The 56,784-nt window shown below is 57.2% G+C and carries 53 protein-coding genes and 2 tRNA genes (1 of these 55 only partly in view); 18 read left to right on the forward strand and 37 right to left on the reverse strand.

All coding sequences use genetic code 11. From position 1 onward, the window contains the following. A partial coding sequence (locus ACR0AD_RS00005; protein WP_480486448.1) for an integrase core domain-containing protein occupies positions 1 to 356 on the forward strand: 356 nt, incomplete at its 5' end. Here ACR0AD_RS00005 and ACR0AD_RS00010 read toward each other — a convergent pair. The 9 genes from ACR0AD_RS00010 to ACR0AD_RS00050 form a co-directional block, all read right to left on the reverse strand. Continuing rightward, positions 301 to 624 (reverse strand): hypothetical protein, encoded by a 324-nt coding sequence (locus tag ACR0AD_RS00010; RefSeq protein WP_480486493.1) that lies wholly within the window; start codon positions 622 to 624, stop codon positions 301 to 303. The two genes, ACR0AD_RS00005 and ACR0AD_RS00010, sit on opposite strands and share 56 nt — an antisense overlap. A 251-nt stretch (positions 625 to 875) precedes the next feature. Beyond that, entirely contained in the window at positions 876 to 2,225 is a 1,350-nt protein-coding gene (locus ACR0AD_RS00015) for a 5-methylcytosine restriction system specificity protein McrC (protein ID WP_480486447.1), read from the reverse strand. Positions 2,226 to 2,449: 224 nt separating this feature from the next. Further along, the gene (locus ACR0AD_RS00020; protein WP_480486445.1) at positions 2,450 to 3,205 is read right to left on the reverse strand and encodes an McrB family protein; all 756 of its coding nucleotides are present in this window, start codon (positions 3,203 to 3,205) and stop codon (positions 2,450 to 2,452) included. Positions 3,206 to 3,230: 25 nt separating this feature from the next. Then, on the reverse strand, positions 3,231 to 3,878 hold the full coding sequence (locus tag ACR0AD_RS00025) for a hypothetical protein (protein WP_480486443.1): 648 nt from the start codon (positions 3,876 to 3,878) through the stop codon (positions 3,231 to 3,233). Then, a complete protein-coding gene (locus tag ACR0AD_RS00030; protein WP_480486441.1) occupies positions 3,862 to 5,031 on the reverse strand; it encodes a DNA-methyltransferase in 1,170 nt (389 codons plus the stop codon). Before ACR0AD_RS00030 ends, ACR0AD_RS00025 begins: the two co-directional genes overlap by 17 nt. A gap of 519 nt (positions 5,032 to 5,550) precedes the next feature. Further along, positions 5,551 to 7,767 (reverse strand): DUF6538 domain-containing protein, encoded by a 2,217-nt coding sequence (locus tag ACR0AD_RS00035; protein ID WP_480486439.1) that lies wholly within the window; start codon positions 7,765 to 7,767, stop codon positions 5,551 to 5,553. A 6-nt stretch (positions 7,768 to 7,773) separates the two neighbouring features. After that, positions 7,774 to 7,848, reverse strand: a tRNA-Gln gene (locus ACR0AD_RS00040). A 90-nt stretch (positions 7,849 to 7,938) separates the two neighbouring features. Then, on the reverse strand, positions 7,939 to 8,928 hold the full coding sequence (locus tag ACR0AD_RS00045; RefSeq protein WP_480486437.1) for an NADPH:quinone reductase: 990 nt from the start codon (positions 8,926 to 8,928) through the stop codon (positions 7,939 to 7,941). A gap of 110 nt (positions 8,929 to 9,038) precedes the next feature. Continuing rightward, positions 9,039 to 9,500: an SH3 domain-containing protein gene (locus ACR0AD_RS00050; RefSeq protein ID WP_480486491.1), complete on the reverse strand. Its 462-nt coding sequence runs from the start codon at positions 9,498 to 9,500 to the stop codon at positions 9,039 to 9,041. Between the two features lie 198 nt (positions 9,501 to 9,698). On the opposite strand from ACR0AD_RS00050, the gene ACR0AD_RS00055 reads away from it, so the two are divergent. From ACR0AD_RS00055 to ACR0AD_RS00075, 5 genes are all read left to right on the forward strand, one after another. Beyond that, positions 9,699 to 10,685, forward strand: a complete 987-nt coding sequence (locus tag ACR0AD_RS00055; RefSeq protein ID WP_480482079.1) for a 2-hydroxyacid dehydrogenase — start codon at positions 9,699 to 9,701, stop codon at positions 10,683 to 10,685. A gap of 20 nt (positions 10,686 to 10,705) precedes the next feature. After that, entirely contained in the window at positions 10,706 to 11,095 is a 390-nt protein-coding gene (locus tag ACR0AD_RS00060) for a GFA family protein (protein WP_480482077.1), read from the forward strand. A 111-nt stretch (positions 11,096 to 11,206) separates the two neighbouring features. Further along, entirely contained in the window at positions 11,207 to 12,997 is a 1,791-nt protein-coding gene (gene ggt / locus ACR0AD_RS00065) for a gamma-glutamyltransferase (RefSeq protein ID WP_480482075.1), read from the forward strand. Positions 12,998 to 13,090: 93 nt separating this feature from the next. Then, entirely contained in the window at positions 13,091 to 14,500 is a 1,410-nt protein-coding gene (locus ACR0AD_RS00070) for an FAD-binding oxidoreductase (protein WP_480486435.1), read from the forward strand. A gap of 506 nt (positions 14,501 to 15,006) precedes the next feature. After that, positions 15,007 to 17,514 carry a GcvT family protein gene (locus ACR0AD_RS00075; RefSeq protein ID WP_480486434.1) on the forward strand — a complete coding sequence of 836 codons (2,508 nt, stop codon included), beginning with the start codon at positions 15,007 to 15,009 and terminating at the stop codon, positions 17,512 to 17,514. Between the two features lie 41 nt (positions 17,515 to 17,555). Here the strand turns inward: ACR0AD_RS00075 and ACR0AD_RS00080 are convergent, their stop codons facing one another. The 3 genes from ACR0AD_RS00080 to ACR0AD_RS00090 all read right to left on the reverse strand — a co-directional run bounded on the left by ACR0AD_RS00080 (position 17,556) and on the right by ACR0AD_RS00090 (position 19,684). Then, positions 17,556 to 17,891, reverse strand: a complete 336-nt coding sequence (locus ACR0AD_RS00080) for a carboxymuconolactone decarboxylase family protein (RefSeq protein WP_209504659.1) — start codon at positions 17,889 to 17,891, stop codon at positions 17,556 to 17,558. Between the two features lie 69 nt (positions 17,892 to 17,960). Then, a complete protein-coding gene (locus ACR0AD_RS00085; protein WP_480486432.1) occupies positions 17,961 to 18,614 on the reverse strand; it encodes a DUF938 domain-containing protein in 654 nt (217 codons plus the stop codon). Next, positions 18,611 to 19,684: an NAD(P)/FAD-dependent oxidoreductase gene (locus ACR0AD_RS00090; RefSeq protein WP_480486431.1), complete on the reverse strand. Its 1,074-nt coding sequence runs from the start codon at positions 19,682 to 19,684 to the stop codon at positions 18,611 to 18,613. The genes ACR0AD_RS00085 and ACR0AD_RS00090 overlap by 4 nt, the downstream gene beginning before the upstream one ends. Positions 19,685 to 19,846: 162 nt before the next feature. On the opposite strand from ACR0AD_RS00090, the gene ACR0AD_RS00095 reads away from it, so the two are divergent. Both ACR0AD_RS00095 and ACR0AD_RS00100 read left to right on the forward strand, forming a co-directional pair. After that, a complete protein-coding gene (locus ACR0AD_RS00095) occupies positions 19,847 to 20,275 on the forward strand; it encodes a hypothetical protein (protein ID WP_267364708.1) in 429 nt (142 codons plus the stop codon). Then, positions 20,272 to 21,504: an HlyD family secretion protein gene (locus tag ACR0AD_RS00100; RefSeq protein WP_267364709.1), complete on the forward strand. Its 1,233-nt coding sequence runs from the start codon at positions 20,272 to 20,274 to the stop codon at positions 21,502 to 21,504. Before ACR0AD_RS00095 ends, ACR0AD_RS00100 begins: the two co-directional genes overlap by 4 nt. Positions 21,505 to 21,566: 62 nt before the next feature. Here ACR0AD_RS00100 and ACR0AD_RS00105 read toward each other — a convergent pair whose 3' ends face one another. The 7 genes from ACR0AD_RS00105 to ACR0AD_RS00135 all read right to left on the reverse strand — a co-directional run bounded on the left by ACR0AD_RS00105 (position 21,567) and on the right by ACR0AD_RS00135 (position 29,428). Continuing rightward, the gene (locus tag ACR0AD_RS00105) at positions 21,567 to 22,712 is read right to left on the reverse strand and encodes an iron-containing alcohol dehydrogenase (protein WP_480486429.1); all 1,146 of its coding nucleotides are present in this window, start codon (positions 22,710 to 22,712) and stop codon (positions 21,567 to 21,569) included. 67 nt (positions 22,713 to 22,779) lie between these two features. Continuing rightward, a complete protein-coding gene (locus tag ACR0AD_RS00110; protein WP_480486427.1) occupies positions 22,780 to 24,162 on the reverse strand; it encodes an aldehyde dehydrogenase family protein in 1,383 nt (460 codons plus the stop codon). A gap of 94 nt (positions 24,163 to 24,256) precedes the next feature. Continuing rightward, entirely contained in the window at positions 24,257 to 25,618 is a 1,362-nt protein-coding gene (locus ACR0AD_RS00115) for a glutamine synthetase family protein (protein WP_480486426.1), read from the reverse strand. Positions 25,619 to 25,675: 57 nt separating this feature from the next. After that, complete coding sequence (locus tag ACR0AD_RS00120; protein ID WP_209504652.1) at positions 25,676 to 26,713, reverse strand: TRAP transporter substrate-binding protein; 1,038 nt, start codon at positions 26,711 to 26,713, stop codon at positions 25,676 to 25,678. 57 nt (positions 26,714 to 26,770) lie between these two features. Further along, complete coding sequence (locus tag ACR0AD_RS00125; protein WP_267367377.1) at positions 26,771 to 28,096, reverse strand: TRAP transporter large permease; 1,326 nt, start codon at positions 28,094 to 28,096, stop codon at positions 26,771 to 26,773. Then, positions 28,096 to 28,617: a TRAP transporter small permease subunit gene (locus ACR0AD_RS00130; RefSeq protein ID WP_480486424.1), complete on the reverse strand. Its 522-nt coding sequence runs from the start codon at positions 28,615 to 28,617 to the stop codon at positions 28,096 to 28,098. The genes ACR0AD_RS00125 and ACR0AD_RS00130 overlap by 1 nt, the downstream gene beginning before the upstream one ends. 16 nt (positions 28,618 to 28,633) lie before the next feature. Further along, positions 28,634 to 29,428, reverse strand: coding sequence for an N-formylglutamate amidohydrolase (locus ACR0AD_RS00135; RefSeq protein WP_480492630.1), 795 nt, complete (start codon positions 29,426 to 29,428; stop codon positions 28,634 to 28,636). 94 nt (positions 29,429 to 29,522) lie between these two features. On the opposite strand from ACR0AD_RS00135, the gene ACR0AD_RS00140 reads away from it, so the two are divergent. The 5 genes from ACR0AD_RS00140 (at position 29,523) to ACR0AD_RS00160 (ending at position 35,505) form a co-directional block, all read left to right on the forward strand. Continuing rightward, positions 29,523 to 30,395, forward strand: a complete 873-nt coding sequence (locus ACR0AD_RS00140; RefSeq protein WP_480482048.1) for a MurR/RpiR family transcriptional regulator — start codon at positions 29,523 to 29,525, stop codon at positions 30,393 to 30,395. Positions 30,396 to 30,498: 103 nt separating this feature from the next. Beyond that, positions 30,499 to 30,572: transfer RNA gene (locus ACR0AD_RS00145), tRNA-Gly, on the forward strand. 127 nt (positions 30,573 to 30,699) lie between these two features. Beyond that, on the forward strand, positions 30,700 to 32,520 hold the full coding sequence (locus ACR0AD_RS00150) for an ABC transporter transmembrane domain-containing protein (protein ID WP_480486422.1): 1,821 nt from the start codon (positions 30,700 to 30,702) through the stop codon (positions 32,518 to 32,520). Positions 32,521 to 32,679: 159 nt separating this feature from the next. Further along, positions 32,680 to 34,569 (forward strand): acyl-CoA synthetase, encoded by a 1,890-nt coding sequence (locus ACR0AD_RS00155; RefSeq protein WP_480486420.1) that lies wholly within the window; start codon positions 32,680 to 32,682, stop codon positions 34,567 to 34,569. 12 nt (positions 34,570 to 34,581) lie between these two features. Continuing rightward, entirely contained in the window at positions 34,582 to 35,505 is a 924-nt protein-coding gene (locus tag ACR0AD_RS00160; protein WP_480486418.1) for an alpha/beta hydrolase, read from the forward strand. 10 nt (positions 35,506 to 35,515) lie between these two features. Here the strand turns inward: ACR0AD_RS00160 and ACR0AD_RS00165 are convergent, their stop codons facing one another. From ACR0AD_RS00165 to ACR0AD_RS00230, 14 genes are all read right to left on the reverse strand, one after another. Continuing rightward, positions 35,516 to 36,352, reverse strand: a complete 837-nt coding sequence (locus ACR0AD_RS00165) for an alkaline phosphatase family protein (protein WP_480486417.1) — start codon at positions 36,350 to 36,352, stop codon at positions 35,516 to 35,518. A 156-nt stretch (positions 36,353 to 36,508) separates the two neighbouring features. Then, positions 36,509 to 38,146 (reverse strand): ABC transporter ATP-binding protein, encoded by a 1,638-nt coding sequence (locus tag ACR0AD_RS00170; RefSeq protein WP_480486416.1) that lies wholly within the window; start codon positions 38,144 to 38,146, stop codon positions 36,509 to 36,511. Then, a complete protein-coding gene (locus ACR0AD_RS00175) occupies positions 38,143 to 38,958 on the reverse strand; it encodes an ABC transporter permease (RefSeq protein ID WP_209504928.1) in 816 nt (271 codons plus the stop codon). Before ACR0AD_RS00175 ends, ACR0AD_RS00170 begins: the two co-directional genes overlap by 4 nt. Next, positions 38,958 to 39,914 carry an ABC transporter permease gene (locus ACR0AD_RS00180; protein WP_209504642.1) on the reverse strand — a complete coding sequence of 319 codons (957 nt, stop codon included), beginning with the start codon at positions 39,912 to 39,914 and terminating at the stop codon, positions 38,958 to 38,960. Before ACR0AD_RS00180 ends, ACR0AD_RS00175 begins: the two co-directional genes overlap by 1 nt. Positions 39,915 to 39,929: 15 nt before the next feature. After that, positions 39,930 to 41,516, reverse strand: a complete 1,587-nt coding sequence (locus ACR0AD_RS00185; RefSeq protein WP_480482037.1) for an ABC transporter substrate-binding protein — start codon at positions 41,514 to 41,516, stop codon at positions 39,930 to 39,932. Positions 41,517 to 41,750: 234 nt separating this feature from the next. Beyond that, positions 41,751 to 42,854, reverse strand: coding sequence for a glycerate kinase type-2 family protein (locus ACR0AD_RS00190; RefSeq protein WP_480482035.1), 1,104 nt, complete (start codon positions 42,852 to 42,854; stop codon positions 41,751 to 41,753). After that, positions 42,854 to 43,291 carry a D-aminoacyl-tRNA deacylase gene (dtd, locus tag ACR0AD_RS00195; RefSeq protein ID WP_480475727.1) on the reverse strand — a complete coding sequence of 146 codons (438 nt, stop codon included), beginning with the start codon at positions 43,289 to 43,291 and terminating at the stop codon, positions 42,854 to 42,856. Before dtd ends, ACR0AD_RS00190 begins: the two co-directional genes overlap by 1 nt. A 42-nt stretch (positions 43,292 to 43,333) precedes the next feature. After that, positions 43,334 to 44,002, reverse strand: coding sequence for a nitroreductase (locus ACR0AD_RS00200; protein ID WP_480482033.1), 669 nt, complete (start codon positions 44,000 to 44,002; stop codon positions 43,334 to 43,336). Positions 44,003 to 44,067: 65 nt separating this feature from the next. Continuing rightward, positions 44,068 to 45,171: a TFIIB-type zinc finger domain-containing protein gene (locus ACR0AD_RS00205; protein WP_480486414.1), complete on the reverse strand. Its 1,104-nt coding sequence runs from the start codon at positions 45,169 to 45,171 to the stop codon at positions 44,068 to 44,070. Positions 45,172 to 45,218: 47 nt separating this feature from the next. Further along, a complete protein-coding gene (locus ACR0AD_RS00210; RefSeq protein WP_480486412.1) occupies positions 45,219 to 46,364 on the reverse strand; it encodes an SPFH domain-containing protein in 1,146 nt (381 codons plus the stop codon). Between the two features lie 22 nt (positions 46,365 to 46,386). Further along, on the reverse strand, positions 46,387 to 47,307 hold the full coding sequence (locus ACR0AD_RS00215; protein WP_480486489.1) for a DUF2927 domain-containing protein: 921 nt from the start codon (positions 47,305 to 47,307) through the stop codon (positions 46,387 to 46,389). Between the two features lie 49 nt (positions 47,308 to 47,356). Further along, positions 47,357 to 48,547, reverse strand: coding sequence for a toxic anion resistance protein (locus tag ACR0AD_RS00220; protein WP_209504635.1), 1,191 nt, complete (start codon positions 48,545 to 48,547; stop codon positions 47,357 to 47,359). 30 nt (positions 48,548 to 48,577) lie between these two features. Next, positions 48,578 to 49,492: a 5-bromo-4-chloroindolyl phosphate hydrolysis family protein gene (locus ACR0AD_RS00225; RefSeq protein WP_480486410.1), complete on the reverse strand. Its 915-nt coding sequence runs from the start codon at positions 49,490 to 49,492 to the stop codon at positions 48,578 to 48,580. A gap of 175 nt (positions 49,493 to 49,667) precedes the next feature. Continuing rightward, a complete protein-coding gene (locus ACR0AD_RS00230; RefSeq protein WP_480486408.1) occupies positions 49,668 to 50,483 on the reverse strand; it encodes a pseudouridine synthase in 816 nt (271 codons plus the stop codon). Positions 50,484 to 50,544: 61 nt separating this feature from the next. Between ACR0AD_RS00230 and ACR0AD_RS00235 the strand changes: the two genes are divergently transcribed. Continuing rightward, positions 50,545 to 51,003, forward strand: coding sequence for a nucleoside deaminase (locus ACR0AD_RS00235; RefSeq protein ID WP_480486487.1), 459 nt, complete (start codon positions 50,545 to 50,547; stop codon positions 51,001 to 51,003). Between the two features lie 25 nt (positions 51,004 to 51,028). Here the strand turns inward: ACR0AD_RS00235 and ACR0AD_RS00240 are convergent, their stop codons facing one another. Further along, entirely contained in the window at positions 51,029 to 52,000 is a 972-nt protein-coding gene (locus ACR0AD_RS00240; RefSeq protein ID WP_480486406.1) for an adenylate/guanylate cyclase domain-containing protein, read from the reverse strand. A 7-nt stretch (positions 52,001 to 52,007) separates the two neighbouring features. Next, positions 52,008 to 52,700, reverse strand: a complete 693-nt coding sequence (locus ACR0AD_RS00245; protein ID WP_480486404.1) for a metal-dependent hydrolase — start codon at positions 52,698 to 52,700, stop codon at positions 52,008 to 52,010. A gap of 59 nt (positions 52,701 to 52,759) precedes the next feature. On the opposite strand from ACR0AD_RS00245, the gene ACR0AD_RS00250 reads away from it, so the two are divergent. Continuing rightward, on the forward strand, positions 52,760 to 53,431 hold the full coding sequence (locus tag ACR0AD_RS00250; RefSeq protein WP_480486402.1) for a ceramidase domain-containing protein: 672 nt from the start codon (positions 52,760 to 52,762) through the stop codon (positions 53,429 to 53,431). A 75-nt stretch (positions 53,432 to 53,506) separates the two neighbouring features. Here the strand turns inward: ACR0AD_RS00250 and ACR0AD_RS00255 are convergent, their stop codons facing one another. Then, positions 53,507 to 54,070 (reverse strand): DUF4202 domain-containing protein, encoded by a 564-nt coding sequence (locus ACR0AD_RS00255; RefSeq protein ID WP_480486400.1) that lies wholly within the window; start codon positions 54,068 to 54,070, stop codon positions 53,507 to 53,509. A 157-nt stretch (positions 54,071 to 54,227) separates the two neighbouring features. Continuing rightward, a complete protein-coding gene (locus ACR0AD_RS00260; RefSeq protein WP_209504628.1) occupies positions 54,228 to 54,386 on the reverse strand; it encodes a hypothetical protein in 159 nt (52 codons plus the stop codon). A 228-nt stretch (positions 54,387 to 54,614) separates the two neighbouring features. Between ACR0AD_RS00260 and gatC the strand changes: the two genes are divergently transcribed. The 3 genes in view from gatC to ACR0AD_RS00275 are tightly spaced (at most 39 nt apart) and all read left to right on the forward strand, a layout consistent with a single transcriptional unit that may run on beyond the window. Continuing rightward, positions 54,615 to 54,902 (forward strand): Asp-tRNA(Asn)/Glu-tRNA(Gln) amidotransferase subunit GatC, encoded by a 288-nt coding sequence (gene gatC, locus ACR0AD_RS00265; RefSeq protein ID WP_267365979.1) that lies wholly within the window; start codon positions 54,615 to 54,617, stop codon positions 54,900 to 54,902. 3 nt (positions 54,903 to 54,905) lie between these two features. Further along, positions 54,906 to 56,393: an Asp-tRNA(Asn)/Glu-tRNA(Gln) amidotransferase subunit GatA gene (gatA, locus tag ACR0AD_RS00270; protein WP_480486398.1), complete on the forward strand. Its 1,488-nt coding sequence runs from the start codon at positions 54,906 to 54,908 to the stop codon at positions 56,391 to 56,393. A gap of 39 nt (positions 56,394 to 56,432) precedes the next feature. Beyond that, positions 56,433 to 56,784: the start of a hypothetical protein gene (locus ACR0AD_RS00275; RefSeq protein WP_480486396.1), read on the forward strand. It continues 353 nt past the right edge of the window; 352 of the gene's 705 nt are visible here — the first part of the coding sequence; it begins with the start codon at positions 56,433 to 56,435; the stop codon falls past the right edge of the window.

Here is a 56,784-nt window from a genome sequence, read left to right on the forward strand (position 1 = left end):
ACAACGGCAGCAGTTACATCTCTGGCGAGTTGGCGAAATGGCTGGATGAGCAGGGTATGGATCATGTTCGGGGAGCGCCCAACCATCCGCAGACCCAGGGCAAGATTGAGCGATGGCATCAGACGATGAAGAACCGTGTCCTGCTGGAAAACTACTATCTGCCAGGAGCGCTCGAACAGGCCATCGGCGACTTCATCAATCACTACAACCACAACCGATACCACGAGAGCATCAGCAATCTGACACCCGCCGATGTCTATTTCGGTCGAGCCGAAACAATCCTCAGACGCAGAAAGGAAATCAAACACCAGACAATCCAGAAACGCCGCTTGCTGCATCATCAGAACGCGGCGTAGATTGAAACTGCGGCGAGCCTGATCCTCCTAAGCCAATCAAACGCTCGTGTTCCAAATCATTCGATGACGGACAATCATCTACGGCGCTGCCTTCCTGGCGCACCTCGGGCAGTTGGAGCAACCAAAACGAGATGCGACTCTGGCTTGGCTTCATAAGCGGGTAACTCGGGAAGCTGACCGACGTTTTCTGGGGCTGCCAAATGCCTTGGAGGATAGCGGTCATGAAGGCAAGGCTTGAACCGGGCGCATCGCCATTTTTCTCCTTCATGCAGCGAACTCAAAGGGCAATGGGTTGTCAACCTGCTCCTTGGCCATTGAATGCATGTCGAAGTTCGTCTGCGATCACCCTGTTTGCAAGGCACCTCGCGCACCCCGAGGTTGCCTTGCGACCAAGGGTCTTTCTTTTTTTGCCATCCATATGCACCTCGGCGGGCACTGCCAGTCAAGCCGATGTTATACGGAAGCCAATGACGTAAAAGTAGAGTTGCTCCATGGCAACCGAGTGTTGCTATCGCCAGTTCAAAGCAACCCACGGACAGCAGAGACGAATTCCTGTTCCTCATCTTCGATGGGGGACACGTCAAGACCGACCAATCCGCTATAGACTTGGAAGCCGCCGATCGACCCGCAAAGCTCAACTTGCGGTCGGTCTCTCGGCCGTTCGGCATGCATTACCATAACGCGTGACGTGGCATACCTTGCACCGTAGACGATCACCTGATTGACGTCGGCCCTGTCAGGCATCTTTGGCGCAGGCTTGTACTTTGCGTCGATTACGAGCCTGGGCTGGCCATTCACTTCAATGACGATATCTGGAGTGACCGCCGGGTTCTTCTTGCCTGCTTCAATTGGTTCGTAGAGCAATCTCTTGGCTCCACCATCGCCCTCCTTGTTCCCGTCCTTCACTTCGATCGTCGGGTCGTCAGACAACCCCTCCCTCAGCACTCGGAGCATGTATTTTTCAAAGACTTGTGACATGTCGATCAGGATCGACGGCAGGATCGCAATTCCGCCAGACTTTCGGATCGACAACCCCAAGTCAGATACAATGAGATTTGCGACCATTAGTGCATCGGCATAGTGCTCATGGTGAACGGGAAGGTTCTTCAAATAGCCTGCAAATGCGTTGGCCGAAATGTCAGACATCAAAGGCCTTTGGACATCTTCGAGGCGAGCCAGTGCCTTTTTCATCCGGATCGTGCGATGCCGCTGTTTCGGATCTGTCAGGGTGAGGTAGCGTGCCAGGAGCTTCTCGAATGCCTGGCGAAGTAATCGGTTGGGCCCGAAGTCTGGCGTCCGTTGAAATGATGTAGACACTGCCGTCGGTCGACCAATGCGCCTTGTATACAGCTCTGTTTCGAACGGCATGATCCGACCACTGGGGCTTGAGCTTACCCTGCTTTCTCGCTGGTAAGTTTTGAGCAACCCAGCCTCCCAGATCTTATCAAATGAGCTGAGAAGTACATCCGACATCACATCGAACAGCGAGTCCACACGTTCGCCGGCATGGGCGAATAGTCGATTGTACTGCTTGAGAACTTCTGGAGAATAACCGGCGGCCATGCCGACAAGCTTTTCCAGGTTGGCTACAGGAACTCGGGTTGATACCTCCAGAGCATATGCATCGTTCAGCGGGATATACCCGACCCAGCCAGAACACTGTATGGAGGGTCGATTCTTCCGGAAGGTTGGTCGAAAGAGTTTTTGAACATCATCATAGAGGTCGAGCGATCCATCAGGCTTCACCAGCTCCTGTGGGAGCTGGATCATGTCATGTTCTTTGGCCGCAATGGGTTTTCTTGAAAGTTGAACGGACGCCGCAAGCCCTCTTCCCAGAAACGCTTGCTCGAGTGATGCTGTGTTCGCCATACGTTAGCTTGCGTCGTCCACTGGAGCGCCGTCGGCGACATCCGCGTCAACTGTTGCGTTTCCTTCGGCGGCATTCTGGTCGTCAGGAGCAGCATGGACCGGGTCAGGGAAAGCAACCGTCCAGGAACGGGTGATTTTTTCGAGTGTTGAGCGATCCAGACGGCAAGCTTTCCGGAAGAAAGGAAGTAGGCGGAAGTCCCAAGCTCGTCGTGCGCTCGTCTCGTTTACGCAGTTGATGAAGTAGCCGTGTCCGAGATGAACCATCTCATCATCAAGCTTCTGAACTGCCTCAAAGAAGCCGACAACACGATCGATGAATTCGTCAACTGCCCCTTTTTTCTTAGTATTTCCCTTAGGTTTGAGCTGCTTGGGGGCAGATCGATTTGAGCAAACCTGCGCTCCAGGGCGATGTCGAGTTCATCGACCCCTTTGTCCCAAGGATTCATCGTAGCAAGGATAATCAGGTTGGGAGGAACTCGCATGACCGCACCCGATGCCAGAGTGAACTCCTGTCCGCGCTTGTCGACCTCAATGTAGGTTAAGGCCTCGCCAAATACCCTGGCGACATCACAACGGCTGATTTCGTCAATCAGGAGAACATGTTGGACAGTCGGACGTTCTTCAGCGGCTGTGCAAATCAGTGCAAATGTTTTCTTTTGGAGCTCGAAGCCACCTCCGTCACGTGGGGCGAAACCGAGCATAAAGTCCTCGTACTGATAGGACGGGTGAAACTGAACGATCCGAACAGCATCCCGATCACCAGCAAGTGTGTGGGCGAGCCGTTTCGCATGCCAGCTTTTGCCAGTTCCAGGAGGTCCGGAAAGGATCGCGCCGGCAAAACCCATTTCGAGGGCGGCTCGCACGCTCAGCAGAAGTTCATTCGATTCCGGCAGGATCTCAATTTCTTCCTTGGCTGCCTTTGCACTATGAGGTTCGTGGTCAGCGACAGCCTCCTCTATGCCAAGTTCTTCGAGCGACATTGGCCGCACCCTTTCCGACGTGATGCTATCCATTATCCGCTACCTCCGTCTCCAGCACTTCGAGGTCGGCAGGGCTGAAGGTCTCCAAGTCGTCCTCGAACAGTGTTTCAAACACTTCCTTCTCATCAGGATTGTCCGCCGATAGCCCGAATTCCTCTCGGAAAAGCTTGACCACGCGCCCAACATCCTGGTCTTCGAGGTGAAACCCATAGTCGCGGTATAGAAACGCGGCCAAGGCTCCAGCAGGGATTTCCTTGGTCAAAAGTCGGTCCCTCGCCATTCGGGCATGGTCGGGGTGAAGGCCATACGTCGCTTCCCGGCGCTGCCCTTTGACGTCAATGACATCGATGAGTTTTCCGCCAGATCTCAAAGAGCTGGGAGCGTATGATCCTGCGACATTGGCGTTGAAGACCTCGAGGCCATGACCTCGAGACTTGAAGGGGCGAACATATGGGGTTTTGTTCGGCGCTCCAACGACTTTCAGGTATCGATCATGGAAGTCGGTTATGTCCGAAGATAGAACCGGGTGACCATTGTTTCCCTTGGTTGCGCGCAGAATCGCAAGATAGCCTGCGAAATGCTCGTGAATTTGTCGCTGCTCCAACGCTTCAATGGACCGCAGAACTGCTTCCTCTGTGAAAACGTAGGTGTTTTCGTTACTTAGCTCGACCACGCTTCTTCGACCCTTTCGACTCAGGCTTCTGAGCAAGGTCTACACCGATCGCGCTTCTACCGACAGCCCCAGCCGCCTGGAGCGTCGTACCGGTGCCCATAAACGGATCCAGCACAATTCCTGGGCGAAATGGGGCGTCACAGCCGCAATCTGTCCAGCCGGTGCTTACACGCTTGGCAAAGGTGAACTCCCGGAAGTATCCCCCCAAGGCTTCCTTGGCCTCTGCGGCGAGTGCTTTGACCGTTTCCGAATTCCTTCCAGTCCCCGACTGAACTCTCATCGCCTTGCCAGCGTCAGAGATCCCGGTTGCCTGGATGGCAGCGATGTGTTCTGGGGTCAGCCCTTTTTCATTCGCCAGCTCCATCGCGCGTTTGGCTTGCGGGCGTTCTGGGTTGAGTTGCGCCGTGCGCTCAACAATCCTTCCACGCGGCTTGCCACATGAGGTGCACACCTGCTCAGGGCAAGCGAGGGTGAGGATTCGATCTACAAGCTCGATCGGATAGGGCGCCAAATGTTTGCTTGTATTTCTCCGGAGTCCAATCTGCCAAACATCGCTCGGGCCGGTACCATTGCCGTACTTTTCAGCATAGCCGAACTGGTCGTAGTAATATCCACGACGCTTCGGCGTGAAATGGATGATATACTCATGCCGACTCTTCAGTCGGTCCTTTGCCGGATCCGGCATGCCAGAATCTTTGATCCAGACGATGCGGTTTCGAACAGTCCAACCAGCATCCTGTGCCGCAATCTCGAGCCGTCCAGGAGTATTCGCCAGTGACCCCTTGTGATAGGTGTCGCCGATATTGATGAAGACCGATCCCCAAGAAGGCAGTATTGTCTTCCAGTTCTCCATGCATTCGAGAAGGGAAGCCACGAATGCCGCCGCGGTGGGCTCCTGACCTATTTGGCCAGAAACGTCGTAGTCGCGCTTCAGCCAGTAGGGCGGCGATGTGATCACAAGATCCGCGGCGCCAGATTTCAGTGGCACTTTCCTGGCGTCACCGTGCAGAGCTTTCGTAAATGGTTTGTCGGTTGTTCTCTTTTTGGGGTCATCGCCACTTTCGTCAAGCCGACCTTCAGTGTCCAGCTTGCCCGTAAATGTTTGAGTGTTCATGGCTGTACCTGTCTTTCCTTGGCAGCGGCGGTCCGTCATGCGTTCGTTTTCATGACGGTTGTTCCGCTGATTCGAACGAGAATATCCTATTTTGTGCTCTTCGTCGAGGGTTGAGGAGGGCTTGGTGGCGCTAAATCGCAGGTCCAGCGAGTGAAGCTCTGTCGCACGAATGTCCGCAATGCGAAGTTGTGTTGCAGCGTCTGCTGTATCAGTGAACGGCAGAAATCGGGTGTGCAATCCCAGCCTTGGCTGTTTTCTCCAGGATACGTTTCTCGACTGGTGTGTCCGCGTCATCCTGCACTTTGAGGTCGGACCGGCCGTCATTTGCCTGCCTGGCCTCCAGTATTTTTTTCAGGTTTTCCGAGGCTCGAGGGAAGGACGTGATTGGACGCATTTGGCCGGGAGCAAAGGGTAATGCCTACCTGATGCTCGGAGAGGTGATCTGCGGAATAGATGTCGCCGGGCAGCTCTGACACGAAGTTACTTCCTGATTTTGCCTTGAAGACTGTTGTTCCTTTCACGAGGTAACGGCCTCGCGCCAGTGGCACCGGTCAGGGGCTAACCCATCGCCTGAAGGTGCTCGAATGCAGCGCGTTTCAGAGTGTTCTTTGGTAGTTCCAGTGGGCGTTGGGACAAAATTTCACGAAGCTTCTTTGCAGCGGACTTCATGTCGTCAAGATTGGATGCGTTACCCCGAATGAAGTGGAAGACAGGCTCGGAAGCACCCTGGTCATGAACAGTCACAGATGCAGCCTCTCCATTGTCGCCCAGAGTAACGTCAACCTTCAACACTGCAGCACTGGCCAGGTTGCAAGTTTTGATCACCGGGAAGCCATATTGGCGCCGACGGCCGATTTCGAGCTTGAAATCTGCCTTGTCGACAGCGTCTTTGAGATCTTTCGTGTGGTGGGCCGTGTAGTGAATATTCAGTACTGTTCCGTGCCGATGGCCGGCGATTGCTTGCCGCTGACCATCCGAAACCTGCGCAGAATTCAGCATGCTCGAAAGAGTTTTCCGCATGGCATAGAAGTCCTCGTCGAAATCCCCGAGCCCGAGGTGATCGAGGATGCGACGCAGGTGTTTCCCAAATGCGCTCGTAACGTCACCGCTGGTTGTCCGTCGCGCAGCCTCGGGAAAGAGAAGAATTCCATGGTCATCGGACAGCGCATGAAACCACTCGACAAACCCGAGATCCAGGAGGAGCTGAGGCACGGGGATGACGCGCTTGCTGTCTTCGGTCTTGCCTGGTTGTTCCGGACCCGTTCCGATGGCGAAGCAGTAGTGGCTGTTGCGATACCGGATATCACTGCGTTTCATCAGCAGGATTTCCTCGATCCGCGACCCGATGGTCAGGACGATAAGCGGAACCCAGTAAGTCGCGTCACGTATGATCATGGATCCGCGTTTCCAGCGGCGGTGTTCGGACAGGCACCCGGTGTAGATTGGTGAAGTCAAAAACCTTGCGAGCCGTTCCTCTGTCCAGGGCATGCGAATCTTGGGTTTGGTCACACGCACGTATAGCTCGTCATCCGGTGCCTGATCCTTAACATGTTTCTCAACTTCCTTGTAAGAGAGTGCTTCCGGCGGGTTGACGCCAAGCTCTCTGACGCTCTTGAACAGGCGGTTCAGCCCATCCCGATCTCGCCTGATGGTCGTCATCGTGCGACGCGGAACCAGTTTGTCTGCAAGGATTGCTCGTTTTTCTGCGACTGAGATGTCGCTCCGTTCCCTGATTTCTTCGGTCACCATGAGGTCGTGAGCATCGGCGGCGGGAATCTCGGTTGCTTTCAGGATTGTCTGGCCGTCCTTGTTGAAACGGTTCTTTCCGTGAGCGCGGCCCTGGCTGCGGGGCAACCTGGCTTCCCAGGCGAAGAAGGCTTTTTGCCTGTCCTTGGTGATCGCGGTGACAGGAATGTCCCCAAAGAACTCCAGTGTGAGTTTCTCAAGCGCATTGATATTGCCCTGCATCGAAGAGTTTGGGTAATTTTTCCGGGTCTGCGCCCAGCCCTGCGAAAGCAGGATGGGTTCCTGCACGAATTTGTCGAAGTCTTTGATATCGTGATCGTTGAGCAGCGGGCGGCATGCGGTGCGGATATCGTCTCCTTCGGTCACATCGCTCTCGATATCGTTGATGCGACGCTTGAGGGTTGTGACCTGGCGGCCAAGATCCGGGGAAAGCAGGCCGGGCAAGGTAAGGCCGATCATGCTGCTGGCCTTTTCCAGCAACTCCTGAACTTCCATCCAGTTCTCGCGTCGGGCAGCGCGGCGCAGCCTGTTGTTCTCTGCTTCGAGCTCTTCAATGCGCTTATCAGCGTCTTCATCGGTCAAGCTGCCCATGCTGCTTTGTTCTGCCAGGATCCGTGCCAGTTCCGCTCGGAGAGCTTCAGTCAGCAGGGCTTTGGTGTCAGCGGGGCTCAGGTCTTGAGAGTTAAAGGCGTCCACGATTTCTTTCTCCATTCGCTCGTAGACCGTGAGGAGCCTGGCGGCTCGTTTCACGGCGTCGAGCGGGAGGTCGGTACGCAGGGAAAGGCAGAGAAATGAGTTTGATTGTAAGTTTGATAGCGCCCTGGGTAGGCGTTTGCGGAAATAGAAAACCCGGCCCCTTCGCATGAGGTAAGGGCCGGCGCAGTGTTTTGGTTTCTGATGGGACGAGGCGGAGCGCTTGCGCGCATAGTGCACAACGGATGGTGTTACACCCTGTGTCACAGTTTCGGTCGACTGAGACACATTGTCCAAGATGAGCGTGGGAAAGCTCTTATTTTCTCGACTTTTCATGGAAAGTGGCTGGGGTGGTAGGATTCGAACCTACGATACACGGTACCAAAAACCGCTGCCTTACCACTTGGCTACACCCCAACGGTGAGCGGCTATCTACGATTGTTGATGGCAGGGTTCAAGAGCGTTTTGCAAAAAAAGCGAGCGCCGTAAAATTTTTTTGAAGGCCCCTCATTTGGTGTCGATCAACACCGCTCCGGTACGGTTGCCTTCCTGTACCATCGCATGGGCGGCAGCGCATTCTTCCAGTGTAAAGACCTTATGTACGGGGCAGATCAATGCGCCATCAGCCAGTGCCTTGTGTAGAGTCTCTATTGCGGCGGCGCGCAAATCTGCGGGCAGCAGGTAGATCAGGACTGCCTCGAGTGTCACGGCCTTGAACATCATGGGTCCAAAGGGAAAGACAGGTGTCATATTCCGGGCAGATCCATATGCGTTGATACGGCCGTTCTCGGCGATGACGGCAATGTTGGTGTCAAGGTTCTGTCCAAATTCGACATCGACGATTCGACCAATTGTACGTCCATCATTTGCGTCGAGAATCTGATCCGAAAGGTGTTCACCGGAGTAGTCGAGAACGACATCTGCACCGGCTGCCTTGACCCGGTCAAAGCTGCGGGTGCTGGCCGTTGCGATCACATTGGCTCCGGCCCATTTGGCAAGCTGGACAGCCAGATACCCGACAGTACCCGCCCCACCATGGATCAAAATGGTTTGCCCGCGCGGCGTGCCGCCCGAGAACACTGCGTGGCTTGCGGTAAGGCCCGGAATTCCAAGAATCGCTCCGGTTTCAAGTGACACCGTCTCGGGCAGTTCCACAGCCTGAGATTCAGGCAGGGTGATGTGGCTGGCAGCTGTACCGAACGCGCGTTGCCATTGCCCGTTCCAAATCCACACGCGCTGACCAATCCGCGTCGCGGGTACGCCATCACCCACTGCTGTGATGATCCCAGCTCCGTCACTGTGCGGAACGATCAGCGGAAACGGAGGTTCTGTGACACCTGGCCGGGTTCCCGCGCGGGCCTTGACGTCCGAGGGATTTACGCCGGAATAAGACAACTCGACCGTGACTTCACCCGGTCCAGGCGGAACTGGGGGAATATCCTGTATGCGCAAGACATCGACAGCGTCTCCGAAGGCTGAATAGGTGACTGCGCGCATAGGGTCCTCCGTTTAGGTCGAGTTAAGCGGCGATTGGGCCGGTAACTCAAACAGCTTGTCGCGCTTTTTCGGGGCGATGCGCAACCGCGGATACCGGAATTGTCTTTCGCCTATTCCCGAATTTCGGAAGAATCGACGCCCCAAAGGTTCGATTTCAGTGTCCAGCCACGGTATCCGCCGGCGGTGATCCTGCACCAGTCCAGCGAACAGGCTCCAAGGCGCGCCACCACTCCGGTCTCGAAATGGGCATTCACGGGCGAGGTCGGGTCGGGGCGGGCATAAACAGGCAGCATCTCGGATTCGATCAGCACCGTTCGGACGCCAGACAACAAGGCATAGTGAACCCAGCCACCCGCGCCGTCGCGGTCTTGGACCTTGCGCCAGTTGCCGTATTCGGCAGTGACCTGCAGCGGCATGCCACGCCTTTTGAATACCCAATCGATTCGGTGGGTTAGGGATGGTCCGCGCCGCACGTTCCCTTCGGCTGCCTTCATCGACACATATCGGGGCAGGGGCAGGTTGGTGACCGATCCGCGTTTGACTTCGGCATGTGCGGCGTAGGCACCGAACATGACCAGAAATGCGGAAACTACCGCCAAAGATCGGCGTTTTACCGGTCGAATACCACTCACTGACTGCCCGCTCTTATGCCTGTTGATCCGGTTTTGAAAAAAGGTCGACTCAATGCCATTGGGGTTCTTGTGCCCCGCCTTATCCTGCGCCACGATGCCATGGCGCGCGTCCGTTTGCAAAGCAGTGGGAGAGCCGAGGTGCCAAGAGAACGTTTAAGTGTTGTCGTTACGCGACGGTTGCCTGAGGCAGTAGAAACCCGGTTAAGCGAATTGTTTGACGTGCGCCTGCGCGACGACGACACCCCAATGACGCGTGAAGAATTAGTAGCAGCGGTGCAGGATGCCGATGTTCTGGTGCCTACGGTGACCGATACCATTGATGGCGGGCTATTGGGTCAGGCAGGTGAAAAACTGCGGCTGATCGCCAATTACGGGGCCGGTGTCGACAATATCGATGTGGCGACGGCGCGGCAGCGCGGCATATTGGTGTCCAACACGCCCGGTGTGCTGACCGACGACACGGCAGATATGACCATGGCCCTGATTCTCGCTGTCACACGGCGCATTCCCGAAGGGTTGAGCGTCATGCAGCAAGGCGACTGGACCGGGTGGGCCCCCACCGCGTTTCTGGGTGGTCGCATTGGCGGGCGGCGTTTGGGTATTCTGGGCATGGGCCGGATCGGACAGGCTGTGGCCCGCCGCGCCAAGGCGTTTGGTATGCAGATCCATTATCACAACCGCCGCAGATTGCGCCCAGAGATTGAGCAAGAACTAGAGGCGACCTATTGGGAAAGCCTGGATCAGATGGTGGCGCGTATGGATGTGATATCTATCAACTGCCCATCGACACCGTCTACCTTCCACCTGATGAACGCGCGCCGCCTAAAGCTGATGAAACCCTCGGCAGTGATCGTGAATACTTCGCGGGGTGAGGTTATTGACGAGAACGCTTTGACCCGGATGATCCGCGCGGGGGAAATTGCGGGCGCGGGGCTGGATGTCTACGAACAGGGAACCGGTGTGAACCCGCGCTTGCGGCAGTTGCCGAACGTGGTTCTACTGCCGCATATGGGGTCGGCCACGCTGGAGGGCCGGGTTGAGATGGGTGAAAAAGTCATCATCAACATCAAAACCTTCGAAGATGGCCACCGCCCACCGGATCAGGTTGTGCCTGCGATGCTCTGACGCGTCGGAAAGGATCATGGATGGACGTGTTTGAAGGGGGATGCCGTTGTGGAAAACTGCGCGTCACGGCTTCGGGTTGTCCTCTTCGCGTCGGGATTTGCCATTGTCTGGACTGCCGCAAACACCACGGCGCGTTGTTTTATGCGGCGGCTATTTTTCCGGCGGATGCGGTTAAGATCACCGGAAATGTGAAAGGTTATTCCGACCGGTACTTTTGCCCTGATTGCGGATCTCCGGTATTTGCCCGAAGCGGTGCCGAAGTCGAAGTGCATCTGGGCTGTCTTGACGCGCCTGACCAATTCATACCGACATATGAATGCTGGACCAAACGACGCGAGGCGTGGCTACCCGAATTTGCCGAGACAACCCGCTATGATCAGGATCGTCGCGCCGAAGAAACCGAACCGTAGGGGAAATGGCGAAACTTCGCTGTGATAACACGCTGCCATGCCTGATCGTTGCAGAGGGGGCAAAATCCTTACAGGATTGAAAATAAAGATTGTATTGGAGGGTTAGAACAGATGAGACATGTTTCAGCACTGCTGCTTACTACCGCACTTGCTATTTCGACACCGGGGTTCGCGCAGGAAACAGCCGATGCCGTTGCACCCGAAGCCGCGACAGAAGGGCAGGTTCAGGCGATGACCGACGAGGTTATTGCGGCCCTCGAAGCCAAGCTTGAGGGAGTCCCGGTCACATCCGAAAACTGGATGATAGCTGCGGCCAATCCGCTGGCGGTCGAGGCCGGGGCCAAAGTGCTGCGCGCGGGCGGGTCTGCCGCGGATGCGATGGTTGCCGTGCAGGTCGTGCTGGGGCTGGTCGAGCCGCAATCTTCTGGTCTGGGCGGGGGTGCGTTTCTGGTTTGGTACGACGCGGCCAGCGGGCAGATGACAACGCTGGACGGGCGCGAAACGGCCCCCCTTGCCGCTACCCCGACGCTGTTTCAGGATGAAAACGGCGAGCCGCTGAAATTCTTCGATGCGGTGGTGGGCGGATTGTCGGTGGGTACACCGGGTACGCCTGCACTGCTGGAAGAGGCGCATCGAAGATGGGGGCGCGCGTCTTGGCCCGGACTGTTTGCCGACGGAATCCGATTGGCGGATGAAGGGTTTCTGGTTTCCCCGCGTCTGGCCAGCCTTGTAGAAAACGATGCTGACCGCCTGTCGCGCTTTCCCGAAACAGCCGCATATTTCCTGCCTGACGGTCAGCCGTTGCAGCAGGGGCAGCGGTTGATGAACCCGGATTATGCCGAAACATTGCGCGTGCTGGCCAGCGATGGCGCTGCCGGTTTTTACGGAGGTGAGATCGCTGCGGATATCGTGCGAACTGTTCGCAATGCCCCAGGAAATCCCGGCGTTCTTGCAGGGGTGGATTTGGCGCTCTACCAGGTGATCGAACGTGAACCGGTCTGTGCCGAATACCGCGCCTACGAGGTTTGCGGCATGGGCCCGCCGTCGTCGGGTGCGCTGACCGTCGGGCAGATTCTGGGGATGTTGAACAGCTATGATCTTGCAGCAATGGGCGCTGAGAGCGCCGAGGCATGGCGCCTGATCGGCGATGCTTCGCGCCTCGCCTTTGCGGATCGTGGGCGGTACATGGCCGATAGCGATTTCATACCCATGCCCACCAAGGGGCTGGTTGATCCGGGTTATTTGACCCAGCGGGCGGCATTGCTGGAAGGCGAAATGGCCTTGTCCGAGGTCGCACCGGGCCAACCGGAATTTGACCATGCTTTGATTTGGGCAGACGACGTGTCGCTGGAGCTGCCGTCAACCTCGCATATCTCGATCGTGGACAGCTATGGCAATGTGCTGTCGATGACGACGACGATCGAGAATGGTTTTGGGTCGCGCCTGATGACAAACGGGTTCCTGCTGAACAACGAGCTTACTGATTTCTCGTTCAAGACACACAGCGACGGTGTGCCGATTGCCAACCGGCTGGAGCCTGGCAAGCGTCCGCGCTCATCCATGAGCCCGACTATCGTGTTGCAGGATGGCGAGCCGGTTCTGGCTATCGGGTCTCCGGGCGGCAGCCGGATTATCGGCTATGTCGCCAAGTCCATCATCGCCTGGGCCGATTGGGGAATGGACGTGCAGCAGGCGGTTTCCCTGCCTCATCTGGTCAACCGGTTCGGAACATATGATGTTGAGGCGGCGACTTCTGCGGAAGGATTTACAGACGCGCTTGCTCAGTTGGGTTTTGAAGTCAACGCACGCGACCTGACTTCGGGGCTGCACGCCATCGAAATCGGTGACGGGCTGAGCGGTGGTGCCGACCCGCGCCGCGAAGGGATTGCGCTGGGCGAATAGACCCTCGGTATTAGTGGGGATTGCCTGCTTTCAACGGGCCTTTTAGTCATAGGCTGAAAGGCCCGAAATGTTTTGGGGCAGGGGAGGATGACAATGGTGCAGGCAACCGCATTGCCAAGGAATGAAGCTGGTATTGAAACCGTCATAAGCATTCTCAAGCAGCGCTTTGGCGACAGGTTGCAAACGGGTGCCGCTGTCCGTGAACAACATGGGCACACCACGACCTGGATCGAAAACCAAAGCCCCGATGCCGTGGTTTTCCCGCATTCGACGCAGGATGTTTCGGACATCGTCAAAACCTGCGCGGCGCACCGGGTGCCAGTGATCCCGTTCGGAACAGGAACATCACTGGAAGGGCATGTAAATGCGCCGGCGGGGGGCGTCTCGGTCGATCTGACACAAATGGATAGTGTGCTTGCAGTTCATGCCCAGGATCTGGATTGTGTCGTGCAGCCCGGTGTCACGCGCGAAGCGTTGAATACCCATCTGCGCGATCTGGGCCTGTTCTTTCCGATTGATCCCGGGGCGAATGCGTCGCTGGGTGGGATGGCTGCCACTCGTGCGTCGGGCACCAATGCGGTGCGCTATGGGACGATGAAGGACAACGTTCTCAGCCTTGAAGCCGTGATGCCAGACGGTCAGATCATCCGTACCGGGCACCGGGCCAAGAAATCTTCGGCCGGCTATGATCTGGCCCGTCTTCTGATCGGGGCGGAAGGCACGCTGGGAATCATCACCGAGCTGACATTGCGGTTGCAGGGTATCCCCGAATCCATCAGTTCGGCGCGGTGTTCCTTTCCGACAGTCGATGCCGCGTGCCGTGCGGTGATGATGACCATTCAGTACGGCATCCCGGTTGCCCGGATCGAGTTGCTGGACGAGTTGTCGGTTCAGGCCGCCAACGCCTATTCCGGGCTGAGTCTGCCGGATACACCATTGTTGTTGCTGGAATTTCACGGCTCGGAAAGTGGTGCCGTAGAGCAGGCTGAAACCTTTGGTCAGATCGCCGAAGAATTTGGTGGCACAGACTTCGCGGCAACTTCGACCACCGAAGAACGGAACAAACTTTGGCAGGCACGGCACGATATGTATTGGGCGTGTCTGCAATTGCGCCCCGGTGCGCGGGGCATCTCGACCGATGTCTGCGTACCGATCTCGCGTTTGGCCGAGTGTGTGACCGAAACGCAGAAAAAAGCTGCTGGCCTCGGCTTGTTGGCGCCCATCGTGGGCCATGTGGGGGACGGCAATTTCCATACGCTGCTGCTGATCGACATGGAAAACGTTGAAGAAGTTGCCAAGGCCGAGGCGTTTGTCGGCTGGCTGAACGACATGGCGATATCCATGGAAGGCACATGTACCGGTGAACATGGCATCGGGCAGGGAAAGCGGCCTTATCTGACCAGGGAACTGGGCGCCGCCACGCGGTACATGGCAGCGATCAAGGCCGCGCTGGACCCAGACAACATCATGAATCCTGGCAAGATCTTGTCGGACGACACGTAGCCGTATTCGCCTCTGTTCCGTGTTTACGCCCTCAAAACGTCCACATGTTCTGGTTTCACGGGGTTGAGGACAGAGGATGGGCGACATGCGCGCAAAATATCTGGCGGGGTTTGTAGCCATCTGCGGGTTGGCCGTTGCAGGGTAGGACTATGTTCAGCAAGCAAAAGCATCGGAAAATGGTCTGGGCATGAAGGAATATCTTGCCTCGGTATCCTCGCGTGTCGGTCTTTCTGACGGCTGGTTCACGGCAGAGGCGCAGGCTTCGCCATCACGGGAACCGGCGGTGAAGAATCCCTCGGAAGAAATTGGCAAAATGGTCTGCGTCTCGGTCGGAACAAGCAAACGTTGCCGTTCCGGTGGTTGAGGGCAGCGGTCCAACGAATGAATTGCGACCCGCTTTCGATATTCGGGTCGTTTTTTTCATATCACTGGTCGGATGAATGTCGCGCTTTCCCCCTTAAGTGCGCCATATGGTGTCAACTGATTTCAAGGGGAGACGCCCGGTTATGAAAACCCAAGTCAAAGCATTGGTCGTAGGCGGCGGCGCCGTCGGGACCTCGATTGCCTATCATCTGGCCAAAGCGGGCTGGGACGATGTGATGTTGATCGAACGGGACGAACTGACGTCCGGGTCCACCTGGCACGCCGCGGGCCTGTTGCCGCTGTTCAACATGTCCTATGCGACGACCCATATCCACAAGTATTCGGTGGATTTCTACAAGACGCTTGAGGAAGAAACCGGCCTGAATGCAGGCTTCGCGGTTGTGGGCAACCTGCGCATGGCACAGACGCAAGAGCGTATGGACGAATACATGCTCTATGCCTCGACCGCCGAAACCTGTGATGTGAAATACGAATGGCTGACCCCGGACCAGATCAAGGAACGCTGGCCGCTGATCGAGACATCGGATCTGAAGGGCGCGATCTATCACACCGAGGACGGCTATATTAACCCTGCCGACGTGACCCAAGCGATGGCCAAGGGGGCCCGTCAGCGTGGCGTCGAAATCGTGCGCAAGATGCAGGCTGACGCCTTCCATTGGAACGGCACGCACTGGGAAGTGACCTGCACCAAGATGGTCGAAAAGGGCGGCAACCTGGTGCCTTCCGACGAGCAGGTCGTAATCACCGCCGAACATGTTGTGACCGCGTCGGGCAACCACGCGCAGCGCACTGCCAAGATGCTGGGCATCAAAATGCCTGCAATCCCGGTCGAACACACCTTTATCGTCATGGACAAAGACCCCGAGTTGGTCAAATGGCGCGAAGCAGGCAACCCAGAGCACCCCGTTGTCCGCGATGCCGACAACGAATCCTATGCACGTGAAGAACGCGGTGGCTGGATTCTTGGCATCTATGAACACGGCGCCCCTGCGCAGTTCGAATTCGGCGTTCCGGACAGCTTCCGCGCCGACCTGTTCCCGCTGGATCTGGACCGGATCGCCGAGCAGTACATGGCAATGGCCGAGCGCGTGCCGTCCTGTGCCGAATCCGGCCTGAAGGATGATTTCAACGGCCCGATCTGCTATACACCGGATGGCAACCCGCTGGTTGGTCCGGCTCCGGGTTTGCGCAACATGTGGCTGGCTGAGGGTTTCAGCTTTGGCATCACCGCTGCGGGCGGCACCGGCTATTATCTGGCACAGATGATGGTCGATGGCGAAGCCGAGATCGACATGGCATCGCTGGACCCTAAGCGTTACAGCAGCAACTGGATGACCACCGAGTTCGCGGCACGCAAGAATGAAGAATGCTACGAGCATGTCTACATCCTGCACCACCCGGATGAAGAGCGTGAAGCCTGCCGTCCGCTACGGACCGTTCCGGCCTATGATCGCCAGAAAGCCCGCGGTGCTCAATTCGGCTGGGTGAATGGCTGGGAACGCCCGAACTATTACGGCCCGCTGGACGCGCCCGAGAATTTCGACAAGGAAGCACGCTCGTTCCGCCGTGGCGGCTGGTGGCAATATGCCGTCGAAGAGGCCAAAGCGATCCGCGAAGGCGTTGGCCTGATCGACGCATCGGCCTTCACCAAGCATGTTGTCAAAGGCCCCGGTGCCACGCAGTTCCTGGATTGGTTCACCTGCAACAAGCTGCCCAAGGTCGGTCGTATCAACCTGACCTACGCGCTGACCTCGAATGGCACCACCCGCACCGAATACACCATCGTCCGCAATGGCGAGAACAACTACTACATCGTCTCTGCCGGTGCATGGACCGAGTACGACGCCGACTACCTGCGTAAAGCGGCCGAGGACAAGATGGCGGAGTTCGGTTACATCGAAATCCAGGACGTGACCACGCAATGGGGCGTCTTCGCCATCGCCGGACCCAAGTCGCGTGACGTTCTGAAAGAAGTCATCAAGGACGCCGATCCGGAAACCGCACTGTCCAACAAGCGCTTCCCGTGGTTGTCGGCCCGTCAGATCGAGTTGGGCATGTGCCCGGTCAACGCGATCCGCGTGGCCTATACCGGTGAGCTGGGCTGGGAACTGCACCATCCGATCGAGATGCAGAACTACCTGTTCGACCTGCTGGAAAAAGCCGGTGAAAAGCACGGCATGAAACTGGTTGGTGCCCGTGCCCAGAACTGGCTGCGTCAGGAGAAGTCCTATCGCGCCTTTGGCACCGAACTGGGCCGCGATGCGACCCCGCTGGAAGCCGACCTGCCGCGCTTTGTCGACCTGTCCAAGGACTTCCACGGCAAGGCCAAGCTGGAAGAGACCGGTGTGCGCGTCAAGTGCTGCACCTTGCTGATCGACGGTCCGGCCGATGCTGACCCCTGGGGCCGCGAGGCGCTGTATACGCCGGAAGGCGAGCGTGTAGGTCGACTGACCTCGGGCGGCTATTCTGTCGCGTTCGAGAAGTCGATCGGCATGGGCTATGTGAAGCCTGATCTGGCGGTCGAAGGCACCAAGCTGAAGGTCAAGATGCAGGACAAGTTGTGGGATGCTGTCGTGACATGCGACAGCCCCTATGATCCGAAAAACGAAACCATCCGCAAGGACGGCTGATCAATCTAAGGCCCCGGAATTTCCGGGGCCTTTTCTGTTGGTTACGCGGATAGTTCGTCGAAACATTCCAACGCCTTGGCAGCATACATCATGGCTGGTCCACCACCCATCTGAATAGCCATACCCAAAACGTCGGACACCTCTTCGCGCGTTGCGCCCGCTTTGACCAACGCATCGGTGTGCAGAGTAATGCAGGGCTCGCAGCGGAGCGACACCGACATGCCCAACGCAATAAATTCCTTGGTTTTATAGTCGAGCGTTCCGCCTTCCTTCACTGCCTTCCCAAGCGCGCCGAATGCGCGCGAAGTGTCGGGAATGGCCCCGTTGAGGTTGCGCAAACTGGTGCGCGTCGCCGAGAGCTTTTCTTGCCAAGCCATATTGAGTGCCTTTTTCATATAAGATAACGGGAATATGTGCGGGCAGTGGTAATTTGACTTTGATCTCGATCAGTTGGCCGGGCGCTCGGAAACAAATGCAAGTTTATTTGCGGGCATGTCGATGGTTTTCAGCACGCGCAACCCTACGTCCTGAAACAGGCCAAGCATATCTTCGTCATTCTTGTATCCAATGTGTGGATCTTGCCCGATCAGAGCCTCGTGAAACCTTTTGTCCCCGTCGCTTGTCAATTGGCCCGAGCGTTTGAATGGGCCGTACAAAACGAACCTCCCGTTTTCAGTCAGGGACTGAGCGATTTCGGCGAAAATGGTTCTGGTGTCCTGCCAACTGATCAAATGTATCAGGTTGATCAAGACAATCAGGTCCTGCGAAGGAAAGCGGGTATGCCAGCCCGAATTCGTTGCGTCCAGATGTTCGGCGCCTGCCACGTTGGGTAAGGCGCTGGCATAGGCGTCGATGCTATTGCGGCGCTCAGGGTCAGGTTCGGTGGGATGCCACGTCAGATCGGGCAGCAAATCAGCAAATCCACAGACATGCTGACCGGTTCCGCTTGCAATCTCCAGCGCGTGCCCGCGGCGCGGTGCCCAGTCTTGTAGCAACGCACAAAGCGCATCCAAGTTTCGCGTCGCTGCCGGGGCCACCAGTTTTCCATCCTCACCCGCGTTGGCGACACTCGCAGAGGGCGGTAGATTGCGTTTTATCATCTGTCCAACCTGTTTGGGGTCAGCGATTTGACGCTGTCTGGATCCAGCACCGGCGTGTTTCCAACGACCAGATCACACAACAACTGCGAAGCTGCCGGTGCTGTTTGGAAACCATACCCGCCTTGACCCGCAGACCAGATGAACGATGGATCAATCGGGTCAGGCCCAAGCACCAAGGTTCCATCTGGTGCGAAACTGCGCAATCCTGCCCAGTTTGTTTCGACGCGTGTTACTGGTTCGGTCATCAGTTCTTCATAGCGCGCCAGACCTTCGGCCAGCACCATATCGTCGGCATAGGCGTCCTGAGGTGGTACCGGGTCGGCTTCGGCAGGCGAAACAAGCAGCTTGCCCGCGTCCGGTTTGGCGTACCATGTTTCACCCGTGCCCAGCATCATGGGCCATCCGGATACATCATGGCCCCCGGGGGCGGGCAGCCGCGCCATTGATCGGCGGCGAGGAGTGATGCCGATAGGTGGTATCCCGGCAAGCATGGCGATCTCGTCCACCCATGCACCGGTCGCATTCACCAAATTGCGGGCTTCGAAGATTTGCCCGGCCTCGACCAGCCAATGCCGCTCTTTTCGAATACCGGTTACTTTGCTTTTCGTTGCAACGGTTCCTCCGTTCTGGCGAATGGCCCGCGCGAAATCCTGCAACAGGCGATCGGTATCGATGTCAAACGCAGCTTCACTGATAGCCGCGAAACCCACCTTGGCCGGGTTCAGGATCGGAACGCTCGAAACCGCCTGATCGATGGGAATTCTTTCCATGTTCAGATCCTTGCGGTCGGCTTCGAAAACCTCGCTTTGTTCAAACGAACCGATCAACATCAGTCCGCGCCGTGTCAGGTACCCACCGTTCTGTGTGTGCAGGAACGCGGCCCCAGCCGTGTTCAGCGCCACCACGGATGGCGGACCATAGCTTTGCTCAAACAGGGCTGCCGAGCGACCCGACGCGTGATACCCCAAGGCGTCTTCGGCCTCCAAAACCATCACGGTTCCATGTTCCGACAAGCGCGCGCCCGCACTCAACCCGGCAATTCCGCCCCCGATGACGAGGAAATCGATCATTATTTGTGTTCCTTCCGCAGCAGGTTCGCCACAAGTTTTCTGGGTTTCATTTAGCTTTCTGGGTCAAGCACTTGGCATTTCGAAGAATCTCCAAAATATATGCAGCCTTGAATTTGGGCTTCAACCCGTTCAAAGAAGTATCAAAACGAACAGGAGGGCAAGGTGACCGCAGCAGATCTTCATCCAATGGCCACTGGGCACATTCCCCGATACGTCGTCGCAGCTGACGGAAGCGATTACCTTTTTTCGGCTATGGTCGTCTTCTTTGTCATTCTCGTGGTGCTGATCGGTGTTGGGTACCTGACGCTTCATTCGGTTCCGGAAAAAATGGCGCACGAGAACAACCATCCGCAATTTCAGTTGGTGGGCATTCTGGCACTGCTGGCCTTGTTTACACATAACGGGATTTTCTGGATTGCCGCCGTACTGGTCGCAGGGTTTCAGTTTCCGGATTTCGCCTCCCCACTTAGAAACATCGCCGATGCCATTCGTTCTCTTGGAGGTGCAAGTGCTCCGGAACCGGTGCCCGAGGCACCTGTGCCAACCCCTGGCGTTTCAGAAGTCACCGACGTGCAGGAGCAAAACACATGATTGAGACCCTGCTTTGCGCCCTGATCACGGTGCTGCCCGATTATCTGTTCCGCCGGTTTGTTCAGGGCAAACGTATCGGTCACGAGATCACCCTTTTCACCATGTGGTACGAATTGCGCTGGGGTCTTACGACCTGTGCCATTCTGGCGCTGACGGTAATCACCACGCTGTTCTATTTTCACCCAGCCAGTAAAACCGCAGCGTCCTATTTTCGAACCGTGACGATCCTGCCGCAACTTGGCGGTCGCGTTTCGGAAATATTCGTCAAGAATAACGAGTTGGTAACCGCTGGTCAGCCGATTTTCAGGATCGAAGATTTCAGCCAGGCAGCGCAGGTTCAGGCGGCAAATGCACAGATTGCACAGGTTCAGGCCTCGCTGCGCGTGGCTGAAACTGATCTGGCCGAGGCTGATGCCGGTATTGCCGGTGCCAAGGCGGCTTTGGCGCAGTCCTTGGAAGATCTTGAAAGAAATACGACCCTGCGCGACCAAGGTTCAAGCGCTGTCCGACTGACCGAGATTGAGCGGTTGGAAAACCTTGTTGCCGAGCGTGAGGCGCAGGTTGTTGCGGCCGAATCCAGACGTGCGGCAGTTGAACAGCAGATCGAGGAGCTGATCCCCGCGCAACTGGCCAGTGCCATAGCACAGCTGGACGCCGCGCAAACCGAGTTGGACAAAACACTGATTGTCGCCGGTGTTACCGGACGGGTCGAGCAGTTTAGCCTGCAAGTCGGTGATTACGTGAGCCCCTTGTTGCGTCCTGCTGGCATCCTCGTTCCATCGCATACCGGACATGACCGTTTTCAGGCGGCTTTCAACCAGCTGTCTGCTCAGGTGATCAAGCCAGGTATGATCGGTGAGTTGGGCTGCATGACCAAGCCTTTCACCGTTATCCCCACTGTGGTGGTCGAGGTGCAGGATGTCATACCGTCCGGCCAGATCCGTCCATCAGATGAATTGCGGGATGTACAGAACAATACTAATCCCGGATCAATTCTGGTCTTTATGGAGCCGCTGTATAAAGGTATGGCCGATGACATTCCTCCAGGCAGCAACTGTCTGGCCAATGTCTACACCGACAACCATGACCGTCTGGAACACGAGGATTTGGGCTTTTGGCAAGCTGCTTTCCTGCATGTGGTTGACACAATTGGCGTGGTCCATGCGGCAGGTTTGCGTTTGCGCCTGATCCTGATGCCGGTCAACACTCTGGTACTGACCGGGCATTGATCCGGCACCAGTAGAACAGTTCTTAAAGCGCCCGGCAGGTTCCTTGCCGGGCGCTTGCGTTCTTACAGTGCTGCTTTGAACAGCTGTGTCAGGTTTTCTTTGGTCAACTCAATCGGGTTCCCGCCGCATGAAGGGTCGATGATTGCGCCTTCGACGAGGGTTGGGATTGAGGTTTCGGTCACGCCGAGGTCTGCCAGTTTTCGCGGGATACCAAGGCTGTCGTTGAATTCCTGCACAAAGGCGCGGAAGCCATCGAACCCGCCTTTGATGCCCAGATAGGCGGCAGCGTTCTGGAACCGGTCGGCGATGGCGGGGGCGTTAAAGTCCAGCACGGCAGGCATACAGACCGCGTTTGTGGTGCCGTGATGAGTGTTAAAGTGCGCGCCAACCGGGTGGCTCATGGCGTGGATCGCACCCAGTCCCTTCTGGAACGCGGTCGCGCCCATGGCCGCCGCGCTCATCATCTGGGCGCGGGCCTCAATGTCGTTGCCATCTGCGTAGGCGCGCGGCAGATAGTCTTTCACCAAACGCATACCTTCCAGTGCGATGCCCTGGCTCATCGGGTGATAAAGCGGGCTCGAATAGGCTTCGACGCAATGCGCGAAGGCGTCCAGACCGGTGCCTGCGGTGATGAATTTGGGCATCCCAACCGTCAGTTCCGGATCGCAGATCACCACCGTCGGCAGGACCTTGGGGTGGAAGATGATCTTCTTGGCGTGGGTCTCGGAATTGGTGATGACACTGGCACGACCAACCTCGGACCCGGTCCCCGCAGTCGTTGGAACCGCAATGATCGGCGCGATTGCATCCGCGTCGGCGCGGGTCCACCAGTCGCCGATATCCTCAAAGTCCCATACCGGGCGCGTCTGGCCGCACATGAAGGCGACCATCTTGCCCAGATCCAGCCCCGAGCCGCCGCCAAAGGCAATCACACCATCGTGCCCACCGGCCTTGTATGCCGCAACGCCTGCGTCGAGGTTTTTCTCATTTGGGTTTGGGTCCACATCACTGAATAGACCGCGGCCCAGACCAGCCGCCTCCATGATATCCAGCGTCGCCGATGTGATCGGCAGATCGGCCAACCCTTTGTCCGTGACCAGCAGAGGTTTCTTCATCCCGGCTGTGGCACAGGCTGCGGGCAGTTCCTTGATGCGCCCGGCACCAAATTTGATTGCGGTCGGATAGGACCAGTTTCCAACAAGTGACATGTCAGGTTTCCTTTGTGATTTGAGACCTGCTCGGGTGAGGGGGTCAGCCCCGAGCAGGCCGTCGTCCTTAGCCCGTGACCTTCTTCAGGTGGTAGGATTTTGGACGGGTGAGATTGTGATAGCCGATGACCGAAAGACCACCGCCGCGTCCGGTATTCTTGCAACCGGTCCAGCACAGCCCAGGATCCAGATAGTCGGCCCGGTTCATAAAGACGGTGCCGGTCTCGATCTGGTCGCCCACACGCGCCGCTCGGTCCACATCGCGGGTCCAAAGGCTGGCAGTCAGGCCAAATTCGCTGTCATTCATCAGCGCGATGGCCTCGGCATCCGAGGACACTTTCATGATGCCCACCACCGGGCCAAAGCTTTCGTCCCGCATCACCCGCATATCATGGGTGACATTGGTCAGGATCTGTGGCGTGAGATATGCGCCGCCGTCATCCTCGGGGAAGGCTTCAATATGCGCGACCGCACCGGCCTCAACCGCTTCGGCAATCTGCGCGCGCACCTCGTCAGCGAAACGCACATTGGCCATCGGACCAATAGTTGTTTCGGCGTCCAGCGGATTGCCCAGTTTGTAGCCTTTCACGATCTCAACGGCCTTGGCGACAAAGTCATCATACAGGCTTTCGTGAACGTAAATCCGCTCGATCCCACAGCAACACTGGCCCGAATTGAACATCGCGCCGTCGATCAACGTATCGACCGCCGCGTCCAGATCGGCGTCGTCCATGACATAACCCGGATCCTTGCCGCCCAGTTCGGTGCCCACGCCCGTAAAGGTCCCCGCCGCCGCACGCTCCATGGCCTGACCGCCACCGACCGAACCGGTGAAGTTCACAAAATCGAACGCGTTACCCGCGATTAGGTCATTGGTCACGTCGTGGCTGAGGAGCACGTTCTGGAACACGTCTTCGGGCACCCCCGCCGAATGGAACGCCTGCGCCATCCGCTCACCAACCAACAAAGTCTGGGTTGCGTGCTTCAGAACAACCGTGTTGCCCGCGATCAAAGCGGGGGCCACCGTGTTGATCGCCGTCATGTAAGGATAGTTCCAAGGGGCAACTACAAAGACCACCCCATGCGGAATACGTTTGATATAGCGTTTGAAGGTTTCATCCTCGCCCACGGCAATATCGGCCAGTGACGTCTCGGCGATCTTTGCCATATGGCTGGCACGTTCGTTGAAGCCACCAAACTCGCCGCCATAGCGCACCGGGCGGCCCATCATATGCGCGAGTTCCGGAACGATCTCATCATTCATCGCGCCGACAGCCGCGACGCCCGTCATCACCAGATCAATCCGCTCCTGCAACGGACGCGCTGCCCATCCGGCCTGCGCCGCCCGCGCACGGTCAGCAATTTCAAACGCAGCATCCCGAGACAGTACTTCTCGTTCGGCAAATACCGATCCATCGATCGGCGAGACACATTGCAACATCTGCCCCATAGTCACTCCATCTCTAAAGAGAGCAGGATCCCTGCTTCATCTGGCCATAAATATCCCGGGGTGCGCGAGGGGCCGGCCCCTCGCTTCCTCCATCTCAAGCCCGCTCAAACCCGCGGGCAATTTCCCAATCGGTTACCACGCGTTCGAATTCCTCGATTTCGACCTCAGCCGCGCGGGTATAGTGATCGACAACGTCATCGCCCATGGCCGCGCGCAGCATCTGTGACCCGTGCAAAGCGTTGCGTGCATCCTTCAAAGTACCCGGGATCTTTCCCGTCTCTCCCTGATAGACATCGCCTTTGGTCGGCGGCTGCAACTCCAGCCCTTCTTCGATCCCCGCGATCCCGGCCGCCAGCATCCCTGCAATCGCCAGATAAGGGTTCATGTCCGATCCCGGAATACGGCACTCGACCCGTATCGCCTTGGTTCCATCCCCGCACAGGCGGTACCCAGCCGTACGGTTGTCTACCGACCAGATGATCCGCGTCGGCGCAAAGGTGCCCTTCATGAACCGCTTGTAGCTGTTGATGTACGGCGCCATGAAATACGTGTAATCGGCAGCGTATTTCAGCAGACCGGCCATATAGCTTTTCATCAGCGCCGACATGCCCAGTTCATCCCCGGCATCATAGAAGGCAGGTTTGCCATCCGCCCAGAGCGACTGATGCACATGCGACGAGCTGCCAACCCTTTCATGATGCCATTTCGGCAGGAAGGTCGCCGCATGACCCTGCTGCCAGGCGATCTCTTTCACCGCGTTCTTGGCGATCGAGTGATACTCTGCCGTGTCCATCGCAGGCGCGTATTTGATATTCAGTTCTTCCTGTCCGGCCTCGGCTTCACCTTTGGTGTTCTCGACCGGAATACCCGCATCCCACAGGTGGTTCCGGATCGGGCGCATCACATGCTCTTCCTTGGTGGTCTGCAGAATGTGATAGTCTTCGTTATACCCCGAGATCGGCTCCAGATCGCGGAACCCTTCATTGCGGATCGCATCAAAGCTTTTCGCGAACAGGAAGAATTCCAGCTCGGTGGCGCACATCGCCTCATACCCCATCGCCTTCAGGCGGTTCACCTGCTTTTTCAGGATCGAGCGCGGCGCATGTGGCACTTCCTCATGGGTGTGGTGATCCAGCATATCGCACATCACCATCGCGGTGCCCTCCAGCCAGGGCACCGGGCGCAATGTGCTCAGGTCTGGCTTCATCACATAGTCGCCATAACCCCGCTCCCAACTGGTCGAGGCATACCCATCCGGCGTCGCCATCTCGAGATCCGTGGCCAGCAGGTAATTACAGCAATGGGTCTCTTCCCACGCGCCAGCCACAAAATGACCTGCATGAAAACGCTTGCCCATCAACCGACCCTGCATGTCAACCATGCAAACCAATACAGTGTCGATCGCGCCGTCTGCGACAAGCGATTTCAGGGTTTCGAAAGTCAGAGTTGCGGTCATGAAACAAACCTCATGCGTTGAGTAGGGGCGCCGCATGACAGCGCCCCTGTTTTGATATCAATCGAAAGTGTAAGGAGCGCCGGCCTGGTTGATGACCGAGTTGTACTCACGGAAGATGCCAACGATCTTCTGGTGAATTTCGCCTTCCTGTGCGACCTCGTCCCAGAATTCGATAGCGGCATTTTCCACTTCTTTCCATTCTGCCGCCGGAACCTGTCGCAACTGCAGTTTGTCGCCATTCGCGCGTAAGGCCGCTTCGCCGCCCCAATACCACTGGTTACGATAGGTGTGGCCTGCTTCGACACCTGCCATCACAACCGATTTCAGGTGGTCAGGCAACTCGGCCCAGCGTTCCTGGTTTGCAAACCAGGATCCGATCCACGCGCCTGAGATGTTGTTGGTCAGGAAATAGTCGGTCACATTGGCCCAGCCAACAGTGTAATCTTCAGTGATGCCCGACCAGGCCATTCCGTCCAACTCACCGGTTTGTACCGCCACTTCCGCGTCTTCGTAAGGGATATTGACCGGCACAACACCAAACTTGGCCAGGAAACGCCCGGCCGTCGGGAAGGTATAGAGCTTCAGCCCATCCAGGTCGCCAAGGCTCTTGATTTCCTTTTTGGTGTTGAAGTTGCAGGGGTCCTGACCCGCTGCCGACAGCCACGTCACGCCAACCTTCTCATATTCCGAGCGCCAGATATCAGCCAGACCGTACTGGTTGAACAGCACCGGAACGTCCAGAATATGCTTGGTGGCGAAGGGGAAATAACCACCGAACTGACGCAGCGGAGTAGGCGAAGCCATGGAATCGTCGTCTGAATGCACACCGTCAATCGTGCCGCGTTGCAGGGCCTGGAACAGTTCACCTGTCGGAACGATCTGGTCCGCATAGAACAGTTCGATCTCAAGTTCGCCATTGGCATTGGCGTTGATGTAATCGATGGCTGGCTTGGTCACATGTTCGCCCAATGCGCCACCGGCATAGGTCTGGAACCGCCACTTGATGGCGGATTGCGCTTTGACGATCGCAGGAGAGGCCAATGTGGCGGCCCCCGCCAGACCGGCGGAACTTAGAAATCTGCGTCTTGTAGTCATTGTCTTTCTCCTCTGTTTAGTCTTGCTGAACTTCGCCCCTTGCCGGGGTCTTGTGACTTAATTTCCATAGACATAATTCGGCAGCCAAAGCGCGATTTCAGGAAAGATGATGATTATGGCCAAGGCGCAGACCATCACCAGAACAAAAGGAACGATCGAACTGTAGATATCGCGCAGCGATATTTCCGGCGGGGCCATCGCGCGCATCAGGAACAGATTATAGCCGAATGGCGGCGTCATATAAGCGATCTGCGTGGTGATCGTATAAAGCACGCCGTACCAGATAAGATCAAAGCCAAGCGCACCCACCAGCGGAACGTAAAGCGGCGCGACGATAACCAGCATGGCAGTATCGTCCAGAAACGTGCCCATCAGGATAAAGCTGAGCTGCATGAGAACCAGGATCATCCAAGGGGAAAGACCCAGTTTTTCGGTGAACAGGCTTTCGATTGCCTTGACCGCACCCAACCCGTCGAAGACAGCGCCAAAAGCCAGAGCCGCCAGAATGATCCACATGAACATACACGAGATGCCCAGGGTGTGCCGAATTGAATTCTCGAAAACCGTGCGTGTCAGCCGCCCTTTCAGAAAGGCAGCCAGCATGGCCGTAGTGGCGCCGATGGCGGAGGATTCCACCAACGAAGTCCAGCCGTTAACAAAAGGGACCATCATCACCATGAAAATGCCCAAGGGTAACAATCCGGCTTGCAACAGCAGCAGCTTTTCTCGCAACGGAATGTCGCGGTCTTCCGCGGGCAGGACCGGGCCGAGCGACGGGTTGATGCGGCAGCGGATGACAATGTAGATGATGAACATGGCCGCCATCATCAGCCCGGGTATCACTCCGGCAAGCCATAGCTGGCCAACGGGTTGCCGCGCGATCATGGCATAAAGAACCAGAACAACGGATGGTGGCACCAGAATCCCAAGGGATGATCCGGCCTGAATGACGCCGGTCACCATGCGCTTGTCATAGTTCCGGCGCAGCAGTTCCGGCAAGGCGATCGTAGCGCCGATTGCCATTCCTGCAACGGACAGCCCGTTCATTGCCGAGATCAGAACCATCAGCCCGATGGTTCCGACAGCCAGACCACCGGACAAGCCGCCCATCCAGACATGGAACATCTTGTAAAGGTCGTCTGCGATCCGACTTTCGGAAAGGATGTATCCCATGAAGATGAACATGGGCAGTGTCAGCAGCGGGTACCACTTCATGACTTTGATCGCAGCGGCAAAACCCAAGTCGTAGCCGCCCCTATCCCCCCATAGGAACAAGGCCGAAACCACAGCGACACAGCCGATTGCACCAAAGACGCGCTGGCCGGTCAGCATCATAAGCATCATTGATGCGAACATCAGCAAGGCAATCATCTCGTATGACATCAGATTACCTCACGCGGGATATCGTCGCCGCACAGGCGCAAGATATCCTTGAACAACTCGGAAACGGCTTGCAGCAGCATCAGGAAGATACCGATAACCATGATCAGCTTGACCGGCCACAGGTAGGGCCGCCAGATCGTCGCGCTGCGCTCACCGCCATATTGGAAAGAATACATCAGGCTGTCCCATCCACCCCACAGCAAGATGAGCAGATAAATGATCAGGAATACGATTGTGAAGGCATCCGTCCAGGCCTTGCGGCGATGAGACCATTCGCCATAAAGCAGGTCCATTCGCACGTTTGACCCCATCTGGATCGAATAAGGGCCACCAAGCATATAGTAGGCCACCATGGCGAACTGAGCCATCTCGAGTGTCCAGAGCGACGGTACGAAAAAGGTTTTCGAGACCGAAGACCAGAACAGAATACCCATCATGACGAATATGCCGTACATGACGACGCGCCCGATCCAGCGGTTCGTTCGATCAATGACCGCCACGTAGCCCCGCAAGAACTTCATCTCGATACCTCAACTCTCATTGTTTCGCCTCTGTGTGCGAATACGCATCAATTACCGTTTGCAGGATCGGCGTCAGGATCCCGGCAATGCGGTCGACTCCCGTTGGAGTGTCGATGAGATCGTTTCGAACCTCGACCATGACATTCGGAAGCCCCCGACTGATCGCATGTTCCTGCAATGTATGCGTGACGCCATCCGTGGCAGAGTAAGGTTCGTTCAACGCGGCTTTCAGACCCGAGCCCTTGGCACAGCGCAGCATAAGTTGGGCCGCCCTGTCGTCTTCGTCATGAAGAATGCCCAGTTCGACTGATCGGGTCTTTCCATTGTAGACGGGCGTGAAGCTGTGCATCGTGACTACGACAGGCGGCCGCTCCCGTGCGTCCAGAGTAGACGACAACAGTTGTTTGAACGGCTCATAAACCTCGCGGATCCTTTGGGCACGTTGAGCGTCCGTCAGGCTTTCGTTGCCGGGGATGGAAAACACTTCGCTTACCTGCGGCATTGCATCTGCACGTTCAGGTGAGCGGTTGCAGTCGTAAACAAGTCGGCTGATGCAGGAATGAACCAGCGGCGCGTCCAAGGCCTTCGTCAGTTCGACCGAAAGCGCCAATGCGCCAATATCCCATGCTGCATGAGACAATGCTGCGTCCTCAGTCAGGCCCAATCCGTTCAATGACGCTGGGATGAATCGGCTAGCATGTTCGCATACCAAAACGCACTGCGCCCGGCCGTTGGCATTCTGCGCGCGGGCTGCTGGAGCTTCGGTTGGTAGTAGCATTGGTGTCTCGGAATCGTGGTGCATAAGAAGCATTTGTTACAGCAACCTCAGACCTGTCAAGAAAATTACTGTAGACAAAATTACAAACAATCATATCCTGTAAAAAATTTGAGAAATGAAGGTGCCGATGGCCACCGTTGCGAAACTTGTCAAACAGCGGATACAGGAAGAGCTTGACGATCTGACACGGTCAGAACGGCAGCTGGCCTCGGTACTTTTGCAGGATTATCCAATGACCGGCTTGCAATCGATCACCAAGCTGGCCGCTGCCGCGCAGGTCTCGACCCCGACGGTCATACGTATGGCACGCAAGCTGGGTTTCGACGGTTTTCCCGCCCTGCAGGACGCCCTGCGAGAAGAGGTGGCGGCACAGATCAAAAAGCCGATCTCGAAACGGGATGCCTGGGTTGTGGATGACGCGGCGGAGCATCCCACAACGCGGTTTGCGCAGGCTGTTTGGACAAATATGCGCCACACGCTGGAACGTCTGGACAAAGAGATGTTCGACACCGTTGCCCAGCTTCTGGCAAATACGGATCGCCATCTTTACGTCGTGGGCGGGCGTATCACGCGTTCAAATGCGGACTATCTGTTCAATCACATGCAGATTATTCGACCCAATGTGACGATGCTGGGCAATTCGGCAAACGTTTGGCCGCAGTACCTGCTTGATATGGATGAAACCTCGGTTCTGGTGATTTTTGATATCCGCCGATACGAGGCCTATCTCGAGAAATTGGCGCAGGTCGCATCAAGCCGCGGTGTGACGGTTATCCTGTTCACCGACCAATGGGGATCACCGATAGGCAAGACCGCCAACTACACCTTTCACGCACTGGTCGAGGCGCCATCCAGCTGGGATTCAACAATAGCGCTACAGCTGATATCGGAGACCCTGATCGCTGAAGTGCAAGAGGCACGGTGGGAAGAAAGCAAGGAACGCATCGAGGAACTTGAGCGGTTTTTCTCCTCGACGCGGATATTCCGCAGTCACGATTGAAGGCCGTACATCCACCGGGAAATATCACGGTTTTGGTCGCGCGAATTTTCACACTTCCCGCTTGACGCGCCCCGGCGCATGACTTAACCAGCGCAAACCATTTGCGGGTATAGCTTAATGGTAAAGCCCCTGCCTTCCAAGCAGGCTATGTCGGTTCGATTCCGTCTACCCGCTCCAATCCCCACTGATTTCTGCGTCAAATGGCCCTTATGGTTGGCTGTTTCTGGCAGGAATGCTTGACCGGAACGGCGGCTGGGGCCAAGAAAGCGTTCACTTTGTAGCGTTCAATACACAAGGGCCGGACATGGCAAGACAGACCGCCAATAAACCAGCACAATCAGCGGCTCCTGGCGCTAGCGAAGAGCGGGCCCGCTCAAGGAAGATCGGGGTGCTGCGGTCGCTCTGGCCTTTCATGAAACCCTACAGGCTATTGATGATCGGGGCGACACTGGCGCTGATCCTGACAGCCAGCATGACGCTGACCCTGCCATTGGCCGTGCGACGCGTTGTCGACAATTTCCGCATTCAGGACGGTGAATTGCTGGACTGGTACTTTTTGGCAGCGTTGGGCATTGCCGCTGTTCTGGCTGCGGGAACCGGCATCAGATATGCGTTGGTCACACGGTTGGGGGAACGTGTGGTTGCTGACATCCGCAAGGCTGTATTTGATCGTGTGATCGGCATGAGCCCCGAATTCTACGAACGCATCATGACCGGTGAAGTGTTGAGCAGGATCACCACCGACACGACACTCATCCAATCGGTTCTTGGCTCATCCGTTTCCATCGCGCTGCGCAATATGCTGATGTTTATCGGCGGGCTGGTTCTGATGCTGTTGACCTCGGCCAAGCTGACCGGGCTTGTCTTGCTGCTTATCCCCGTGGTGGTGGTGCCGATATTGATTCTGGGTCGGCGTTTGCGCGTTATCAGCCGTGAAAACCAGGATTGGATCGCTGCGTCATCCGGAAACGCGGGCGAGGCATTGGGGGCGGTGCAGACCGTGCAGGCCTTTACCCACGAACAGGCCAGCCGCCAGCAATTCGATGAGATGACCGAGATGTCCTACACCGTTTCGCTGCGTCGGATTCAGACGCGTGCGGTGCTGACGGTGATTGTGATATTTCTGGTATTTTCAGGCATCGTTGGCGTTCTGTGGATGGGTGCAAATGACGTACGCAACGGTGTGATGACCGAGGGCGTTCTGATTCAATTCGTGATCTACTCGATTATAATGGCGGGTTCAGTCGCGGCCTTGTCCGAGATTTGGAGCGAGCTTCAGCGCGCCGCCGGAGCCACCGAGCGACTTGTTGAGTTGCTGAATGCCGAAGATACGGTTTCGGACCCGGCCAAACCCGCTCCTTTGCCAAAGGACGTCCGGGGCGAAATCCGGTTCGAAGATGTCAGTTTTCGCTATCCAGCGCGCCCCGATACAATCGCGCTGGATCACTTGTCGCTTCAGGTAAACCCGGGCGAGACCGTTGCCTTTGTCGGACCGTCAGGGGCGGGCAAGACGACGATCATTCAATTGATTCAACGGTTCTATGACCCAAATTCGGGCCGGGTGATGTTGGATGGCCATGATCTGCGGGAACTGGATCGCACAGATTTCCGAAAGTACATGTCATTGGTGCCGCAGGATCCAGTGATCTTTGCCGCCTCAGCCCGCGAAAACATTCGTTTCGGTCGTCTGGACGCAACGGATGCCGAAGTAGAAGCCGCAGCCCGTGCCGCCATCGCACATGATTTCATTGCCGTATTGCCCGATGGGTATGACAGTTTTGTCGGCGAACGCGGTGTCATGCTGTCGGGTGGGCAAAAACAGCGTATCGCAATCGCCCGCGCCATTTTACGCGACGCACCCGTGCTGCTGCTGGACGAGGCGACCTCGGCTCTTGATGCGGAGAGTGAACGTGCGGTGCAGGGCGCAGTGGATCAGATGCGTGCCGGCCGCACGACCCTGATTGTTGCGCACAGATTGGCGACTGTAAAGAAAGCCGACCGTATTGTCGTGCTGGAAGAAGGCCGTATCGTGGCGCAGGGCAGCCATGATGATCTGGTGTCCCAAGATGGGCTATATGCGCGCCTTGCACGACTGCAGTTCACAGATGGCGTTGCGGCAGAATAGGAGTGACGCGCGGGCATTTGTGAATTCGCCGTAGCGTCATTCTACATTTTACCCCCTTTGAAGGCTAAGGCCTCGCTTGCGCGAGGGTTGTTTTGCTTCCATCTTGGTTGCGAACAACAAGCTCGTGCAAAAACACGGGAGAAAAACGGGAGGAACCACATGGCCTTTGTGGGATTGGAAGACAAGACGCGCATGGAACAGGAAATGTCGTGGGAGGATCGGGATCTGCCTGTCACCTTCCATCAGCTCCTGTCGCGCACGGCGGGGAAGTTCCCGAACCACAATGCCATCAGTTTTCAGCTTTTTTCTGGCCCCAATGACAAAGCCGAAACCCTGACCTGGTCTGAACTTCTGGGCAAGGTCAATCAGGCGGCAAACCTGTTTCGTTCGCTGGGTGTGGGTGAAAAAGACGTGGTGGCCTATGTGCTGCCAAACTGTAACGAAACACTGATTACCATGATGGGCGGTGCAGTTGCGGGCATTGTGAACCCGATCAATCCGCTGCTGGAGCCCGAGCAGATTGCGGCGATCCTGCGTGAGACAGGCGCCAAAGTGGTTGTTACGCTAAAGTCTTTCCCGAAAACGGATGTTGCCCAGAAGGTGGAAGAGGCGGTGCGCCACGCGCCCAAGGTCAACACCATTCTGGAAATTGACCTGAACCGGTACCTGACGCCACCCAAATCGTGGCTGGTTCCCTTCCTGCGCCCCAAGATGGGCGAAAAGGAAAAACTGGCACATGCGGACTACAAGAGTTTCAACAAGGAACTTGCCAAGCAACCAACGACGCTGACATTCGAGGACAGCAAGGATGATCGCGTTGCTTGTTTCTTCCACACCGGTGGGACCACCGGGATGCCCAAGGTGGCGCAACACAAATACTCGGGCCTGATCTACAACGGCTGGCTGGGCAACACGCTGTTGTTTGACGAGAATGACGTCATCATGTGCCCGCTGCCGATGTTCCACGTCTTTGCAGTGCATGTGATCGTGATGGCCGCCGTTTCGTCAGGTGCGCATGTGATATTCCCGACACCTGCAGGTTATCGCGGTGACGGTGTGTTCGACAATTTCTGGAAGCTGATCGAGCGCTGGAAGGTGAGCTTTATCATCACTGTTCCAACCGCGATTTCAGCCAAGATGCAACGCCCGGTGGATGCAGACATCTCAAGCGTGAAAACCGCCTTTTCGGGTTCAGCGCCACTGCCGGTGGAGTTGTTCCGTCGCTTCGAAGAGGCGACGGGCGTCACCATCGTCGAAGGCTACGGCTTGACCGAGGCCACCTGTCTGGTCTCATGCAACCCCGTGGATGGCGAGAAAAAGATCGGTTCGATCGGTATTCCGTTCCCCTATACGGATGTCAAAATCCTGCTGGATGGGCCGGATGGGCCGACAGAGTGCGGTACTGATCAGATTGGTGAGATCTGCATCTCGAACCCCGGTGTGTACGCAGGCAACACGTATACTGAGGCCGACAAGAACATTGGTCTTTATCACTTTGACAAATACCTGCGTACGGGCGATCTGGGGCGGTTTGACGAAGACGGCTACCTTTGGATCACTGGTCGCGCCAAGGACCTGATCATTCGCGGTGGTCACAATATCGATCCTGCCGAAATCGAAGAGGCGCTCCTGGGTCACAATGCGGTTGCCTTCGCGGGGGCGATCGGCCAGCCGGACGCGCATTCGGGCGAAGTGCCCTGCGCCTATGTCGAATTGGTCGATGGGGCGTCGGTCACTGAAAGTGAGCTGCTGGAATATTGTAAGGTTCACGTGCATGAGCGTGCCGCGCAACCCAAGCATATCACCATTCTTGACGAGTTGCCGAAAACTGCGGTTGGCAAGGTGTTCAAGCCGGACCTGCGCAAACAGGCCATCACCCGCATATACAATGGCGCTCTTGAAGCTGCGGGCCTCGCTTCGCGGGTTGTTCTGGTGATCGACGATAAGAAGCGTGGCCTTGTCGCGCAGCTTGACGCGAACGGATCTTCGGAAGACGATGTCGCGAAAGTCCTGGGCGCATATACCCGGCCCTGGGAGTGGTCCGAATAAGTTGGAGGAACAATGGACTATGAACGCCTGATCGACGAAGAAACCTGGGCGTTCATACGCCGCACGGCTGAAAGCTATCCCGATGATGCGGTCGATTTGTCCATCGAGGACCAGCGTCGCGTCTATGACGCGATGTGCAAGAAATTTCGCCAACCGCGCCCTGCCGGTGTCGAAACTCAGGACCTGTTCGCCGATGGGGTGCCGGTCCGCCATTATACATCCGGGCAACCGACCCGAACGATCGTCTATTTCCACGGCGGCGGGTTTGTTGTTGGCGGGCTGGACAGCCATGATGATGTCTGTGCCGAGTTCTGTGCCCAAACGGGATACCGCGTCGTTTCAGTTGACTACAGGCTGTGCCCTGAACATGTGCATCCGGCGCAGTTCCGGGATTGCTGGACGGCTGTGAAATGGGCGGCGGCTGAGTATGGCGACCCGCTTGTTCTGGCCGGGGATAGTGCAGGTGGAAATCTGGCAGCAGCTATCGCCCACCATGCGCGCGGGCGGCTGGACAATATACTGGGGCAGGTGCTGATCTACCCCGGTTTTGGCGGAGACCAATCGCGCGGTTCATATCTTGAGCACGCCCATGCTCCTTTACTGACACTGGACGATATTAAATTCTACGAAACCGTCCGATACGCAGGTACCCCGCCTCAGGGCGATCCGACTTACGCGCCCTTACAGGACAATGATTTCTCGGAACTGCCGCCTACTGTTGTGATTACCGCTGATTGTGATCCGCTCCGTGATGACGGGAAGGACTATTGCGAGCGGATCAGCGCAGCTGGTGGTCTGGCCCATTGGATCAACGAACCTGGCCTTGTCCATGGGTACCTGCGCGCGCGAACCTCGGTAATGCGCGCTGCAGACAGTTTCGAACGGATTTCGATCGCAATCGAAGCGCTTGGGCAAGAAATCTGGCCCTACGACTGACGCCAGCCAGTTACTTCAGGAAAGGCTTAGCCTTCATCGTCTCTGCGAGGGGCGCACCCAAACGGTTCAGAATGGTCGGGGCCAATTGGACCTGGTCTATCACGGTTTCAGCGTCAGGCCCGTCGGCATCGCCGAAGTAATAAAGCGCGGTTTCCTGTTGCAGTGGGCTGCGCCCACCGTGGTGTCCGCGCTCGTCCTGACCGTGATCGGCGGTGACGATCACCTCATACCCTAGTTGGCGCCAGCGTGGGATGAACGGGGCCAGCATCTCGTCTGCAACAAAACAGGCATGATCCATTTCCTCGCAGTCGTGATAGAAACGGTGACCCATGCTGTCCAGTGTGCAGGTGTGCAGGATTCCATAGTCCAACCCAAAGCGCAGACACAGATTGGTCAGGGTCGCAAATAGATCGACGTCGGACGGGGTCATCTGATTGTCTTTGCCGTAACCGGTCATGCTGTGAAAGCGACCGTGATTGATGGTCTGGCTCTCTGGCTCGTCATATTCGACGTCCCGCACATAGTCGAACGGGTGACGGTTGAAGAACTGCGACCAAAAACTGTGCGTTACTGCCCCAGTCACGCCGCCGGCCTCACGTACCTGGCTAAAGATATCCTTGTGGCTCAGGCGAAAAACGTTGCCGTTTCCGGTGCAGCCGTGTTCTTGCGGGGTTACGCCCGTATGGATCGATGAATAGCAACTGGCCGAAGTTGAAGGCAGCACCGCGCGGTGCTTCCACACCCGAGCTTCGCCGCTGTCGACCCAGCCTTCGAGGTTGCCGAACAGGCGGCGGAAATTCCGGTATGGTACTCCGTCAAGGATGATCAATAGTAGTTTACGGTCCATGGTTCGGCCTTTTGATCTGAGTATTTCATGGGGACGATACGCGAGTTGAAACCACGCGCCTGTCAAATCGCGTCCCAAATAATAAATTCCCGACGTCAGCCAAGATGCAAAACGCCGGGAATCCATTTCTTCAAAGTGATGTTACAGGCGCAGAGATCAGTTCCCCGCGCTTTCCATTTTGCGATGGGCAACGACCTCTTCCAGCCAACCCAGATGCATCTCGGGCACCGAGCTCAGCAGCAGGTCTGTATAGTCGTCGAATGGCGGGCTGAGCACCTGGCTCTTTGGGCCATAGCGCGCCACGCGTCCCTGATACATCACCGCAATGCTGTCGCTGATCGCCCGAACCGTCGCCAGATCGTGGGTGATAAACAGGTAGGCCACATCCTCGATCTTCTGCAAATCCAGCAGCAGCTTGAGGATACCGTCCGCCACAAGCGGGTCGAGTGCCGATGTCACCTCGTCGCAGATGATCATCTTGGGCTTGGCCGCCAAAGACCGCGCGATACACACGCGTTGCTTCTGGCCACCGGACAACTCGGCTGGGTAACGGTCGATGAACTTCTCGCCCAACTCGATCTCGTCCAGCAACTCGACAACCCGTTTGCGTTTTTCGGCACCGCGCATGTTGAAGTAGAACTCCAGCGGGCGCCCGATGATCGTGCCGACGGTCTGGCGCGGGTTCATTGCCACGTCAGCCATCTGATAGATCATCTGCAACTCGCGCAGGTCCTCGCGGGATCGTCCGGCAAGATCAGGCGAAAGTTTGCGTCCGGCAAACGTAATCTCGCCATCGCGCGGCGGCAACAGGCCGGTGATCACCCGGGCGAGTGTCGACTTACCAGAACCGGATTCGCCCACAACTGCCAGCGTCTGCCCCGGATGAAGCTCGACATTGACGTTGTGCAGCACGTCGAAATTCAACCCCTTGTAACGTGCGGTGATACCGTCAACGCTCAACAGTGGTTCCGCTGTGGGCTGTTTTTCTTCGTGCTCGATCGAACGGACCGAGACCAGAGCTTGCGTGTACTCTTCCTGCGGGTTGTTGATGATCTGATCGGTTGACCCGTATTCAACCGTATTTCCCATCCGCAGAACCATGATTTCGTCGCTGACCTGCGCCACGACCGCAAGGTCGTGCGTGATGTAAAGAGCAGCAACACCGGTATCGCGAATGGCTTCTTTGATCGCCATCAGCACGTCGATCTGCGTGGTCACATCCAGCGCCGTGGTGGGTTCATCGAACACCACCAGATCGGGTTCAGGGCACAGCGCCAGCGCCGTCATGCATCGCTGCAACTGTCCGCCTGAAACCTGGTGCGGGTAGCGGTCACCGATATTATCCGGGTCGGGTAGACCTAGTTTGGCGAACAGTTCCCGCGCGCGGCCTTCGGCCTCTTTTCGCGAAAACTTCTTGTGCTCGACCGCAGCTTCTACAACCTGATCCATGATCTTCTTGGCCGGATTGAACGACGCGGCAGCGGATTGCGACACATACGCAACCTCACCCCCGCGCAGATTGCGGATATCGCCATGGGATGATTTCAGGATATCGCGCCCATTTACCCAAACCTCGCCGCCGGTGATTTCAACACCACCCCGGCCATAGGCCATGGAAGCGAGGCCGATGGTGGATTTCCCGGCACCGGATTCTCCGATCAGCCCCAGCACCTTGCCGCGTTCGAGGTCAAAACTGACCCCGTGCACGATTTCGATGTCATGGGGTTTCTCACCCGGTGGGTAAACGGTCGCACCGATCTTGAGGTCACGGACCTTGAGAAGGGTATCACTCATCCCCGACCTCCTTTCAGCGATGTGGTTCGGTTCAGGATCCAGTCAGCCACAAGGTTGACCGAAATCGCGAGCGTCGCGATGGCCACGGCGGGGTAGAGCGCTGCGCCAATGCCATACACGATGCCGTCCTTGTTTTCCTTCACGATGCCGCCCCAGTCGGCCAGCGGTGGCTGAACGCCCAGCCCCAGAAACGAAAGGGTCGAGATGAAGAGAACCATAAAGATGAACCGCAGCCCAAACTCGGCCACTAGCGGTGACAGGGCGTTTGGCAGGATTTCGCGGAAGATGATCCAGGCACGGCCCTCGCCGCGCAATTTGGCCGCCTCGACATAATCCATCACGTTGATGTCGACAGCAACCGACCGCGACAGGCGATACGGGCGGGTCGCGTCCAGAAGCCCCATCACCAGGATCAGGATCGGAACCGTCACCGGGACGATGGCCAGAATGACCAGCGCCAGGATCAGCGTCGGGATCGACATGACCAGATCAACTGCCCGGCTGAGCACCTGATCGGCCCAACCGCCCAGAACCGCAGCCAGCAAACCCAGCGACGTGCCGGTTACAAAGCTGAGGATCGTAGCCGCAGCAGCAATGAAGATGGTGGTGCGCCCGCCATAGATCATGCGTGTCAGTAGATCCCGACCGATATTGTCGGTGCCCAACAGGTGTTCGGCGCTTGATGGCTCCCACACATCGCCAACCACTTCGGCCATACCGTATGGTGCAATCAAAGGTGCGGCCAAGGCGACAAAGAAATAGAGACCTGTGAAAAACAGACCGATCATCGCCGAAATTGGAATATTCTTCATCATTTCGGATGCCTCAGTCTTGGGTTGGCCAGGATCGATACGATATCGGCCACCATGTTCAGCCCGATATAGACGGCGGCAAAGACCACACCACACGCCAGCACGACCGGCACGTCACGCTTGGTCACCGAGTCCACCAGGTATTGTCCCATGCCGGGATAAACGAACACCACTTCGACTACGACAACACCCACAACCAGATAGGCCAGGTTTAGCATCACCACGTTTACAATGGGTGAGATCGCGTTCGGAAAGGCATGTCGCGCAATGACCTGAAAGTTCGACAACCCCTTTAGTTCCGCCGTTTCGATATAGGCCGACTGCATCAGGTTGAGGATCGCTGCGCGGGTCATGCGCATCATCTGCGCCAGAACCACCAGTGTTAGCACGAATGCGGGCAACGCGATCGCATTGAGTTTTTGCCCAAATGACATCGAGTCATTGATCATCGCAAGCGAGGAAAACCAGCCCAGCTTTACCGAGACATAGTAGATCACCACATAACCGATCAGAAATTCGGGGATCGAAACCGTTGTCAATGTGATGGCAGAGATCAGCTTGTCTGGCCAGCGGTTGCGGTAGCGGACTGCCAGCAGGCCCAGAAAGATGGCAAGGGGAACCGAAACCACGGCCGCGGCGCATGCCAGAAACAATGTGTTGCCCAACCGTTTGCCAATGCTTTCAGCAATGTCGAGCTTGTTGGTCAGGGACTGACCCAGATCACCCTGAACGATACCGCCCAGCCATTCGAAATAGCGGGTCAGGGCAGGCCGGTTCAGGCCCATTTCTTCGCGAAGGTTTGCAAGGGCCTCTGGGGTTGCGGACTGCCCCAGGACGGCTTGCGCTGCGTCTCCGGGAAGGGCTTCGGTCAGGCCAAAAATCAGAGCCGAAGCGCCAAACAGCAATAGGAGTCCCAGCGCAAGGCGCTGGGAAACCAGTTTGATGATAGGATGCATGATCCGTGGCCCGTTTTAGACGAACCACATTTTGCGGGACATGTTGCCGTTCATCATCTCTTGGTTCGGGTCTGATTCCCAACCATCCAGCTGATTACTGACGCCTTCAACAAAGTTGTTGAACATCGGGCAAATCAAGCCGCCTTCGTCGCGGACCATACGGCCCATCTGGCTATAGATGCCTTTGCGCTTTTCTGCATCCAGTTCTGCACGCGCCGAAAACAACAGATCGTCAAAGGCCTGAACTTTGAAACGAGTGTCGTTCCAATCCGCAGTTGACAGGTAAGCGGTAGTATACATCTGGTCTTGTACAGGGCGACCACCCCAGTACGACGCACAGAAGGGCTGGACGTTCCAGACTTCGGACCAGTAGCCATCGTTGGGCTCACGTTTGATTTCCAGCGGGATACCAGCCTGAGCGGCCGTCTGCTGGAACAGAGCTGCGGCGTCGACAGCACCTGGGAAGGCACCATCTGCAACACGCAGGATAATCGGCGAGCCATCATGGCCAGACTTTTTGTAGTGCTCGGCCGCCTTTTCGACACTGAACTCGCGCTGCTCGATTGTTTCGTCAAACAGTGGGTAGGCCGCGTTGATCGGCATATCATTACCGATCGAACCGTAGCCTCGCAGAACCTTGTCTACCAGGTCAGCCCGATTGATGGCGTATTTCAGCGCGGTGCGCAGTTCATTGTTATCAAACGGTGCCGTGTCGCAATGCATGATGAAGACATAGTGACCGCGACCAGCGGTAGAATGTACGGTCAGGTTGGGTGCGCGGCCCAACAGGTCGGCAACTTTGGGTTCCACGCGGTTGACCGCGTGGACCTGTCCGGATTGCAGGGCAGCGGTACGCGCAGTTGCGTCGTTGATGACGATGACTTCGACACTGTCGAAATTGCCGTAATCGCTGTTCCAGTGGTTTTCGTTCTTTGTAAACAAGTGACGCACACCGGGTTCGTCAACTTCCAATTTGTACGGTCCAGTCCCGATACCTGCCCCCGGATTATCCATACCGCCATCAGGCTGAATGATCAGGTGGTAATCGGCCATCAGATAGGGCAGGTCGGCGTTTGGCTCGGTCAGGGTGACCTGGAAGTTGTCGCCGTCAGCTTTCATTGACTCAATGCCCTTCATGATGCCCAGGGCACCGGACTTGGAGTCTTCGTTCGAGTGGCGCTGCATGGTTTTCAGCACGTCTTCGCTGGTCATAGTCTTGCCGTTGTGGAATTCGACACCCTGACGCAGCTTGAAAGTCCAAACCTTAGCGTCGGCGCTGCCTTCAACGCTTTCCGCCAGACGCGGCTCGATCGAGCCGTCTGGTGCAACTTCAACAAGCTGGTCACCAAACTGTTTGCCGTTCTGGAAGGGAACCGAGCTTGCGTAGGTCGCTGGGTCCAGAGAGTTAGTGGATTCACCACCCTGAAGACCAAATTTCAAATCACCGCCCTTTTTCGGCCCAGCAGCCCGAGCGGCGTCCGCGAACATTGTGCTGGCCATCGCAGCCGAAACACCCAGAGCCGCGGCTTTCCCCATGAATTCGCGGCGGGTCATTTTTCCGGCTGTGACCTGACCGGCCATATGCGTGATTTGTTCGTTCATCGATTATTCTCCCTATCGAGTGGTTTTAACCCTTTTCGGGTTTTTGTTGACGCATGAGTCAACGTTGGCTTATTTCGGCGGACCGGGCAAGGGTATTTCTCCTAGATGCCGAAGGCCGAAGCGCAAGTAACCTTGTTTGGCGCGATGCCCTTTCCACAAGAATACTATGATACAATTCTGTTTCAGGCCAGTTTCCGAGCCTTTGCGGTACGGCGCGGTGCGATATGCGTCAATTCATCCACGTATTGCGACAACCAGGTCCATGACATTGGTGCCGGTTGGCCCGGTTGTCAGCAAGGCTTGGGCTTTTTCCAGAAACGATCCGCTGTCAGCATTTCGAAGGGCGGTTATCCCGCTTTCGCTCCATGTTGCGCCGGTAATGATTCCCCCTGCCGCATTGGTCGGCCCGTCTGTGCCGTCCGTGCCGCCGACAACAACTGTAAGGTTTGGCTGCCCGGCAATCTCCTGTGCCAGTGCAAGTGCCAGCGCCTGGTTTCGCCCACCGCGCCCAGGGTGATCGGGCAAGACCACTGTCGGCTCTCCGCCGAAGACCATCACGCCCTTTTCCATGCCGCGCAGCAGTTGGCCGAGATGTGCGGCAACCTTCAGATAGTCGTCATGCAGCGCCTCTTCATCGGCCCAAACCTTTAGCCCAGCCGCTTCGGCGGCTTGTACAACCGCACTGCGGGCATGGGCGTTCGAGGCCACGATCCGCGTGACGGCCTCAAATGTGTGGCTGGAAGGCAAAGCGCCGACACCCGATCCAATGACATTGAGGTCGTCGCCCGGTACGTCCGAGATGGCCAGAACGGTCGCGCGCGCGCCCGCAAAGTGCGACAGCAACCCCCCGCCTTTGATGCGGGACAGTTTGCGCCGCTCAGCGTTCATAGCGCCGATGTCCATTCCCTCTGACAGTAACTTGCGGTTCAACGCTTCAAGATCGCTCAGCGATTTTCCGGGCAAAAGGTCCTCGGCCAACGAAGACGCGCCACCCGACACCAGAAGCAGCACATGTGATCCGGGTTCCATCTGCTCCAGCGCAGCACGCAGAGCGCGCCCGCCTGCAAGGCTGCGGTTGTCCGGAACCGGGTGCGAGGCTTCGATCACCTCGACAGTGTCCGGCAAGTCACGGCCGTGATCGTCCTTGGTCACAACAAGCGTGGGAATCGTGCCGAACCGCGCCAACGCCGCCCGTGCCATGGCGGCGGCGGGCTTGCCTACGGCCAGAATACGGTCCGGTTTCGGGATGTCGTGCAGGGCGGCCTCGGTGGCGGTGTATCCGTCAACGGCCTCAACCCCGGCGCGCCAAAGTTGAACGGCTTGCTTTTCAGTATCCATCAAGTCTCCACCCAGATTGTGACCGGTCCGTCGTTGACAAGTTCAACGGCCATGTCGGCCCCGAATTGTCCAGTTTCCACCGCTACACCTTGCGCAGCAAGGTAGTTTGCGAAGGTATTATACAGATGCTCGCCAAGTTCGGGCGGTGCTGCAGTTGAAAACCCCGGCCTGTTACCGCTTGTTGTATCTGCCGCCAATGTAAACTGGCTGATCACCAAGGCTGACCCTTTTACATCCAGAAGCGAGCGGTTCATCTTGCCCGCATCGTCCTTGAAAATCCTGAGTCTGGCGGTTTTCCGGGCCAGTTTTTCAGCCTGGGCTTCATCGTCCCCCTGCATGGCGCAGACAAGAATCAAAAGCCCCGGACCGGATGCGCCAATGACATTGCCATCGACCGATACTTTGGCTTGCGAAACTCTTTGCAGCAATGCGCGCACGCGGTTCCCCCCCCTTGGCGATTATCTTGCCTGAGCGATGGTTTAGCCGCGCCAGTCGACAAAGTCACCCAGCGCGGCACGATCTGTGCGAAAGTTATTTGCGGGATGCTTTCTGTCTGAATACCCAAAGGAAATCGCGCACAGGATCAGACGGTCTTTCGGGATCTGAAAATATCTGTGCAGGAACGGGCCATACGCAGCTAATGCGGCCTGAGGAATGGTTGCCACGCCCAACGCCTGCGCTGCCAGCGAGAAAGCCGTAACAAACCCTCCGCAATCCATTGCGCCATATGGCCCAAGTTCCGCCGGGCTTGAGACGATGGCGCAATGCGGTGCATCGAACAGAGCGAAATTGCGCATCATTTGTTGGGCCGATCCTGCCCGGTCCCCGCGTTCCACACCGACTGCTTCATAGAGCGCCCAACCGCACGCGCGGCGGCGGTCTTGATAGACGCCTGAATATGACGCGGGAAACGGAAGATCGGGGGCCGGTGCGCCTGTTTCAGCTTCGTTTTGCATCGCCGCGCGGAACCTGTCGGTCTCTGCGCCGCTTGTGATCACCAATTGCCACGGCTGCGCGTTACACCAGCTTGGGACCCGGGCCGCGCTGGCCACGATTTGTTCGATCTGCTCCTTTGGTACAGGGTCGGGCAGGAAGGCCCGGCAGGATTGGCGTTTCTCCAGAAGGTTATTCAGTTCTGCGAATGACACTAGCGCCTCGTTGTTATGTTCCGACCCTCAGGATGATCATGCCGCGCGAGATGTACAAGCAGTTGCTATTGCTGCCCGTTGGCTGCCAGATACCCGACAACCCCGGCAACAAGCAGGCCCAGAATAACGGCAATCGTGATCTTGATGGCTGACCAGGGACGTTCCCCCTGAACCCGCCCGGTTCGACCGTTCACCACAAATCGATAGGTTTGCCCGCGATATTTGTATGCCGCCAGCCAGATCGGTAGCAGAATATGCTTGAACGTGACGTCTCGTACCTCGGTGTCTACCGTGTGGATACGCTGCTTGTCGCCCCCAATATCGAAACGAACATCCCGTTCGATCACGCGCGCCATATGCGCGCGGGCCTCGCTGTAGCCATCTTTCAATTCGACCGTATACGCTTCGGCGCGAAACCCGGCGAGGTATTCTGGCTGGTAAGGTTCAAGTGCCGGCAGATCCCAAGGCTGCAACGCGTCAGTGTAAGCCTTGGGCAACGACTGCGAAGCCAGCACCAGGACATCGTCAAAAAAACGCGCAACACGACCCGATTTGGGCGACCAGCGCACCTTTGGTACTTGTTGCTGAACCCGTTTACCATCCCGCATCACAGTGTGGGTTTCATAATAGATCACGCCGCGCTCACCACGGTAGGCGGATTTGGTGTCGGCATCAAAGGTCCAGTACGGCACATAAATGCCCTGCATCTTGCGGCCCTTGCGGGCATAGTCCTTCAACCCGTTGGGCGCGAACCATAACCGCCCCAACCAATCGCTCATCGCCTTATGCGCCTCGCGCTCGTCGAAGGCAAAAGGCAGAACGCCCTTCGGCTTGATATGCCGGTTCACGCCGGTGTCGGTTACCACCGGCGTGGCACAGAACGGGCATTCCGCAGCGTGCGTGTTGGGGTCGAATTCAACCTGCGCTGCGCAGTTCGGGCAGGACAGAACGCGCGTCTGTTCAAGCTCGCTGTCAGGCAGACGGTCCGCAATGGCCGCGTCAAAATCCAGTTCGCGCAGGCTGGCACCTTGCCACGGACCCGATCCGATAGGTTCGGAATAACCACAATGATCACATGTTAGCGTACCATTGCTAGGACTGAACCGGTAATCCGCGCCGCATTGCTGGCAGGGGAAGCGGTGCTCTGCAAGGTCAGGGGCGTGTGTCATACGTTACCCAATAGTGTCAGGTCAGATGGAGGAGTCTCGCGCTTCGGTCAGGCCCCCGGCGGCGGTGGCGGCAGAATGGTGAACAGTTGCGCCAGTTCCTGCACGTCACCGGCCTTTTTCCAGCCGTCCTGGCCCGCGGTCCAGACATAAGTGTCGCGGGTCAGATCGCCCTCGCTGGCCATTCGGCCCATCCTGGCTTTGGAATATGGGCCGCTGGTCTGCCCATCCACGGCGATATGCCAAACATGCTCGACCGGTGGCGGCGGCGGGGCCGTATGAGTTGCCGGTCTTGGGGCAGCGGGGGCGGGCGATCCCCACGGGCCGTTTGGCTGGCCCGCTGCCATGTTTGACATCTGCTGTGCCATCGCCATGCCCATTCCCATGCCAAGACCTGCGCCCATGCCACCGCCTTGGCTGGGGTTGCTGGCCGCAGCCGTCATTGCCTCTGCTGCGGAATACTGTGTGAATTTGCCCAGATCTCCGGCCAATCCCATCGAGGTCCGCTTGTCCAATGCGGCCTCGACCGCCGGAGGAAGCGAAATATTCTCGATGTAGAATTCCGGCATCTCCAGCCCATAGCCTTCCAACACCGGGGAAACTTCAGCCGCTATCAATTTGCCCAGATCGGCCGTGTTCGCCGCCATGTCCAATACAGGAATACCTGACCCCGAAATAACGCGGCTGAACTCCTGCACGATGATGTTGCGGACCTGAAAGCTGATCTCGTTCATGGTGAATTCGCCGTCGGTTCCGACGATTTCCACAAGGAACCTGGCCGGGTCTTTGACCCGAACGGTATAGGTGCCATAGGCGCGAATGCGGGTCGGCCCGAACTCGGGGTCGCGCAGCATGATCGGGTTCTTGGTCCCCCATTTCAGGTCGTTGAACCGGGTCGTATTGACGAAGTAGATCTCGGACTTGAACGGCGACTGAAAGCCATGATCCCAGTGCTGTAATGTGGTCAGGATCGGCATGTTGTTGGTCTCAAGCATATAGAGACCTGGCGTGAACACATCTGCCAATTGCCCTTCGTGCACAAATACAGCCGCCTGACCTTCGCGCACCGTCAGCTTGGCACCGTATTTGATTTCATGGCCTTCACGCTCGAACCGCCAGACCATGGTGTCGCGAGTGTCGTCAACCCAATGGATGACGTCAATGAATTCTCCGGTCAGAAAATCGAATATTCCCATTTGGGTTCTCCTGTCCTTGGGGTCAGAGCGGCTGCCCCATCAATTCCTGGGCAATGACATGCACGATGGGGCGGGCCTGATCGACTGTCACGCCGGGCTCAAGCCGCTTATCATAAAGCATTGTCAGCAGTTTTTCGTCATGGCTCGTCAGCAGGGCAAACTCGTCATCATCATTGAAGATCGATGGGCGCGCTGCCGGGCTATCGTTAGACAATCCCAGCCCCTGTGCGATTTCTTCGTGGATACAACTGCGACGGACCAGATCAGTCAACTCGGCCCGGATCAACGCAACGGCGCGTACATATTTATACGGAGACGCCGTTGTCGCCGAGGCAAAAACAAAACAATCGAAATTCGATCTCGGATTTGCGACCAGATCAAGCGAAGCCTGACTGATATTCGGGATCAGCTGTTTCAGTCGTGACACCACATAGGTGCTGTCGTCCTTGCCCGCGAAGAAGACGTGGAAATTTGCGTTTCGGGAGACCACGGAAATCGGATGATCCGTCAGCCTCGCCAGGCGCGAGGCAAAGGACTGAACCCGTTCCGCATCCTGTTCCCGTACAGCAGGCAGCACGGAAGGCCCAAACTCAGTCTGGATGCGCACCGGCCCCGACCAACGGCTGAGCTGCCCGTCTGTCTGGCGCGACCCGATGGAAACGTTTTGGGTCGGATATTCGCTGTAGAACGCAATCGCTTCGAAATTTCGCGCCAGATCCTGGGCGTCATAGGGCGTATCGGGCCCGCCCCCGTCTGTCCGCAATAACCCCCGCACCAAGAGGTCGCGTTCGACACGCTGGTAAAACCGCGCCAGATCCTGACTTGCGGCAGAGGGCGGTACATAGGCATTCGCCGCAACAGAAACAGGCGCCGGGCGCGCTTGCGGCGCAATCGAGGATGTCAGTGTTTCATCGCAATTGGCCAAAGCCAAAAACGCCGCCATCCCCAGCGCCTTTTTCAGATATGTAATATCCCGCACGCCCAGTTCAGCCTCAGCCGGGGACAGCGGTTCCGGCGTTGTCGCCGGTCCCGTCTCGTCGCGCCTTGGCGGATGCCAGAGTGTCGCGCAGTTCCGCCTCCATCTTCTGCAACTCGGCCTCAGCGGCAGCACGTTTGGCTTTTCCTTCATCCGCAATGGCCAGGCTTTCGTTGATGGTGCCGATCAGGTCTGCGTTGGCCTTTTTGACAGCTTCGATATCGAACACGCCGCGTTCCATTTCCTCGCGGATCATCTTGTTCGACTGGCGCAGATTGGCAGCATTCGAAGTCAAAAGCTCGTTGGTCAAATCGTTGGCGTCGCGCACCGCGGCGGCAGCTTCGGCGCTGCGCTGAATGGTGACGGCCTGTGCCAGTTGCGTTTCCCACAGCGGCACGGTGTTCACCAGCGTCGAGTTGATCTTTGTGACCAGCGACTTGTCGTTCTCCTGCACCAGCCGGATCGACGGCAGCGACTGCATCGTGACCTGACGCGTCAGTTTCAGATCGTGCACGCGGCGCTCCAGATCGTCACGCGCGGCGCGCATGTCACGCAGTTCCTGCGCTTTCATCACCTGTTCTTCTTCTGGCGCGGCCTGAACGGCGGCTTCCCTTTCGGGGATGTCATGGCTGTCCAACTCGGTCAGCTTTTCTTCACCCGCTGCGATGTACAGCGCCAGTTCATCGTAGAAACCCAGAGTTTTTTCATAAAGCAGGTCCAGCGATTTGATGTCCTTGAGCAGTGTATGCTCATGCCCCAGAAGATCGTCGGTTATGCGGTCGATCTGCCCCTGAACTTCTTCGAACTGAGCGGTGAATTTCGCAAATGGCGCGGCCCTGCCCAGCAGCCTTTCCCACCAGCTGCGCTCGCGGCGCACATCCAGTTCACTGACTGAAAAACCGCGGATGGTGGTCACAATATTGCGCAGGCTGTCGCCTGCCGGGCCAACATCCTTGTTGCGCACATCCGCAAGCATGGCCTGACTGATTTCCTGCAATTCGGCCTGAGCGGAAGACCCGAAAGCAACAATCGAATTGGTGTTGCTCATGTCGATCTCGTCCATGCGCTTACGAATCTCGGCACTCACAGGTTCGTCGGCTTCTTCAAGCGAGATTACCTCGGCCTTTGGTTCGGGCAGGGCAACTGCGGTGACTTCCTGCACCAGTGTTTCGGCCTGAGCCGCCTTGTTTTTGATCTCATCGGACATGGGGATGTTCCTCGCTCAAATAATGGCCGGTCAGTCCAACCGGACGCCTTCGCGCTGCAGCCTTTCGCGCAGCACGTCGATTTCGACCGTCAGATCACTGCGGTCATCCAATAGCATTTTGCGCGTACGCGCGGCGAAATTCTGTTCCAGATCATCCAGTAGCGCGATGTAGTCTGTCATCGCCTGCGCATCGCGGGTCCGGGCATAGACATCGGCGAACTTGACCGTCGCATCACGCGCGCCCTGTAGATAAACCGTCATGTATTTTCGCGCGCCCGCCAGATCGCGGGGGTCTTCCTCGACCGTTCGAAAAAGGTCACGTGCGGTGTCCTGAAACCGTTCCAGACGGGCTTCGATCCGGCGATCACCCGCGCGTTTGATGGCGTCCGTCATCTCGGAAAGACGGTTTTCCGCATCCTCAACGACCCGGGCAACGCGATCTTGCTGAAAGGTGTCAATTCCTTCCATGCCCTTGTCCTTCATCGGGTCAAACCCGAAGGAGGCCGAATGCAGCACCGTTGCTGCCACGCCGAACAAGACGGGGGCTAGCAGGCTGACTTGCGATACCGCTTCCGCATTCAGAAACTCGGTCCGGTAGGACGCAAGAGCGGCGCCCAGACCTGTCAGAAGGCTGGCAAAGATTTTACGGGGAAACGCAGGCCGGCGGGCAGCCTTACGGGCGTTAAACGCGGCTTCGGCCCGCAGACCTTCGCGCAGCAAGAACGCAGCTGCCGTCAGCAGGCCAGCTGCGATCAGACCTATGGTCATGCCAATCGCGCCGTCGTTCAGCGACAGAAATACCAATGGGATGGCCGGTATGAACAGGACATTGGCACGCGCGCCCGCAGGTTCGACCCGCGCGCCATCGAATTGCCCACGGGGCTGAAGAGTGTCGCCGGACGTATCATCCTGAGGGCTGTACTTGCCGCCAAATCGCTTTGCCATGCGTTACAAGCCCCCAAGCACGCCTGTGCACACGCCAAACAAGAGCGCCAGCAATACGGCGTAGGCGAATTTTTGCACTCCGCTTCCGGACATCACGCTCCCCAATTAGCAGCAATCACAGAAAATTTAGGGGATACGCAGGCTTGGCGCTAGGGGGAAGGTTGCCGAACCTGCATCACTTGCGGGGATTCTTGCCGATGGGCGGGCGTTTTCTTTGTGGTCGCGTCGGGCGTTTGGGGGCCGCTTCGGGATTGGCATCCGAATCCAGCCCAAGTTGATCGCGCATAACGCGGCGGCGGATTTCTTCGACTTCGCCCGGCTTCAGATTGCCCAATTGGAACGGGCCGTAAGAAACCCGCAACAAACGGTTCACATTAAAACCGATATCTTCCATGGCCCGACGGATTTCTCGGTTCTTTCCTTCGCGCAGACCGATGGTCAGCCAGGCATTGGCCCCTTGCTGGCGATCCAGCGTGACGGTCATCGGCTGGAACCGCTCTCCCTCAATCACCAGCCCTTTGCGCAACGGTTCGAAATCTTCGTCTTTCGGGCGGCCGTTTACCCGCACACGGTATTTGCGCAACCAGCCGGTCGCGGGCAGTTCGAGCTTGCGCTTGATAGCACCATCATTAGTCAGCAGCAGCAGACCTTCGGAATTCAGGTCAAGCCGACCAACGCTCATCACCCGAGGCATGTCTTCGGGCAGCTTGTCGAAAATCGTATCGCGCCCTTTTTCGTCGCGGGTTGTCGTAACCAGCCCAGCAGGCTTGTGATACAGCCACAAACGCGAGGGTTCCGGTTCCGAGACCGGTTTGCCGTCGACCACGATCTTGTCTTTCGCCGTCACGTTCAGGGCGGGGCTGTCGATGGTCTTGCCATTCACGGCCACGCGGCCAGCTTCGATCATGCGCTCGGCCTCGCGCCGCGACGCGACGCCAGCACGGGCCAGGACTTTGGCGATCCGGTCGCCAGGAGGAGGGGTCTTGTTCATGTCTGGGCCATACCCTATCCCGCGCGCTTGCGAAAGGCAGGTTTCTGATGCAGTCAGGGGCATGGTGTTCAAATCGCATATGGAACAGGCGCTGTGTGAGGCGCGCGCAGCAGCGGATCGCGGCGAAGTGCCCGTTGGTGCGGTCATAGTCGGGCCGGACGGCTCTGTTGTGGCGGTGGCAGGAAACCGGACTCGTGAGTTGAACGATCCTACGGCGCATGCAGAAATCCTGGCTTTGCGCGCGGCCTGTGCCTATGCCGGATCTGAAAGACTGCCCGGATTTGATATCTATGTGACACTGGAACCCTGCGCCATGTGTGCAGCGGCACTGGCGGCCGCGCGCATCCGGCGCGTTTACTATGGGGCGTCCGATCCCAAATCCGGCGGCGTGGCCCATGGCGCGCGGGTTTTTTCCCACCCGCAAGCACATCACAAGCCCGAGGTCTATGACGGCATAGCCGCCAAAGAATGTGAAAACCTGCTGCTGGATTTTTTCGCGGAAAAACGAATAGAAAAATGACCGTGATCTGACAGGACGGCCACTGTCAGTTCCAGTCCAGGCGATACACTGTCTGCTGCCCGCCGAACCCTTTCAGTGCGACCGATTTTGGCGAGCTGAACCTCAGACCGCCCTCCGGGCTGCCCAGCAATCTGGTCACGTCGGTGACATGAATTTCATTCGGGCCACTTACGTCTGTCACGCGCGCGGCCTTATTGACGACGGACCCGAAGAAATCCTCATCTTTCTGTATGACGTCGCCGGTATGAATTCCAATCCGCAGACCCAGAGGTGTTTCGGAATTTGCCAATGCGTTCTTTCTTTGCAGCTCGATTGCTGCCTGAATCGCATCCTGGACCGTCGGGAAGATCGACATCGTGCCATCCCCAAGGGATTTGACCAGCCGTCCCTGATGGGTTTGGATAAGGTGTTCAGCCAGATCAAAATGGCCGGAAATAAGCTGGGCCCATTTTTTGTCACCCAAGTGCCAGGTGATATCTGACGACCCGACAATGTCAGTGAACATGACCGAAGCGGTTCCCTCGGTCTGATCCTGTGTGAACTCCTGTTTTGCGGCTTCGATCAGTGCATTCAACACCGAATGCTCGATGCCGATCTTTTCCATGTTCGAGGTCGGGTTAGACACATGCAGCTGCACCATTTTCCAGACGCCGTCTTCCAGATGCAGAACAAATGTAAAGCGGTGCCAGGCTGAATTGCCGTTCGAATGAAAGGTCAGCGTCGCTTCGCAAAATGCCCAGCCTACATCCCCACATTCAAACGCTTCCAGCGAATGTTCCTGCCAGTCATAGTCCGGGATTTCGTTGGTGTGATCGGCGAAGCCACGCCGAAACACCTGCCCGGACCATGCCTCTTCATCCGCCGAGCCCTGATACCGCAGGTGTTCCGAGGATGACAGCATATTGACCAGCGCAGCCCGATCCTTGTCATGAACGGCCTGATTCCATCGCCGTACAACTGCGATCAGTTCCGGTGAAGGGACAATGTCGCTGGTCATATCATCCCTACAGCTTTATCGCCTGCATAACTTGCGGTTCGATGACGTCTACACCCGGCAAAGCACCTGCCAGCGCCTGAGCGGATTGCTCAAGAATCGGGAAGGTCTTGTAGTGGCAGGGAATTACCGTCTTGAAGTTGAAGTATCTTTTGGCGGCGTAGGCGGCAGCTTTCATATCCATGGTGAAATGCCCGCCCGCTGACAGGATTCCAATATCGGGTTTGTAGTAATCCCCCATCCAGTCCATGTCGGCCATGATGTCGGTATCACCTGAAACATAAAGCATGCGCCCCTCGGCACTGATCATGAAGCCGACCTCGCTGCCGCCTGTGCGCAGGCCGTCCGGTGTCGAAAAGGTCGAGCTGTGAGAGGCCGGGACCATTGTTACCTTGACCCCGTTCAGGTTGACCGTGCCGCCCTTGTTGAAACCAATGGTCTCGATGCTTTCGGCTTCGGCCCAGTACCCCATCAGGTCATATTGTCCCACAACCGGAATCTTCAGGTGTTTGGCCAAAGGCAGAACGTCGACGACATGGTCAAAATGCGTATGGGTCAGAAGGATGTGGGTGGCGCCATCAACGGCGGCGTCATGCTGTTCCTCGGGCAAGACCGGGTTGCCGGTCAGCCAGGGGTCGATTAGCAGCACCTGTCCCTGGGTTTCGATACGGAAACTTCCATGGCCCAACCAGATAATGTTCATAATTATTTCCTCCCAATCATTCTGTTGGCGGTAGCCTAACATCGGATAAGTAAATTTCCATGGATTGGTTTCGTGAAATAGACGGGTACTGCGAGCGGCTGTCTCCAGCCTACTGGGCCGAGCCCGTTAACGCGGTCACAAACGCTGCTTTTCTGATTTGCGCATGGGTCATGTGGCGGCGGGTGCGCAATCAGAACATGCCGCTGGCCAAGGTTTTGGTGGCGCTTCTGGCGATCATCGGGTTTGGCAGTTACCTGTTCCACACGCATGCGCAGGTATGGGCGGCTTTGGCGGATGTCGCGCCCATACTGTTGTTCATATTGGTCTATATTTTCGCGGTGAATAAAGACATCTGGAGGATGCCTTTGGGGGTGGCGCTCGGGGGAATGCTTCTTTTTCTTCCCTATGCGACGGCTGCTGTCCCACTGTTCCAACAGGTTCCGGGGCTTGGAGGGTCGGCGGTTTATGCGCCGGTCCCTTTGCTGATCCTGATCTATGCTGTTCTTTTGCGCGGCCGTGATCCGATTCTGGCCAAAGGACTGATAATCGGGGCGTTGATCCTGATCTTGTCGATTACCTTCCGTGCCCTCGATATGCGTTTCTGCGGCCAATGGCCGGTGGGGACACATTTCATGTGGCATATCCTGAATGCCATTATGCTGGGCTGGATGATCGAAGTGTATCGTGCGGCTCTCATCAGGGGCCGTGTCACCCAAACTCGTGGATCATGAGCATATGGCACGGAGGCCTGTCGTGACCATCCTTCAGGTTTATTATTCGGTCGATGAAACGGCGTTGGCCTTTTCTCAGTCTTGAAAGGCTGCGGCCAGATGATCCGGCAGGTCGAATTCGCTTAAAACCCGTGCGCGGCCCTCGGGCGACATCTTGCGGGCAGTCTTTTCAACAATGCTCTGGATTTTCTCGGCTGAGTGTTTCGCCGCAAAGGGCTGGAAATACCATTTCAGAAACACAAAGCAGATCACATCTTCCAGCGCCTGCACCTCTGCATCGCGTTTGATGCCTTGCTTGCGCAACATGCGACCCGCGGCTTCGGCCTGCTCAGCGTCATAGCCTTCTTGGGTCATCAAACTCATCACCACGTCCGCGTGATGCACACCTTGCGCCTTGCGCCAGGCCAGATAACCCGCCCGACCTTCTGGGAATTCATTGCGGGCAAGTTTCCACCGCTCGACATGTTGACCACGCGCTGCAATCTGCAAGGCGTCGGACGCGCCCGGAAACAGGCGGTCAAGCTCTGCGCTCATGCGCTCGCCGTAAAGCCGCGCTTCGGGGCGGCCATCATCGCGATTGGGGTCATTTGCGTTCGCCGCATCGATGGCATCCAGGACCGCTTGTTTTTGCGTGTTCATCAGCTGCTTCACTTGCTTGTCAGAACCGCAAGTGCCTTATGCAGTTCCCTTTTGGTATTTGCAGCAATGCTAACGACTCGCTTTGGGCTGTGCACCCTCGAATATGCGCTTTGGCCGGGTCGGAGAGGGGAAATCCGACCCAGCAGGAACCTGCGCATCACTTTGCAGGTTTAACCTTGTCCTGAGTGACCGGTTCCGTCACGGGCGAGGGGAAGGTCAAAGTGCGTGTCAGGTTGCTTGTGTCGATACCCAGGGCCATGGCCGGTGCGGCCAAAAAGGTGGCGGACAAGACTGCGGCAATCATCAGGGGTTTCATGTTTTTCTCCGGTTTGCGTTGTGTCGCACAACTAGAAATGAACAGTACAGTTCAGTTTTCAAGGTCAATATTGAACTAATTAGTTTACTTTTTTGCATACCACTCATTCAGTTTTGAATGGCGGGTGTCATGCGGCGGAACTTAAACTCGGGACGGCCCATGGCGCAGCGGTCTTGCGACTGCCGCGACAGACAGGTAAACGCCCCATAACGTAGATGAGGGAAGCCGATGTCGATTGACCAAAGCACCGCCGCCAAAGTGGCCAAACTGGCCCGGATCAAGGTCGAGGATGACGCGCTGCCGGCGCTGGCATCCGAGTTCAACACCATCCTCGGATTCATCGAACAGCTGAACGAAGTGGATGTCGAAGGTGTCGAGCCGATGGTCTCGGTCACGCCGATGCGGCTGAAACGCCGTAAGGACGAGGTGACCGACGGCAACCAGCAGGGCAAGGTGCTGGCCAACGCCCCTGACGCCCGCGAAGGGTTCTTCGCAGTTCCCAAAGTGGTGGAGTAAGACATGAGCGAGCTGAACAAACTGGGTCTGGCCGAGGCGCGCGATGCGCTGCGCTCAGGTGACGTCACTTCTGTCGAGCTGACCGACGCCTGCCTGAAAGCCATTGACGAGGCAGATGCGCTGAACGCCTTTGTCCACAAGACACCCGAACTTGCAATGGAGCGCGCCAAGGCTGCGGATGAGCGGATCCAGCGTGGCGACGCACCGTCGATGTGTGGCCTGCCGATCGGCATCAAGGATCTGTTTTGCACCAAGGGTGTGCCGTCGCAGGCGGCGTCGAAAATCCTGGAAGGGTTCAAGCCGGAATACGAATCCACCGTTTCTCAGCAACTGGCCGACGCAGGCGCGGTGATGCTGGGAAAACTGAACATGGACGAATTCGCCATGGGATCGTCCAATGAAACATCGACCTATGGCAATGCGGTCAGCCCGTGGCGCCGTGGCAACGATGATGCGCAACTGACACCGGGCGGCTCGTCTGGCGGGTCTGCGTCTGCCGTGGCTGCTGATTTGTGCCTGGCTGCGACAGGTACCGACACCGGAGGCTCGATCCGCCAGCCTGCGGCCTTCGTTGGCATCACGGGCATCAAACCCACCTATGGTCGTTGCTCGCGGTGGGGTATCGTCGCCTTTGCGTCCTCGCTGGATCAGGCAGGACCAATGACCAAGAACGTGCGTGATGCAGCGATCATGCTGGAAACCATGTGCGGGCATGACCCCAAGGATTCGACCAGTGCCGAACTGGCGGTCCCAAATTTCGAGGACATGCTGACCGGTGACATCAAGGGCAAGAAGATCGGTATCCCGAAAGAGTACCGTATGGAGGGTATGCCCGCCGAGATCGAAAAACTCTGGGCCGATGGCGCAGCGATGCTGAAAGCCGCGGGGGCCGAGATTGTCGATATCTCGCTTCCGCACACCAAATACGCGCTGCCCGCCTATTACGTGATTGCCCCGGCCGAGGCATCTTCGAACCTCGCCCGCTATGACGGTGTTCGCTATGGTCGCCGTGCACAGCTCGCGCAGGGCGATGGCATCACCGAGATGTACGAAAAGACCCGCGCCGAAGGTTTTGGCCCCGAGGTGCAGCGCCGCGTGATGGTCGGCACATATGTGCTGTCCGCAGGTTTCTATGACGCCTATTACAATCGCGCGCGCCGGGTCCGGACCCTGATCAAGAAAGACTTCGAAGACGTGTTCGCCGCAGGCATCGATGCCATTCTGACACCGGCAACCCCTTCGGCGGCTTTCGGTCTGGGGGAAATGACCGAGGCGGACCCTGTTCAAATGTATTTGAACGACGTCTTTACGGTTACCGTGAACCTCGCTGGCTTGCCCGGTATCTCGGTCCCCGCAGGGCTGGATGCACAAGGTCTTCCCTTGGGGTTGCAGCTGATCGGGCGCCCGTGGGAAGAAGGTGACTTGCTCAACACCGCTTATGCGCTGGAAACCGCAGCCGGTTTTGTGGCCAAGCCCGGCAAATGGTGGTAAGCCTTCGGGCAAGTGAATTACTGAAGACGGAGCCAAACAATGCGTGTTTTGCTTTTGGTCCCGGCCCTGACACTGGCTGCGGCCTGCACCAATGTCGCGCCGTTGACCAGCACGGGTTTCAACACGCCTGAATATCAGGCGCAGCGCGAGGCTCAATTGGCGGGCCAGGGCGGGGCGGTCAATCCGCTGCTGGCTCCGGTCGATGTTTCCCAGCAACCACTGGGCACACCGGGATCATCGACCTTTGCAACAGGTGAGAATGCGGACATCGCCAACCAGACCGCCGCAGCGTTGGCCAGCACGTCCGGGCAATCCTCGGTCTCCGCGTCGCCGTCTTCCGGCTCCAACAGCAGCGCAATCTCTGACGAGCAGGACTTCGCAGCCGTGTCCG

It is taken from the genome of Ruegeria sp. BH8 (assembly GCF_056538065.1).

Bases quoted from the DNA above. Each gene is read 5' to 3' on its own strand.
- ACR0AD_RS00010 (WP_480486493.1), bottom strand. From the start codon at position 624: ATGAAGGAGAAAAATGGCGATGCGCCCGGTTCAAGCCTTGCCTTCATG.
- ACR0AD_RS00015 (WP_480486447.1), bottom strand. From the start codon at position 2,225: ATGGCGAACACAGCATCACTCGAGCAAGCGTTTCTGGGAAGAGGGCTT.
- ACR0AD_RS00020 (WP_480486445.1), bottom strand. From the start codon at position 3,205: ATGTCGCTCGAAGAACTTGGCATAGAGGAGGCTGTCGCTGACCACGAA.
- ACR0AD_RS00030 (WP_480486441.1), bottom strand. From the start codon at position 5,031: ATGACGGACCGCCGCTGCCAAGGAAAGACAGGTACAGCCATGAACACT.
- ACR0AD_RS00035 (WP_480486439.1), bottom strand. From the start codon at position 7,767: ATGAAAAGTCGAGAAAATAAGAGCTTTCCCACGCTCATCTTGGACAAT.
- ACR0AD_RS00045 (WP_480486437.1), bottom strand. From the start codon at position 8,928: ATGCGCGCAGTCACCTATTCAGCCTTCGGAGACGCTGTCGATGTCTTG.
- ACR0AD_RS00050 (WP_480486491.1), bottom strand. From the start codon at position 9,500: ATGTTCGGTGCCTACGCCGCACATGCCGAAGTCAAACGCGGATCGGTC.
- ACR0AD_RS00060 (WP_480482077.1), top strand. From the start codon at position 10,706: ATGGACGTGTTTGAAGGGGGATGCCGTTGTGGAAAACTGCGCGTCACG.
- ggt (WP_480482075.1), top strand. From the start codon at position 11,207: ATGAGACATGTTTCAGCACTGCTGCTTACTACCGCACTTGCTATTTCG.
- ACR0AD_RS00070 (WP_480486435.1), top strand. From the start codon at position 13,091: ATGGTGCAGGCAACCGCATTGCCAAGGAATGAAGCTGGTATTGAAACC.
- ACR0AD_RS00075 (WP_480486434.1), top strand. From the start codon at position 15,007: ATGAAAACCCAAGTCAAAGCATTGGTCGTAGGCGGCGGCGCCGTCGGG.
- ACR0AD_RS00080 (WP_209504659.1), bottom strand. From the start codon at position 17,891: ATGGCTTGGCAAGAAAAGCTCTCGGCGACGCGCACCAGTTTGCGCAAC.
- ACR0AD_RS00085 (WP_480486432.1), bottom strand. From the start codon at position 18,614: ATGATAAAACGCAATCTACCGCCCTCTGCGAGTGTCGCCAACGCGGGT.
- ACR0AD_RS00090 (WP_480486431.1), bottom strand. From the start codon at position 19,684: ATGATCGATTTCCTCGTCATCGGGGGCGGAATTGCCGGGTTGAGTGCG.
- ACR0AD_RS00100 (WP_267364709.1), top strand. From the start codon at position 20,272: ATGATTGAGACCCTGCTTTGCGCCCTGATCACGGTGCTGCCCGATTAT.
- ACR0AD_RS00105 (WP_480486429.1), bottom strand. From the start codon at position 22,712: ATGTCACTTGTTGGAAACTGGTCCTATCCGACCGCAATCAAATTTGGT.
- ACR0AD_RS00110 (WP_480486427.1), bottom strand. From the start codon at position 24,162: ATGGGGCAGATGTTGCAATGTGTCTCGCCGATCGATGGATCGGTATTT.
- ACR0AD_RS00115 (WP_480486426.1), bottom strand. From the start codon at position 25,618: ATGACCGCAACTCTGACTTTCGAAACCCTGAAATCGCTTGTCGCAGAC.
- ACR0AD_RS00120 (WP_209504652.1), bottom strand. From the start codon at position 26,713: ATGACTACAAGACGCAGATTTCTAAGTTCCGCCGGTCTGGCGGGGGCC.
- ACR0AD_RS00125 (WP_267367377.1), bottom strand. From the start codon at position 28,096: ATGTCATACGAGATGATTGCCTTGCTGATGTTCGCATCAATGATGCTT.
- ACR0AD_RS00130 (WP_480486424.1), bottom strand. From the start codon at position 28,617: ATGAAGTTCTTGCGGGGCTACGTGGCGGTCATTGATCGAACGAACCGC.
- ACR0AD_RS00135 (WP_480492630.1), bottom strand. From the start codon at position 29,428: ATGCTTCTTATGCACCACGATTCCGAGACACCAATGCTACTACCAACC.
- ACR0AD_RS00140 (WP_480482048.1), top strand. From the start codon at position 29,523: ATGGCCACCGTTGCGAAACTTGTCAAACAGCGGATACAGGAAGAGCTT.
- ACR0AD_RS00150 (WP_480486422.1), top strand. From the start codon at position 30,700: ATGGCAAGACAGACCGCCAATAAACCAGCACAATCAGCGGCTCCTGGC.
- ACR0AD_RS00155 (WP_480486420.1), top strand. From the start codon at position 32,680: ATGGCCTTTGTGGGATTGGAAGACAAGACGCGCATGGAACAGGAAATG.
- ACR0AD_RS00160 (WP_480486418.1), top strand. From the start codon at position 34,582: ATGGACTATGAACGCCTGATCGACGAAGAAACCTGGGCGTTCATACGC.
- ACR0AD_RS00165 (WP_480486417.1), bottom strand. From the start codon at position 36,352: ATGGACCGTAAACTACTATTGATCATCCTTGACGGAGTACCATACCGG.
- ACR0AD_RS00170 (WP_480486416.1), bottom strand. From the start codon at position 38,146: ATGAGTGATACCCTTCTCAAGGTCCGTGACCTCAAGATCGGTGCGACC.
- ACR0AD_RS00175 (WP_209504928.1), bottom strand. From the start codon at position 38,958: ATGAAGAATATTCCAATTTCGGCGATGATCGGTCTGTTTTTCACAGGT.
- ACR0AD_RS00180 (WP_209504642.1), bottom strand. From the start codon at position 39,914: ATGCATCCTATCATCAAACTGGTTTCCCAGCGCCTTGCGCTGGGACTC.
- ACR0AD_RS00185 (WP_480482037.1), bottom strand. From the start codon at position 41,516: ATGAACGAACAAATCACGCATATGGCCGGTCAGGTCACAGCCGGAAAA.
- ACR0AD_RS00190 (WP_480482035.1), bottom strand. From the start codon at position 42,854: ATGGATACTGAAAAGCAAGCCGTTCAACTTTGGCGCGCCGGGGTTGAG.
- ACR0AD_RS00205 (WP_480486414.1), bottom strand. From the start codon at position 45,171: ATGACACACGCCCCTGACCTTGCAGAGCACCGCTTCCCCTGCCAGCAA.
- ACR0AD_RS00210 (WP_480486412.1), bottom strand. From the start codon at position 46,364: ATGGGAATATTCGATTTTCTGACCGGAGAATTCATTGACGTCATCCAT.
- ACR0AD_RS00215 (WP_480486489.1), bottom strand. From the start codon at position 47,307: ATGGCGGCGTTTTTGGCTTTGGCCAATTGCGATGAAACACTGACATCC.
- ACR0AD_RS00220 (WP_209504635.1), bottom strand. From the start codon at position 48,547: ATGTCCGATGAGATCAAAAACAAGGCGGCTCAGGCCGAAACACTGGTG.
- ACR0AD_RS00225 (WP_480486410.1), bottom strand. From the start codon at position 49,492: ATGGCAAAGCGATTTGGCGGCAAGTACAGCCCTCAGGATGATACGTCC.
- ACR0AD_RS00230 (WP_480486408.1), bottom strand. From the start codon at position 50,483: ATGAACAAGACCCCTCCTCCTGGCGACCGGATCGCCAAAGTCCTGGCC.
- ACR0AD_RS00235 (WP_480486487.1), top strand. From the start codon at position 50,545: ATGGTGTTCAAATCGCATATGGAACAGGCGCTGTGTGAGGCGCGCGCA.
- ACR0AD_RS00240 (WP_480486406.1), bottom strand. From the start codon at position 52,000: ATGACCAGCGACATTGTCCCTTCACCGGAACTGATCGCAGTTGTACGG.
- ACR0AD_RS00245 (WP_480486404.1), bottom strand. From the start codon at position 52,700: ATGAACATTATCTGGTTGGGCCATGGAAGTTTCCGTATCGAAACCCAG.
- ACR0AD_RS00250 (WP_480486402.1), top strand. From the start codon at position 52,760: ATGGATTGGTTTCGTGAAATAGACGGGTACTGCGAGCGGCTGTCTCCA.
- ACR0AD_RS00255 (WP_480486400.1), bottom strand. From the start codon at position 54,070: ATGAACACGCAAAAACAAGCGGTCCTGGATGCCATCGATGCGGCGAAC.
- ACR0AD_RS00260 (WP_209504628.1), bottom strand. From the start codon at position 54,386: ATGAAACCCCTGATGATTGCCGCAGTCTTGTCCGCCACCTTTTTGGCC.
- gatC (WP_267365979.1), top strand. From the start codon at position 54,615: ATGTCGATTGACCAAAGCACCGCCGCCAAAGTGGCCAAACTGGCCCGG.
- gatA (WP_480486398.1), top strand. From the start codon at position 54,906: ATGAGCGAGCTGAACAAACTGGGTCTGGCCGAGGCGCGCGATGCGCTG.